The 57,671-nt window shown below is 52.9% G+C and carries 49 protein-coding genes, 4 tRNA genes, 7 pseudogenes and 2 riboswitches (1 of these 62 running past the window's edge); of the genes and pseudogenes, 16 read left to right on the top strand and 44 right to left on the bottom strand.

Annotation, left to right across the window (positions count from 1 at the left end):
- The 3 genes in view from BCA33_RS03760 to BCA33_RS03750 are tightly spaced (at most 38 nt apart) and all read left to right on the top strand, a layout consistent with a single transcriptional unit that may run on beyond the window.
- A protein-coding gene (locus BCA33_RS03760) for a heavy metal translocating P-type ATPase (protein WP_071263549.1) crosses the window boundary here: on the top strand, positions 1 to 255 show its 3' portion. It extends 2,196 nt beyond the left edge of the window; 255 of the gene's 2,451 nt are visible here — the last part of the coding sequence; its start codon lies off the left edge, out of view; its stop codon occupies positions 253 to 255.
- A 38-nt stretch (positions 256 to 293) separates the two neighbouring features.
- Entirely contained in the window at positions 294 to 533 is a 240-nt protein-coding gene (gene ccoS, locus BCA33_RS03755; RefSeq protein WP_071263548.1) for a cbb3-type cytochrome oxidase assembly protein CcoS, read from the top strand.
- Complete coding sequence (locus BCA33_RS03750; protein WP_071263547.1) at positions 530 to 1,219, top strand: sulfite exporter TauE/SafE family protein; 690 nt, start codon at positions 530 to 532, stop codon at positions 1,217 to 1,219. The genes ccoS and BCA33_RS03750 overlap by 4 nt, the downstream gene beginning before the upstream one ends.
- A 46-nt stretch (positions 1,220 to 1,265) precedes the next feature.
- Here BCA33_RS03750 and ttcA read toward each other — a convergent pair whose 3' ends face one another.
- On the bottom strand, positions 1,266 to 2,171 hold the full coding sequence (gene ttcA / locus BCA33_RS03745) for a tRNA 2-thiocytidine(32) synthetase TtcA (RefSeq protein ID WP_254774174.1): 906 nt from the start codon (positions 2,169 to 2,171) through the stop codon (positions 1,266 to 1,268).
- A gap of 87 nt (positions 2,172 to 2,258) precedes the next feature.
- Here ttcA and BCA33_RS03740 point away from each other — a divergent pair, with 87 nt between their 5' ends.
- From BCA33_RS03740 to BCA33_RS03730, 3 genes are read left to right on the top strand one after another with little or no spacing between them, the layout of a single operon-like run.
- Positions 2,259 to 2,903, top strand: coding sequence for a TetR/AcrR family transcriptional regulator (locus BCA33_RS03740; protein WP_071263546.1), 645 nt, complete (start codon positions 2,259 to 2,261; stop codon positions 2,901 to 2,903).
- A 28-nt stretch (positions 2,904 to 2,931) separates the two neighbouring features.
- Positions 2,932 to 3,609, top strand: a complete 678-nt coding sequence (locus BCA33_RS03735; RefSeq protein ID WP_071263545.1) for a DNA-J related domain-containing protein — start codon at positions 2,932 to 2,934, stop codon at positions 3,607 to 3,609.
- Entirely contained in the window at positions 3,606 to 4,637 is a 1,032-nt protein-coding gene (locus tag BCA33_RS03730) for a polysaccharide deacetylase family protein (RefSeq protein ID WP_071263544.1), read from the top strand. Before BCA33_RS03735 ends, BCA33_RS03730 begins: the two co-directional genes overlap by 4 nt.
- Before the next feature lie 5 nt (positions 4,638 to 4,642).
- Here BCA33_RS03730 and BCA33_RS21290 read toward each other — a convergent pair whose 3' ends face one another.
- The 16 genes and pseudogenes from BCA33_RS21290 to BCA33_RS03660 form a co-directional block, all read right to left on the bottom strand.
- The gene (locus tag BCA33_RS21290; RefSeq protein WP_254774167.1) at positions 4,643 to 5,266 is read right to left on the bottom strand and encodes a MalM family protein; all 624 of its coding nucleotides are present in this window, start codon (positions 5,264 to 5,266) and stop codon (positions 4,643 to 4,645) included.
- Positions 5,248 to 5,664: a hypothetical protein gene (locus BCA33_RS21285; RefSeq protein ID WP_254774166.1), complete on the bottom strand. Its 417-nt coding sequence runs from the start codon at positions 5,662 to 5,664 to the stop codon at positions 5,248 to 5,250. Before BCA33_RS21285 ends, BCA33_RS21290 begins: the two co-directional genes overlap by 19 nt.
- A 34-nt stretch (positions 5,665 to 5,698) precedes the next feature.
- Positions 5,699 to 6,910 carry an OmpP1/FadL family transporter gene (locus BCA33_RS03720; RefSeq protein WP_254774165.1) on the bottom strand — a complete coding sequence of 404 codons (1,212 nt, stop codon included), beginning with the start codon at positions 6,908 to 6,910 and terminating at the stop codon, positions 5,699 to 5,701.
- A complete protein-coding gene (locus tag BCA33_RS21280; RefSeq protein WP_254774164.1) occupies positions 6,862 to 7,323 on the bottom strand; it encodes an outer membrane protein transport protein in 462 nt (153 codons plus the stop codon). The genes BCA33_RS03720 and BCA33_RS21280 overlap by 49 nt, the downstream gene beginning before the upstream one ends.
- A 39-nt stretch (positions 7,324 to 7,362) precedes the next feature.
- Entirely contained in the window at positions 7,363 to 8,373 is a 1,011-nt protein-coding gene (locus BCA33_RS03715; RefSeq protein ID WP_071263543.1) for a flagellar protein FilC, read from the bottom strand.
- A gap of 60 nt (positions 8,374 to 8,433) precedes the next feature.
- Positions 8,434 to 9,234: a C39 family peptidase gene (locus BCA33_RS03710; protein ID WP_071263542.1), complete on the bottom strand. Its 801-nt coding sequence runs from the start codon at positions 9,232 to 9,234 to the stop codon at positions 8,434 to 8,436.
- A gap of 203 nt (positions 9,235 to 9,437) precedes the next feature.
- Positions 9,438 to 9,905: a biopolymer transporter ExbD gene (locus tag BCA33_RS03705; protein ID WP_254774163.1), complete on the bottom strand. Its 468-nt coding sequence runs from the start codon at positions 9,903 to 9,905 to the stop codon at positions 9,438 to 9,440.
- Positions 9,902 to 10,423: a biopolymer transporter ExbD gene (locus tag BCA33_RS03700; protein WP_071263541.1), complete on the bottom strand. Its 522-nt coding sequence runs from the start codon at positions 10,421 to 10,423 to the stop codon at positions 9,902 to 9,904. The genes BCA33_RS03705 and BCA33_RS03700 overlap by 4 nt, the downstream gene beginning before the upstream one ends.
- Positions 10,424 to 10,447: 24 nt before the next feature.
- The gene (locus BCA33_RS03695) at positions 10,448 to 11,161 is read right to left on the bottom strand and encodes a MotA/TolQ/ExbB proton channel family protein (RefSeq protein WP_071263538.1); all 714 of its coding nucleotides are present in this window, start codon (positions 11,159 to 11,161) and stop codon (positions 10,448 to 10,450) included.
- Positions 11,162 to 11,363: 202 nt separating this feature from the next.
- Positions 11,364 to 11,894: a methylated-DNA--[protein]-cysteine S-methyltransferase gene (locus tag BCA33_RS03690; RefSeq protein ID WP_254774162.1), complete on the bottom strand. Its 531-nt coding sequence runs from the start codon at positions 11,892 to 11,894 to the stop codon at positions 11,364 to 11,366.
- Positions 11,895 to 11,991: 97 nt separating this feature from the next.
- A pseudogene (locus BCA33_RS03685) lies at positions 11,992 to 13,739 on the bottom strand (ABC transporter substrate-binding protein).
- A 214-nt stretch (positions 13,740 to 13,953) separates the two neighbouring features.
- A complete protein-coding gene (locus BCA33_RS03680; protein ID WP_071263537.1) occupies positions 13,954 to 14,229 on the bottom strand; it encodes a DUF2160 domain-containing protein in 276 nt (91 codons plus the stop codon).
- 11 nt (positions 14,230 to 14,240) lie between these two features.
- The gene (locus BCA33_RS03675) at positions 14,241 to 15,047 is read right to left on the bottom strand and encodes a carbohydrate ABC transporter permease (protein ID WP_071263536.1); all 807 of its coding nucleotides are present in this window, start codon (positions 15,045 to 15,047) and stop codon (positions 14,241 to 14,243) included.
- Positions 15,048 to 15,057: 10 nt separating this feature from the next.
- A complete protein-coding gene (locus BCA33_RS03670; protein ID WP_071263534.1) occupies positions 15,058 to 15,924 on the bottom strand; it encodes a carbohydrate ABC transporter permease in 867 nt (288 codons plus the stop codon).
- A pseudogene (locus BCA33_RS03665) lies at positions 15,924 to 17,023 on the bottom strand (ABC transporter ATP-binding protein). Before BCA33_RS03665 ends, BCA33_RS03670 begins: the two are co-directional and overlap by 1 nt.
- Positions 17,023 to 18,117, bottom strand: coding sequence for an ABC transporter ATP-binding protein (locus BCA33_RS03660; protein ID WP_071263532.1), 1,095 nt, complete (start codon positions 18,115 to 18,117; stop codon positions 17,023 to 17,025). The pseudogene BCA33_RS03665 and the gene BCA33_RS03660 overlap by 1 nt, the downstream one beginning before the upstream one ends.
- A gap of 298 nt (positions 18,118 to 18,415) precedes the next feature.
- Here BCA33_RS03660 and BCA33_RS03655 point away from each other — a divergent pair, with 298 nt between their 5' ends.
- Together BCA33_RS03655 and glpD are read left to right on the top strand one after the other, a co-directional pair.
- Complete coding sequence (locus BCA33_RS03655; protein WP_071263531.1) at positions 18,416 to 19,174, top strand: DeoR/GlpR family transcriptional regulator; 759 nt, start codon at positions 18,416 to 18,418, stop codon at positions 19,172 to 19,174.
- 184 nt (positions 19,175 to 19,358) lie between these two features.
- Positions 19,359 to 20,950, top strand: a pseudogene (gene glpD / locus BCA33_RS03650) (glycerol-3-phosphate dehydrogenase).
- Here the strand turns inward: glpD and BCA33_RS03645 are convergent.
- Positions 20,844 to 21,437: a uracil-DNA glycosylase family protein gene (locus BCA33_RS03645; RefSeq protein ID WP_071263529.1), complete on the bottom strand. Its 594-nt coding sequence runs from the start codon at positions 21,435 to 21,437 to the stop codon at positions 20,844 to 20,846. The pseudogene glpD and the gene BCA33_RS03645 overlap by 107 nt on opposite strands.
- Before the next feature lie 118 nt (positions 21,438 to 21,555).
- The gene (gene edd, locus BCA33_RS03640) at positions 21,556 to 23,370 is read right to left on the bottom strand and encodes a phosphogluconate dehydratase (RefSeq protein WP_071263528.1); all 1,815 of its coding nucleotides are present in this window, start codon (positions 23,368 to 23,370) and stop codon (positions 21,556 to 21,558) included.
- A 143-nt stretch (positions 23,371 to 23,513) separates the two neighbouring features.
- On the opposite strand from edd, the gene pyk reads away from it, so the two are divergent.
- A complete protein-coding gene (gene pyk / locus BCA33_RS03635) occupies positions 23,514 to 24,962 on the top strand; it encodes a pyruvate kinase (protein WP_071263526.1) in 1,449 nt (482 codons plus the stop codon).
- On the opposite strand, the pseudogene eda reads toward pyk, so the two are convergent.
- The 4 genes and pseudogenes from eda to zwf all read right to left on the bottom strand — a co-directional run bounded on the left by eda (position 24,955) and on the right by zwf (position 27,823).
- Positions 24,955 to 25,541, bottom strand: a pseudogene (gene eda, locus BCA33_RS03630) (bifunctional 4-hydroxy-2-oxoglutarate aldolase/2-dehydro-3-deoxy-phosphogluconate aldolase). The gene pyk and the pseudogene eda sit on opposite strands and share 8 nt — an antisense overlap.
- Before the next feature lie 102 nt (positions 25,542 to 25,643).
- On the bottom strand, positions 25,644 to 25,877 hold the full coding sequence (locus BCA33_RS22655; protein ID WP_368087211.1) for a 6-phosphogluconolactonase: 234 nt from the start codon (positions 25,875 to 25,877) through the stop codon (positions 25,644 to 25,646).
- Positions 25,867 to 26,361: a 6-phosphogluconolactonase gene (gene pgl / locus BCA33_RS03625; protein ID WP_368087210.1), complete on the bottom strand. Its 495-nt coding sequence runs from the start codon at positions 26,359 to 26,361 to the stop codon at positions 25,867 to 25,869. The genes BCA33_RS22655 and pgl overlap by 11 nt, the downstream gene beginning before the upstream one ends.
- Positions 26,348 to 27,823 (bottom strand): glucose-6-phosphate dehydrogenase, encoded by a 1,476-nt coding sequence (zwf, locus tag BCA33_RS03620; protein WP_071263524.1) that lies wholly within the window; start codon positions 27,821 to 27,823, stop codon positions 26,348 to 26,350. Before zwf ends, pgl begins: the two co-directional genes overlap by 14 nt.
- A 211-nt stretch (positions 27,824 to 28,034) precedes the next feature.
- Here zwf and hexR point away from each other — a divergent pair, with 211 nt between their 5' ends.
- Complete coding sequence (gene hexR / locus BCA33_RS03615) at positions 28,035 to 28,916, top strand: transcriptional regulator HexR (protein ID WP_071263522.1); 882 nt, start codon at positions 28,035 to 28,037, stop codon at positions 28,914 to 28,916.
- Positions 28,917 to 28,993: 77 nt separating this feature from the next.
- On the opposite strand, the gene BCA33_RS03610 is transcribed toward hexR, so the two are convergent.
- The 10 genes and pseudogenes from BCA33_RS03610 to BCA33_RS03565 all read right to left on the bottom strand — a co-directional run bounded on the left by BCA33_RS03610 (position 28,994) and on the right by BCA33_RS03565 (position 38,490).
- Complete coding sequence (locus BCA33_RS03610; RefSeq protein WP_071263520.1) at positions 28,994 to 30,847, bottom strand: SurA N-terminal domain-containing protein; 1,854 nt, start codon at positions 30,845 to 30,847, stop codon at positions 28,994 to 28,996.
- Between the two features lie 162 nt (positions 30,848 to 31,009).
- The gene (locus BCA33_RS03605; RefSeq protein ID WP_044386154.1) at positions 31,010 to 31,282 is read right to left on the bottom strand and encodes an HU family DNA-binding protein; all 273 of its coding nucleotides are present in this window, start codon (positions 31,280 to 31,282) and stop codon (positions 31,010 to 31,012) included.
- Positions 31,283 to 31,520: 238 nt separating this feature from the next.
- Positions 31,521 to 33,937, bottom strand: a pseudogene (gene lon, locus BCA33_RS03600) (endopeptidase La).
- A gap of 181 nt (positions 33,938 to 34,118) precedes the next feature.
- On the bottom strand, positions 34,119 to 35,402 hold the full coding sequence (gene clpX / locus BCA33_RS03595) for an ATP-dependent Clp protease ATP-binding subunit ClpX (RefSeq protein WP_071263518.1): 1,284 nt from the start codon (positions 35,400 to 35,402) through the stop codon (positions 34,119 to 34,121).
- Positions 35,403 to 35,480: 78 nt separating this feature from the next.
- Positions 35,481 to 36,116, bottom strand: coding sequence for an ATP-dependent Clp endopeptidase proteolytic subunit ClpP (gene clpP / locus BCA33_RS03590; protein ID WP_071263516.1), 636 nt, complete (start codon positions 36,114 to 36,116; stop codon positions 35,481 to 35,483).
- A 186-nt stretch (positions 36,117 to 36,302) separates the two neighbouring features.
- Positions 36,303 to 37,610 (bottom strand): trigger factor, encoded by a 1,308-nt coding sequence (gene tig, locus BCA33_RS03585; protein ID WP_071263514.1) that lies wholly within the window; start codon positions 37,608 to 37,610, stop codon positions 36,303 to 36,305.
- A 321-nt stretch (positions 37,611 to 37,931) separates the two neighbouring features.
- A tRNA-Leu gene (locus tag BCA33_RS03580) sits at positions 37,932 to 38,016 on the bottom strand.
- A 111-nt stretch (positions 38,017 to 38,127) separates the two neighbouring features.
- A tRNA-His gene (locus tag BCA33_RS03575) sits at positions 38,128 to 38,203 on the bottom strand.
- Between the two features lie 101 nt (positions 38,204 to 38,304).
- Positions 38,305 to 38,381: transfer RNA gene (locus tag BCA33_RS03570), tRNA-Arg, on the bottom strand.
- 32 nt (positions 38,382 to 38,413) lie between these two features.
- A tRNA-Pro gene (locus tag BCA33_RS03565) sits at positions 38,414 to 38,490 on the bottom strand.
- A gap of 227 nt (positions 38,491 to 38,717) precedes the next feature.
- Between BCA33_RS03565 and folD the strand changes: the two genes are divergently transcribed.
- Entirely contained in the window at positions 38,718 to 39,575 is an 858-nt protein-coding gene (gene folD, locus BCA33_RS03560) for a bifunctional methylenetetrahydrofolate dehydrogenase/methenyltetrahydrofolate cyclohydrolase FolD (RefSeq protein WP_071263513.1), read from the top strand.
- A gap of 82 nt (positions 39,576 to 39,657) precedes the next feature.
- Here folD and BCA33_RS03555 read toward each other — a convergent pair whose 3' ends face one another.
- The 3 genes and pseudogenes from BCA33_RS03555 to BCA33_RS03545 all read right to left on the bottom strand — a co-directional run bounded on the left by BCA33_RS03555 (position 39,658) and on the right by BCA33_RS03545 (position 45,053).
- Positions 39,658 to 41,838, bottom strand: a complete 2,181-nt coding sequence (locus BCA33_RS03555) for a malate synthase G (RefSeq protein WP_071263512.1) — start codon at positions 41,836 to 41,838, stop codon at positions 39,658 to 39,660.
- A gap of 132 nt (positions 41,839 to 41,970) precedes the next feature.
- Positions 41,971 to 43,359, bottom strand: coding sequence for a cysteine--tRNA ligase (gene cysS / locus BCA33_RS03550; protein ID WP_071263511.1), 1,389 nt, complete (start codon positions 43,357 to 43,359; stop codon positions 41,971 to 41,973).
- Positions 43,360 to 43,377: 18 nt separating this feature from the next.
- Positions 43,378 to 45,053 (bottom strand): annotated as a pseudogene (locus BCA33_RS03545) (glutamine--tRNA ligase/YqeY domain fusion protein).
- Between the two features lie 134 nt (positions 45,054 to 45,187).
- Between BCA33_RS03545 and BCA33_RS03540 the strand changes: the two are divergent.
- From BCA33_RS03540 to BCA33_RS21265, 5 genes are all read left to right on the top strand, one after another.
- Complete coding sequence (locus BCA33_RS03540) at positions 45,188 to 45,697, top strand: peptidylprolyl isomerase (protein WP_071263510.1); 510 nt, start codon at positions 45,188 to 45,190, stop codon at positions 45,695 to 45,697.
- Positions 45,694 to 46,428, top strand: coding sequence for a UDP-2,3-diacylglucosamine diphosphatase (locus BCA33_RS03535; RefSeq protein WP_071263509.1), 735 nt, complete (start codon positions 45,694 to 45,696; stop codon positions 46,426 to 46,428). Before BCA33_RS03540 ends, BCA33_RS03535 begins: the two co-directional genes overlap by 4 nt.
- 136 nt (positions 46,429 to 46,564) lie before the next feature.
- A complete protein-coding gene (locus BCA33_RS21275) occupies positions 46,565 to 47,530 on the top strand; it encodes a hypothetical protein (RefSeq protein WP_254774160.1) in 966 nt (321 codons plus the stop codon).
- The gene (locus BCA33_RS21270; RefSeq protein WP_254774159.1) at positions 47,503 to 47,853 is read left to right on the top strand and encodes a hypothetical protein; all 351 of its coding nucleotides are present in this window, start codon (positions 47,503 to 47,505) and stop codon (positions 47,851 to 47,853) included. Before BCA33_RS21275 ends, BCA33_RS21270 begins: the two co-directional genes overlap by 28 nt.
- A complete protein-coding gene (locus BCA33_RS21265) occupies positions 47,840 to 49,141 on the top strand; it encodes a mechanosensitive ion channel domain-containing protein (RefSeq protein ID WP_254774158.1) in 1,302 nt (433 codons plus the stop codon). The genes BCA33_RS21270 and BCA33_RS21265 overlap by 14 nt, the downstream gene beginning before the upstream one ends.
- 21 nt (positions 49,142 to 49,162) lie before the next feature.
- Here the strand turns inward: BCA33_RS21265 and BCA33_RS03525 are convergent, their stop codons facing one another.
- The 8 genes and pseudogenes from BCA33_RS03525 to BCA33_RS03490 all read right to left on the bottom strand — a co-directional run bounded on the left by BCA33_RS03525 (position 49,163) and on the right by BCA33_RS03490 (position 57,133).
- A complete protein-coding gene (locus tag BCA33_RS03525) occupies positions 49,163 to 49,948 on the bottom strand; it encodes an amino acid ABC transporter ATP-binding protein (RefSeq protein WP_302848211.1) in 786 nt (261 codons plus the stop codon).
- On the bottom strand, positions 49,948 to 51,033 hold the full coding sequence (locus tag BCA33_RS03520; RefSeq protein ID WP_071263507.1) for an amino acid ABC transporter permease: 1,086 nt from the start codon (positions 51,031 to 51,033) through the stop codon (positions 49,948 to 49,950). The genes BCA33_RS03525 and BCA33_RS03520 overlap by 1 nt, the downstream gene beginning before the upstream one ends.
- On the bottom strand, positions 51,033 to 52,220 hold the full coding sequence (locus tag BCA33_RS03515; protein ID WP_071263506.1) for an amino acid ABC transporter permease: 1,188 nt from the start codon (positions 52,218 to 52,220) through the stop codon (positions 51,033 to 51,035). Before BCA33_RS03515 ends, BCA33_RS03520 begins: the two co-directional genes overlap by 1 nt.
- A 91-nt stretch (positions 52,221 to 52,311) precedes the next feature.
- Positions 52,312 to 53,305: pseudogene (locus tag BCA33_RS03510) on the bottom strand (amino acid ABC transporter substrate-binding protein).
- Between the two features lie 208 nt (positions 53,306 to 53,513).
- On the bottom strand, positions 53,514 to 54,419 hold the full coding sequence (locus BCA33_RS03505; RefSeq protein ID WP_254774157.1) for a hypothetical protein: 906 nt from the start codon (positions 54,417 to 54,419) through the stop codon (positions 53,514 to 53,516).
- Positions 54,420 to 54,468: 49 nt separating this feature from the next.
- A complete protein-coding gene (locus BCA33_RS03500) occupies positions 54,469 to 54,861 on the bottom strand; it encodes a thioesterase family protein (RefSeq protein ID WP_071263504.1) in 393 nt (130 codons plus the stop codon).
- 182 nt (positions 54,862 to 55,043) lie between these two features.
- Positions 55,044 to 56,360 (bottom strand): LLM class flavin-dependent oxidoreductase, encoded by a 1,317-nt coding sequence (locus tag BCA33_RS03495; RefSeq protein WP_217632603.1) that lies wholly within the window; start codon positions 56,358 to 56,360, stop codon positions 55,044 to 55,046.
- Entirely contained in the window at positions 56,360 to 57,133 is a 774-nt protein-coding gene (locus tag BCA33_RS03490; RefSeq protein ID WP_071263502.1) for a 3-oxoacyl-ACP reductase, read from the bottom strand. Before BCA33_RS03490 ends, BCA33_RS03495 begins: the two co-directional genes overlap by 1 nt.
- A gap of 58 nt (positions 57,134 to 57,191) precedes the next feature.
- Positions 57,192 to 57,288, bottom strand: a riboswitch (TPP riboswitch).
- Positions 57,289 to 57,368: 80 nt separating this feature from the next.
- A riboswitch (TPP riboswitch) is annotated at positions 57,369 to 57,477 on the top strand.
- The last annotated feature ends 194 nt before the right edge of the window (positions 57,478 to 57,671 follow it).

The following is a 57,671-nucleotide window of genomic DNA, read 5'->3' as shown; positions in this document are numbered from 1 at the left end:
ATGCAGCTGGTAGAGGCCATCGATACCAGCCGGCGCACAAAAAGAATCATTCGCCAGAATATGACTTGGGCACTTGTTTACAATGTATGCGCCCTACCCCTGGCGGCAGCCGGCCTGGTTCCGCCTTGGCTGGCTGCTATAGGTATGTCGATTAGTTCGTTGATTGTGGTGCTCAACGCGCTCCGTCTTGGTAAGCAGCCCCGCCCCCAAAGCCGCAACAGAGCAGCGACAGTTGGCGCACAGGTTGCGCCCTGATACCGTAAACATATGGCTTTAACTATGAGGTTTACACCATGGAAATCGTAATGCTCCTGGTGCCTATCATGTTGGTTCTGGTGGCCATGGGCATCTTCCTGTTTTCGTGGGCTGTTAAGAATGGCCAGTACGACGACCTGGAAGGCCCTGCGCACCGAATTCTGTACGATGATGACAAAGATATGATTCCGGAAGAAGCCCGCACAGACAAACCAGGCCCCACAGAGGCTCAAGCCCCGGAGCAGGACGGCCCAAAGGATACGCCTGAACGATCATGACTCCGGAACTGTATCTCAGCTATCCCAGCGCGTTTCTCATCGGCCTGCTAGGCAGCACTCACTGCCTTGCCATGTGTGGGGGGATCAGCGCCTCACTTTCCATGGCCTTGCCCGTTGGCAAGGGATTTCGTATGCGGCAGTCACTGCTACTGCTTGCCTACAACTTCGGGCGAATCGCAAGCTACGCGCTGATTGCTGCGCTGATTGCACTGCTGAGCACGACAGCCGCAAATCAATGGGCGCCGCTTGGCATGGTTCTGCGCTCTGGTGCGGGTTTGTTACTGATAGCCATGGGATTGTCCATGGGCCAGTGGTGGCAGGGAATTCGTTATGTGGAGCGGATCGGCGCGCCGCTTTGGGCGCGGTTGTCACCCCTCTCGCGCCGAATTTTACCTATCAATCACGCAGGCCAAGCGCTTGCTCTCGGCGCACTCTGGGGGTGGCTACCATGTGGATTAGTGTATAGCACTCTGGGCTGGGCGGCGTTGCAGCCTTCGGTAGGCTCAGCCGCACTGACCATGGTGTTTTTCGGGCTAGGCACCTTGCCGTCTATGCTCGGGGCCGGTTATGCAGCCAACTGGATCAACGGATTAAAAAGCAATCAGAGGTTCCGGAAATTTACCGGCGCCTTGCTGATTCTTTTCGGGCTTTGGACCCTGCCACTTTTGGCGCTGATCGGCCATTAAGCCGACCCGGGCAGGCGCCTAGCTGTTCAGCCAAGCTTTCCGAAAACTAGATATTCAGGACATCCAAGCGGCCAAAGCCTTGCTCTGGTTCCTGTTCTGGCGTCGCCGTCTGTACTGACTGTCGCTTACCCCCCAGTCGCTCGCCCTCGCGAAAATCATAAAGATTGGGGTCCGCAAGATGCGAGGGTTCAACATTGCAAATAGCCCGGAACATACTTTCAAGCCGGCCAGGATGTTGCTTATCCCAGTACTGAAACATGTCCTTGATCACCTGGCGCTGCAAGTTTTCCTGAGAGCCGCAGAGATTGCATGGAATAATCGGGAACTGCCTAAGTTCTGCATACCTGGCAATATCTTTCTCGCGGCTGTATGCCAACGGCCGAATAACGGTATTTCGCCCGTCATCGCTATGCAGTACGGGTGGCATGGTTTTAAGTTTGCCTCCGTAAAACATATTCAGGAACAGTGTTTCCAGAAGGTCATCACGATGGTGTCCCAATGCAATTTTGGTAACACCGTGCTCCTCGGCAAAGTTGTAAAGAATGCCGCGACGTAGCCGCGAGCATAGCCCACAGGTGGTTTTTCCTTCCGGCACCTTATCTTTAACGATGCTGTAGGTATCTTTCTCGATAATGTGATACTCGATACCCATACCAGCCAGATAGTCAGGCAAAACCTCTTCCGGAAAGCCAGGCTGCTTCTGATCGAGATTAACAGCGATCAGCTCAAACGAAACCGGGGCACTTTTCTGCAGATTAAGCAGAATGTCCAGCATGGCATACGAGTCTTTGCCGCCAGATAAGCAACACATGACTTTGTCGCCAGCTTCAATCATCGAGAAATCCGCAATGGCCTGGCCAACGTCCCGGCGCAAACGCTTCTGCAGTTTATTCTGCTCTACTTTCTGGGAACGTTCGTATTCAGCACTAGTGCTCTGATTTAAGCTGTCCATTATTGCTTCGGGCATAACAAATGTGTTCATTGGGAGAGTGTTCATGAGATTATACGCATCCCATCATTTCAGGGACAGGACACCGACATGGATATGTTGAGTTCAGAGAAAGAAGCTACGGGTAAGCGGGAACAAAACCGCCTGCGAAACCGCCAAGCGATACTCAATGCTGCACGCATTTGTTTTCAGGAACAAGGGTATGAAAGTACCACCATTCGCGACCTCATCCAGAATACTGATCTGGCGTCTGGCACTTTCTACAACTATTTTCGAAGCAAGCAGGATATTTTTGCTGCGCTGCTCTCAGATTTCCTGAGCGGGCTCAATGAAAACCTGATCCGCTCTCGACGCTCTGCGAAGACAACAGAAGAGTTCATTCACTGCTCCTACCTTGCTCTATACAGTGCAACCGCCCGGGATCCACTAGTTTACGAACTGGCCCATAGTAACGACCGCGCCCTGAAAGAGTTATTTGGCTCCGGCATACTCGGGCTGATTATGATGTCCCTGGAGGATGATGTAAGGGATGCTATCGAAAAGAAGGTTCTGCCAGAGGTCGATCAGGAATACCTTTGCACCGCTTTTTTCGGCGTCGCCTACGGAACCAGCCTTATGGTTGCCAGGCGCGTGCATCAGTGCCCGGAACAGGCTGACAACGAGGTTCACAGGGCTACCGATTTGTCGACAGCACTGTTCACTGGTGGACTACCCAAGTTGATGACCCTTCCCTGAGAGCTGCCACTGACCTACCATTGGGACCATGAATAACACACCCGTTTCCCCGGATTTATCAGAACCAACACCCACTAAAGCGCCTAACCCGATGCTGGAACAGCACATCCAGCATCTATTGGTGGCCGTTGAGCATGAGCTTCGTAATTCATCGTTTGGTATCGACGAACTGAATCTGATCAGAAAGCTGCAAAGGCCTCCCTGGGAACTCATTGGCAAGGTGGAATTTCACGATACTCAAAAACTCTACCCTGTACACTTTTTGCTTTTTCACGTGCTTTATAGCCTGAGGGACTCTTTGGCTCAGACGGGTGAAAACCTATACATCTCGCCCATGCGAATTGGCATTGAGCGCCAGGATACAGTCGCCGGGAACGGCATGCCCGGCAGGGTGGATAGCTTACGCAGTTTCTACCTGGACTTATCCCAGTATGAGCTTCCCGAAGATGTCATCAATCAAATGATGGATAACTTTTGGTCGGGCTACCAAACCACAGGTCCTGATTTGCCTGAGACCCTGCAAGCAGCAAAGGTGTTAGGATTCGACTCGGTACCCGATAGCTTTCTAACGGTAAAACAGGCATTTCGCCGCGCTGTCATGCAGGCTCATCCTGACCGAGGCGGTGATACGGAAGCAATTCAATCCCTAAATGAAGCATTTTCTGTACTTAAAGCGCATTTCACCCAGACAATGGAGCAGACATGACCGCAGGTAAACTCTGTATTTCAGCAACCCTGTTATCACTCTTGCTTGTAAGCCTAACTACAAAGGCCGATTTGGTTGTGCTTCAGTACCACCACATAAGCGATGCCACTCCGCCTTCTACCAGTACATCTGTGTCCTTATTCAAAGCCCAGCTCGATGTCATTTCAGACCTGGGCCTGGAAGTTGTTGACCTGCATGAGGCAACGGAGAACCTGTTTTCCCACAGCCCTTCAATGAATCAAAGTATCGCCCTCACCTTCGACGATGCCTACGAATCGGTTTACAGCGTAGCAGCAGACATTCTACAAAAACGGACGCTGCCCTATACCATTTTTGTTGACACAAAAGCTGTAGGCAACCAAGGCTATATGACCTGGGATCAGTTACAGGCGTTGGCTGAGCGTGATGGTGTAAGCTTCGCCAACCACGGCGCCGGCCACGGCCATATGGCAAGAAAGCCGAGCGAACCAAAAGCAGACTGGAAACAAAGAACCACTCAGAGCCTGGATTCTGCACAGGCAGAACTGCAGAAAAAACTCGGAACCGGCTTACCTCTGTTTGCCTACCCTTACGGCGAATTCGACGAAACACTAGAGGCGAAGGTCGCTGAGCGAGGCTGGTTTGGATTTGGGCAGCAATCGGGAGCTATTGGACCGCTTTCTGGGAAAACACGCTTGCCGCGATTCCCCATGGCCAATGCTTACGGGCAGCTTAACGGCCTCAAAGATAAACTGACCAGCAGGGCATTTCCCGTTGATGCCAATGCATTGCCCGACGGCATCATGGCGTCGAACCCTCCGACATTAACACTGCCCCTCGTGGAAAAAATCAAACCCGCAAGGTTAACCTGTTTCGCATCTGGTATGGGTCGTATCGATTTTGAGGTATTGGGTGACAAAATTTCGGTTAAAGCCCCCAGGCCTTTCAACAGCCGCCGGTTTCGCTACAACTGCACTCATCCGGCTGAAAACGGCAGTTTTTATTGGCTATCACAACAATGGCTGGATTTAAGCCAGCCCGAAGACTAAAGCGATTACTGGGCTTGTGTTAAATAAAGCCCAATTTCGCCGACACCGGCATGAGGTATCTTGCGGGGGCCGCGACGGGTATCGATAACGGTTTGGCCTTCAGCATCCTCGTCACGAGTAAAGATGAGCATCCAGCGTTCTTTTTGAGAGGCAGAAACCGAAATTCGGACTTCCAGGTAGCCACGCCGATGCCAGTTCTCCGGCTCAAAATCCGACACCAAATCCGTTACCAAGCGCACAGGGGTCAGCTCGCTGTCGAGAAACACCACCGACGGTACAAAAACGCCATTACTCGCATACGAGCGCATGCGCAAAACCTGCCCCCCGGACGAGGCTCCATGGGGTAAGGCGATCAGTTGATAGGGGCTCTCCCCCGTAAGAAATTTATGAACTGGCGAGCCTTCCGTAAAGTAAACGCCAAATTCACGACCCTCCTGCCAACGCTCATGGTTTTGGGCGTCTAGCGCCTGACAGCATGTTTCGGAAAAGCGCTCCAGAAAGTTACCGCTACTTCCCTCTATCCCCAGAATAGCGAAAGCGTTTGGGTCGTATCCAACCACAGGCTCGGATGTCCCTGGTGTGTCATTGGCGCGGTACACACTTGCCGACGTTACATCAGCGGGTTGCACAACAAACGCTTTCTCTTCTTCTGTTCGGGTATCAGGCTGGTAGGGCGAGGTTCTGACGTTGCCTTCCGCATCTCGCCAAGTGAAATAGGGTTGCTATCCCCATCACGCACATACCCTTTCCTCCGAAGCGCTTCGGCATCCGGGTAATTCTCCGTGTTAAATTCTTCAGAAGCAGATGCTCCCTTCCGCTCCTCTTCCCCAGCTACCTGTTTGCCAGAAACACTCTCATCGGGAGAGTCAACAGGCGGCGCGTCAACTATAGGTGAATAGCGTGCCCGCCCTTGCTCGTCCACCCAGGTAAAATAGCCTTCCTTGTCCGACACCGTTGAGCCACCTACCTGACACCCCGCTAACAAAGCCGCGCATGTCATAGCTGTCAGAACTTTGTGTGTAATCACCGAAGTGTCCTTTTAAGCGCGACGCAACATAGGGTCAGAATCTTTTCCTGAAACTTAGACCGGCCATAACAACCCGCAAGGAGGTTTTAACGTCCAGCCCGGCATAGGGATTGTAGATAATATTGGTGATGTTATCGCAGTTCAGGTTGCAGCTGGTATTTGCAGGAATGGTTTCAACAGAGTGCAAGTAGCTAAGATTCATATCAATTTCAGTATTTTTGTCCCATTTGTATCCCATGCCAACGCTGTACAAATTGGCACCTCCAAACGGAGCCATAACCGAGCGTTGATCATCCGGTATAACCGAATCCCGAATCTCAACACCCGCCCTCAGATCAAGCCGTGAGGAGGCATGAAACTCCATTCCAAACGCCCAGTTCCACTGGCTTTTAAAGCCCAAGGGCAGTTTGAGAGTGTTCGGCGTGGCATTGTCCGGAGACAAAATACGCGCAGCATTGAGAAATTCCAGATTCCGGTCAAAGCGGAACAAGAAGGCGTCCCACTGTGCATAGTCGGTCCAGCCTATGTCGGCGTTCAGTGTTAGTTTAGGGTGAACGTCCACACTAATACCGGTTTGAAAATGCTGAGGGTAAACCAAATCCATACTGACGTTGCCAGCTTCTCTGGGCGCGCCGGAAGGCAAACTAAGAATGGCCGAGGTAATAGCACCTAAAACCGATCCGTTTACACTCTGCCAAAACCCGGACCAATCGTCGGTATACTCAATCTCGAAGGTGCCCTTCATGTTCATTTCAGCTTCGGAGGTATAGCTAGCTCCCCAAGCAAACCAGTCTACCGGTTCCCACATAACTCCAAGCGTGTAGGTAGGCGACAGAGTTTCCTGAACGTTAATGCTCAGGGCACCTATATCGTCCCATGGCCCTACGTTACCGCCGCAAAGTGCCAGCCATGGCTGCAATGGCTCATCGCCACTTTCACAGTTAAAGGCATCCTGCAGAATTTCTGCCACACCCAGTAAAAGGTTGGGCGCGCGCATATACTGATCCGCGGCTATACCCATGTGAGACAGGTGGATACCTGCGCCCACCGACCACTCATCATTAATCTTGTAGCCCACCGTTGGCGCAAGATAAGTGGTGCGTTGCAGTGCGGTTGCTTGTGGCTGATAGCGGCCAGGGTCATTTTTATCGCGGTAAAAACCTGCCGCCAGCGGCAGGTAAAAGGCGTTGCCAAAAGTCAGCTTTGAGCCTGGCGGGTTGATACTGAACCCCGCGGAAGGCGCCACAGCTGGCCCGGGCGGCATCCGCAGGATTCCAAAACCGGGGACATACAGCGCAACGTTGTTGGTGTGGCTGTGGGAGTTTGCAATTGGATCTCGCTGCTTGCCCGTACTTGGTCGATCTCAAGACCATCAATACCAAATATCTCGTATCCTTCCGGGGCTGTAAAATCAGCGTCTATGTCCAGATAAATACTCATCAGATTTACTTCAAACTGCCTGCCCTCCAGCTTTGTCAGGCCCGCTGGATTGTAGTGAATCGCCATGATCCCCGGTGGATCTGCCGTGACCGCGTTACCCAGTGCCAGTGCCTTCGGGTGAATGGTCAGATTCTGAGCAAGCTGTGCCTGGGCTCCGCACGAAAGTGTTGTGGCTACCATTGCCGCGAGAAGCTGGCGCTTGTGGCTGTTATGTCCCATGAAATCCTTCCCTTCCCGTTAAATCGTCAGCGGCGCCAATCACTCTTTGAGGCCGGAGAAATTAATGGGTAGGGACACACCCAGGGAAAAATCCGGGGCGTCCTCAGTCAGGCCGATACCGAGACTGGTATTCACAATTGTGGTATCGCTGACCCGGGTTCCCAACGACAAGCTCAGGAAACCCGTCATCTGATCCTGGGCCATTGCCCGATCACCGTTGGAGAACGTGAGGATGGTTTCATCGCTATAGCTCAACTGCGCCGACATGCTCAGGGAAATATCGTAAGACAGCGAATATGCAAAACCTAAAGAACCAGAAAGGCCAAAGCCAGGCTCGACCTCTTGCAGCAAGCGGGCACCACGAACCTGTTGAAGATCTTCCGCAGGCAGGTTGTACGTTGCGCTAACAGAGCCAAACACAACAACCGGATCAAGCACCTTTGAAAGACTTGCCCCGCCACCGAGAGAGTAATAACCACTGCCAGTGGAAAGCTGCTCGTTGATATCAATTTCGTATGGGCTTACACCCGTTTTGCTGGAAAAAGTACCAAACAGGGTTGTCGACATTTTGCCCGGCACATAGGCAAAAGGCTGCCAACGGCCAGTTACGGAGATATCGCCAACATCGTAGACGTTCAGTTCATCCTCGGTGTCGTACTTCACAACCAGAGGAACCCGCGCACCCACCGTGAAGTTGTCTAACAAACCAAAATCGTAAGAAAACGAATTGGTGAAATTGTGGGTTGCCGACGGCACCACATCTAGGTTTCGAACCGAGCCATTTGTGATCGCAAGATCCAGTCGTTGATCGGCCGTATAGGAATAGTCAAAAGAGTAATTGAGGGAATGTGTTCCTTTTTTCTGCAGAGAATAGTTCTTCTCGGCAGCCTGGAATACTTCCTCAAGCTGGCGTGAAGAGTCTTTATCGCCCTCCTGTTTTGCGAGCGCATCCCTCGCCTGATCTACATTGCCTTCCTGCGCCAGGGCCGTGCCCGAAAGCCAGCCCGACGCGGAAACAAGGATAAGACCTCGCACAAACCAACGATTCATCCTAACTCCCTTAATTTTTATTGGTTATGGTTCTGCGCCGAACGCTTCGCCCGGCAAATGTTAATTACGACGGTAGTGCAATTGTTTTCGGGTATTCTCAACACTGCCATCCGGGTTGTTCTTTTGACGTTCAAGTAAATTCTGAATGCGTCTGGCGGTAGACTCATGGAACGTTGGCATCCGCTCCAACGCCAATAAGGTCATGGTCTGGTCGTCAACAAAGCGCAGATCCTCTTCCTTGAGCTCCAGGTTATCCAGCGGTTTATCACTGCCCGGAAAAACAATGAACAACACGTTGTCGTCCCATTTTTCTTCAAACTGGGCCAGGGTAAAAGACAGGTTGCCAACCGCCGGATCGGCCATGTACACACGGCCATCCCGAATGGTTCTGAGCACAACAAAGTGTTTGAAGCCTGCATGCTGAATAGGAACAATAGCCGGGTGATCGAGATCCATAAGATCGTCGATCGTCGCGCGAAAACCGCCCGACGGATAACCCAGAGCTGTCACGAGGCGCTTCATATCAAGCATTGAGAACGCGCGGCGGGAAACGATGCGATCACTTTCGCCGTAGTGCAGCAGGCCTTCCATTACCTGACGCTCTGAAAGAGATCGCCCCAAATAAAAATTCAATATTGTGGTGAGCGCTGCACTTCCGCAGCTGTAGTCATAAGCCTGGCGCACAATATTGCGGAACTTCTGTTCGACCAACGGTTCAATACGGAAATCTGTGCGCAACTCCACAGGGCTGGAGTCGACCTTTTGCTCGATAACAACAGCCCCCTTTTCATAGGGCTCTACTAAGGTAGCTTCCTGCACTATGGCGAAGGTAAGAATGGATCCAGCGAGCACCAGCAGCATGTCAGATTAACTTCCTGTTTTTATTATCCGTGACATTTATTGATTACATATTGTTACGCTAAGATACCGAAATTGCTGAGGGCTTAAAGATAACTGTGCCTCAAATCTGGCGCTGCAGCCGCATGTCCTCTCCCTGCTCCCGAGGTAATCCATACCAGTGCTCGGTTACGCTCCAGCTCTGTGCTTTGTACGCTGGTTAACGGCTAGAGATATGCTGGCGTATCCTGCATCCACACAGGTAGACATGATTTTTTTGAGCAAATCGTAGGGCAGCTCGCGGTCTGCCAGAATAGTAATTGCCCGCCCTGTCTCTGGCGCGGGTTGCCTGAGCGGCCAGCTTGGTAATCCAGTTCCTGTTTCAAGCCTGGCTCTATTTGTCCCTCCAGAGCTTGCAGTACTTCGCGCTTGATCACGACGCGCCCATTCACCAGGATATCCTGATCGGTCACGGTCAGTGCGAGTACATCCCCCGGTGGTTGCACGGCTGAAGAGTCCGGAAGTTTGATAGTGCTGCCTTGGTTAAGCACCTGCACATCAGACGAGGAGTTAACCATCAAGAAGAATACAAGAATCGTAAAGATGTCCATCAGAGACACCAGGTTCATCTTGCTCTGGTTCTTGTTGCGCCTGTGGTGGCGCTTCAGGCGGCGGGCTTTTGCAGATTCTTTCACGACTGCCCCCCTGCTTTTTGCACTTGTTCAGTATCCGCAACTGGCGCGTCACCCAAGGAAATCTCAGGGAACAGCTCCGCTTTCACCAAATTGCCTGCAACCACAGCATCGTATGAACGAACGGTATCCATTACGCTAACCAAAACCTGATAAGAGGTTTCCTGAGAAGGCATGATAATCACGTCCTTTTTATCAGGAACACGGCTCTTCAATTCCTTCATAACCTCTTTAAGCACTGCGAAATTGTATTCGCCTTCTTGCTGGTCAATGGCCTTGATAACGCCGTTCTGGTTATCCGCAACCACCAAACGATCAGCGTGAATAATGACCTGTATCTGCAGCTCTTCTGCCTGTTCCGGCGCAAGGCTTTCACCGGTGGGAAAGTTGAGTTCCAGAACGCTGGTGTGTGCAAACACCATGTTCAAAAGCAGCACCGGCACCAGCACAATCATGAGGTTCATGAATGGTGTGATATCGAGATCCGGTTCGCTCTGTAATCGACGATGTTTCCGTCTCATAGCCCGAAATCCTTCAGCTGATTGTCAGGCCGGAGTGCTGGCGTGAGCGCCGGCTGATGCTGCCGCCGGGGCGGGAGGCGTCGCGGTTTGTGATTGGCCACCTGGGCGAGAGCCCGAGCTGTCACTAAGCAGGTTAAGCACTTTGATACCGGCCATTTCAAAGCTGTCTACAATCTCATTGGTCTTGGTCTGCAGCACCGAATGGATCAATAGCATGGGGATAGCCGACATAAGGCCGAACGCAGTTGTGTTCATGGCCACGGAAATACTTTGGGAAAGCAGGCTGGCTTTCTGTGCTGGATCTGCAGCAGCCACGGCAGTAAAGGCAGCAATCAGGCCAATGATGGTTCCCAACAGACCCAGCAGTGTTGCGATGTTGGCAAGCGTTGCAAGGTACTGGGTACGCTTTTCAAGACGCGGCATGACATCCAGCAGCCCCTCTTCCATGGCGTACTCGATGTCCTCGCGGCCTTGGCGACGGGCCAGGCGCTGAAGACCAAAGCCAATCATGGTGGCCATTGCCGTACCGGATTCCTGAGCGTAATTGAGCGCGCCCTTGAAATCACGCGTCGCAATCATCTGGTGCAGTCGGTTAAAATCTCTGCGATTGGTGATCTTTTGAGCAGACAGGTATACATATCGCTCAATGGCTACAATGAGTCCGATAATCAGCACAACGGCAATCGGAAACATAAAAAAGCCACCTTCCTGAAAAAAGCGAACGGCGGTATCAATCATTTTCTGGGCACTCCATAGACAGGGCTTTAACTCAGTCTATGCGCTGCGCTTAGTTAATTGGGGTAACTTCTGAAAAGTCTTGATTGCGATGTGTCTTACTTTGCGCTCGGCCACACACATGTCGTGACACAGGTCTCACTGCCACCCTGGATCAATTGCTGCGCAGCCCTTCTTACCTTCGCTCTTGGTTGGCGAATGGCTGCTAACGCTCAGACAGCCCCTGCTCGTGGCTTAACACCGCTTGTTTGCGCTTAACCCCCCAGCGATAGCCAGAGAGACTGCCATCACCTCGCAGTACGCGATGACAAGGCACAACCACGGCCAAAGGGTTGGCGGCACATGCTCCCGCTACGGCCCGGGAGGCCGTAGGCGCCCCCATGCGCCGGGCAATTTCGCCATAGCTGGCGGAACAGCCAGAAGGAATCTCTCGCAGTGTCTGCCAAACCTTACATTGAAATTCTGTACCACGAAGATCAAGTTGTACTGAAAGCGGCTTGCGGCTATCAATCAGATAACTCATAACATCGGCAAACCAAACCGCCCGGGAATCATTTGCATGACTGAGCGTGGCACCCGGGAATCGGCGCGCCAAGTCTACAACCAGCTCCTCAGTCGACTCACCTGGCAATACCGCACACACTCCAGTGGAAGTGCGTGCAACCAAAATTTCCCCAAGGTAGCAGTGGCCCGCCTGCCAGGTGATGGTTTCACCCTGGAAACTTTTGCTCATCATGGAAGGCTCCTCCGCTTGGCTCCTCAGGTGTTGCGCTCGCTCTATGTACGCAAGCGCAGTATGCCTCATGTCGATGGGGGAGCAAAATCAGCAGAAATCAGCTCTCGCGAGCGTCTTCCCATGTTTTGAGCAGCTCGTTATAGGGAACGGTTTTACCCTGCACCTTTTCGTTTGCCAGTTTAGGCTTGGGCGCACCCGGCTGGTCCAGCCAGTACTGCGGATCCCGAGGCTCGTTCAGCTTCGGCCCGCAGTTCGGCATCACGTTCGCCCGCTCCAACCGCTCCATTACGCGATCCTGAGCATCCGCAAGGCCGTCCAGCGCTTGTTGCGGTGTTGCTTCGCCGCTCGCGGCCTGGGCAATGTACTGCCACCAAAGCTGAGCCAGTTTCGGATAATCTGGTACGTTGGTGCCTGTAGGTGACCATTGAACCCGCGCCGGACTGCGGTAGAACTCAACCAGACCACCAAGCTTGGGCGCCATTTCTGTCATCGCATCCGAGTTGATATCGGATTCTCGAATCGGGGTCAGGCCTGCAATGGTTTTCTCCAAAGACACGGTTTTGGCCACGGTGAACTGGGCGTACAGCCAGGCTGCCAGGCGGCGTTTCTCGGGAGTCGAATTCAGGAAGGTCCAGGAACCTACGTCCTGATATCCCAACTTCATGCCTTCTTCCCAGTAGGGACCACGCGGGGAAGGCGCCATTCGCCACTTCGGAGTGCCGTCGTCATTAACAACTGGCAGGCCATCTTCAATCATGCTGGCGGTAAACGCTGTATACCAGAAAATCTGCTGAGCGATATTGCCCTGAGCAGGTACCGGGCCCGATTCGGAAAAGGTCATACCCGTGGCTTCAGGCGGCGCGTACTTTTCCATCCATTCGACATATTTGGTGGTTGCATACACAGCAGCTGGACCATTTGTCGCACCACCGCGTGAGACGTTGGAGCCTACCGGATGGCAGTCCTCCACGCGAATGCCCCACTCATCTACTGGCAAGCCGTTCGGCAGCCTTTGTCACCCGCGCCTGCCATCGAGAACCATGCGTCGGTGAAGCGCCACCCCAGGGATGGATCCTTCTTGCCGTAATCCATATGGCCGTAGACTTTTTCGCCATCTATCTCTTTAACGTGGACAGAGAAAAACTCAGCAATGTCTTCATACGCTGACCAGTTCACCGGAACACCCAGCTCATAGCCGTAGAGTTCCTTGAACTGCTTTTTCATATCTTCTCGCTCGAACCAGTCGGCGCGGAACCAGTAAAGGTTGGCAAATTGCTGGCTCGGCAGCTGATAGAGCTTTCCATCAGGTCCTGTGGTGAAATCAAGGCCAATGAAGTCTTCAAGGTCCAGAGTTGGCAGAGTAAGGTCTTTGCCGGAACCGTTCATTATGTCTTCAACGGCCACCACTTTACCGTACCGAAAATGCGTACCTATGAGGTCGGAGTCGTTCACATAGCCGTCGTAGATGTTGCGCCCAGACTGCATCTGGGTCTGCAACTTCTCAATGACATCACCTTCCTGAATCAGGGTATGGGTGAGCTTAATGCCGGTGATTTCAGAGAAGGCCTTGGCCAGAACACTGGATTCGTATTCGTGAGTGGCAATGGTCTCGGACACAACGTTGATCTCCATGCCCCGGAACTGCTCCGCAGCCTTGGTAAACCATGCCATCTCCTTCATCTGTTGCTCTTTGGTAAGGGTAGACTTTTTGAAAGAATCACTTACCCACTTTTCCGCCGCGTCGGAGTATTGATCAGCGCCAGCCTGCATGCTCAGCCCCATACTGATCGCACCAATGGCAGCACTCAGGAGCAGGGTCTTCGGATAATTATTGTTTTTGAACATATCCAACCTCGTTTACCTTGTTGTGAATGGAGCAAAGCAAGACTGCACTCCGTTTGGACTTGTAACAGCGCCTGGATCGTAAAACCTTGTGCGCTCGAGACAGACTTTATGATTGTTTTCGATCATAGATTGAAAATTAGTTCGGTTTCGAATTCTTTACAACCTTTTCAGCTCCTTTTTCAAAGGGCCTGTACAACCGCTCAACCGGCGCCATTCACCCCCAGCGCAAAAGAACCAGAAGCCACGCCACAGACACTGCCAATGCAACCCATAGCGTTATATCGCTGACAGCCAGGAACGTAAGATTTATATATGCCGCCGAAAGTAAACCAATAAATAACCTGTCTCCGCGGGTCGTTTCAATTGGCAGAAACCCTTTGCGCTCCGTGCAGGGAGAGACAATTTCGTAAACGGTCATTACCGCAAGGATCATTGCAATAACGACAAAAAATACTACGACAGTGGGTGTCCAGTTCATCCAGGCAATCATACAAATTCTCCTTATACCCGCCCGAGAGCAAAGCCCTTGGCCACGTGGTTGCGAACAAACCAGATAACCAGCAGTCCGGGAATAATGGTCAGCACCCCAGCAGCCGCCAGCACACCCCAGTCAATACCGCTGGCTCCGATTGTTCGGGTCATGATCGCCCCAATAGGCTGGGCATCCACCGAGGTGAGCGTTCTTGCCAGCAGCAGTTCGACCCAGGAAAACATAAAGGCGAAAAAGGCTGTCACGCCTATACCCGAGCGGATCATTGGCAAAAACACCTTTATAAAGAACCTTGGAAAGCTGTAGCCGTCAATGTAGGCCATCTCATCGTATTCCCGTGGAACGCCTTTCATAAAGCCCTCCAGGATCCATACCGCCAAGGGTACATTGAACAAGCAGTGCGCCAGCGCAACGGCAATGTGGGTGTCGAAAAGACCGATGGATGAATACAGTTGAAAGAACGGCAGCAGGAAAACCGCAGGCGGCGCCATCCGGTTGCTGAGCAGCCAGAAGAACAGGTGTTTGTCGCCCAGAAACTTGTATCGGCTGAACGCATAGGCCGCCGGCAACGCAACCGACAGAGTAATGACCACGTTGATGGAGACATACAACATGGAGTTGAGGTAGCCGTTATACCAACTGGGGTCCGTAAAGATCACTGCGTAGTTATCAAACGTGAAGGTTTGCGGCCACAGCGTAAGACCTCCGAGAATTTCCTGGTTGGTTTTGAAGGACATGTTCAGCAACCAGTAAACCGGTGTCAGAAGCAGCAGGATAAAAAGGGTAATCCCGACATTCTTGGCACGCGTCTGTCTCATCTCACTCTCCTTATTTTTCTTTGTCGGCGTGAGTAATGGCGGTGAAGAACAACCACGAAATAAGCAATACAATCAGGAAGTAGATCAGTGAGAATGCCGCAGCACGCCCCAGGTCGAACTGCCCTATTGCCATGGTGGTCAGTGTCTGGCTCAGAAACGTGGTGGAGCTTCCCGGGCCGCCGCCGGTGAGCACAAACGGCTCGATATAGATCATGAAGCTGTCCATGAATCGCAACAGCACAGCAATAATCAGTACACTTTTCAGACGCGGGAGCTGGATATACCGGAATACTGCCCATTTCGAAGCGCGGTCGATTTCAGCCGCCTGATAAAAGGCCTCGGGAATGGCGCGCAGACCGGAATAGCAGAGCAGAGCAACCAACGGTGTCCAGTGCCAGACATCCATAAGAAGTACTGTCAGCCAGGCATCCAGGGTGTCGCCGGTGTAGTTGTAATCAATACCAAGCTGATTGATACCCCAGCCGAACAAACCGATATCACCGCGGGCAAAAATCTGCCAGATGGTGCCAACGACGTTCCAGGGAATCAGCAACGGAATGGCAATGAGGATAAGGCACAGGGAGCCCTTGACACCGGATTTTGGCATCATCAGGGCCACACCTATACCCAGTGGAATCTGAATCAGCAACACAAAACCGGAGAACACGAACTGCCGGATCAGTGAGTCCTGAAGCCGTTCATCCGCAAGAACTTCTTTGAACCATTCCGTGCCAACATAATAGGCTTGGCCTGGCCCGAAGATATCCTGAACCGAGTAGTTAACCACGGTCATCAGGGGTATTAGCGCCGAAAACGCGACCAGAAGAAATACTGGCAGTACGAGCCACCACGCACGGTTATTGGGGATTTTTTCCATCACTGTTGCTCCTGTACCAGGAATTCATCCACGTACAGCATCAGCCACTGTTTCGGGAATGAAAGGTGTATAGGGCTGTCGATGCTGGCATCAAATTCCTCATTCTGGCGCACCTTCAATTCCTGCTCGCCAAGCTCTACCGTCACGATTTTATAGGTGCCCAGATCTTCTATATCCCGGACGTTTGCCTCATAGGTATCGTCAGACGATATGGGCGAGACCTCGATGAACTCCGGGCGTATGCCGACCTTCAGATTCCCGGATGTCATGCGTTTGAGAATATCGACTTGCCAGCTCTCAAGAGGCAGCACGGTGGAGCCAAAACAGACGCCACCTGAACACCGCTCAACCTCCACAATGTTCATTCCCGGGCTTCCGATAAAGTAACCAACAAACGTATGATTGGGTGCCTCGAAAAGTTCCGTGGGCGTACCGAACTGCACCACTTGGCCGTCGTACATCACGGCAATTTTGTCGGCAAAGGTAGAGGCCTCAAGCTGGTCGTGGGTGACGTACACCATGGTGATATCAAACTGCTCATGGATCTGCTTGAGTTTCCGGCGCAGCTTCCATTTGAGCTGGGGGTCGATAACGGTCAGCGGCTCATCGAACAGAATCGCCGAGACGTCTTCCCGCACCAGACCCCGCCCCATGGACACCTTCTGCTTTTCATCAGCAGTCAGATTCCTGGCCTTTTTGTGAAGCTTGTCTTCAATCTCAAGAACCTCTGCAATCTCCTGCACACGAACCTTGATTCTGGAGGCGGGGACCTTATTGTTCTTGAGCGGAAATGCCAGGTTTTCGTACACCGTCATCGAGTCGTAAATAACCGGGAACTGGAATACCTGTGCGATATTTCTGTCCCGCGGAGAGAGTTCGTTCACCCGCTTGCCATCAAACAACACCTCCCCTTCAGACGGTTGGATCAAACCGGAGATAATATTCAGCATGGTGCTCTTGCCACATCCCGAAGGCCCAAGCAGCGCATAGGCACCGCCTTTGTGCCAGACATGGTCGAGCTGGCGAATGGCATAGTCATCCGGCCCGCTTGGTGTGTCACTGTAACTGTGTGCCAAGCTTTCAATTGAATTTCAGCCATCAGACAGCTCCTCCTGCAACACGGGATGGTGTGTGCACCAGTTGTTCATCGTTATCGAAGACGAACAGTTTGTTGATCGGCAGGTAAACCTTGACCGGCGCACCTGTGTGGTACTGGTGAACGCCCATGAGCTGCATCACCATCTCGAAATGACTGTTCTCAACGTGCATGAAGGTTTCAGAACCACTGATCTCACTCAGCGCGACCTCCATGGAGATCTCGAGATCGTCATCGTTGGCCGGAACCAGCGCAATATGGCTGGGGCGAATGCCGAACCAGTAATCACCAGGCGGCAGCTTTTCCAGTTCCTGGGTCAGTGCGTGGTGAGAATATTCATCAAACGTGACTTCAGTGTCTGTAACGCGGCCGCGGATCATGTTCATCGGCGGCTCACTGAACAATTGAGCTGCCAGGGTATTAACCGGCGCGCGGTAAACGTCCATAACCGGCCCGGTCTGAACCACACCACCCTCATGCAATAGAGTTGTTGTGCCACCCAGTGCCAGAGCTTCGTTCGCCTCTGTGGTTGCATAAACCGCGATACACTGGCGCTCCCGAAACAGATCCCTGAGTTCTGCCCGAAGCTCCTCCCTCAGCTTGTAATCAAGATTCACCAAGGGCTCATCAAAAAGCACCAGGGTGGCATCCTTCACCAGAGCGCGTGCCATAGCTGTGCGCTGCTGCTGGCCTCCGGAAAGCTCAAGTGGATAGCGTTTGAGCAACGACTCAATCCGCAGCATCGAAGCCGTTTCTTTTACTCGTCGATCAATTTCCGATTTCGACATTTTGGCCAGGCGTAGCGGTGAGGCAATGTTTTCGTAGACGGTAAGCGTGGGATAGTTGATGAACTGCTGATAGATCATCGAGATGTTACGGCGCTGCACGTTTTGCCCGGTGACATCCTCGCCTTTATACAACAGACGACCTCGCGACGGTTTGTCGAGGCCGGCCATCAGACGCATCATTGAGGTCTTGCCGGCAAGCGTCCGGCCAAGCAGTACATTGAAAGAGCCAGCCTCAAACGTAAGGTTGGCACCCTGAATGTAATCGACACCGTCAACAGAGCGGGAGAGGTTCTCCAGCGTTAAGGACATAAGCATTCCTTGTTGTTCTTGTGGAAACGCATCCGGATCAAAGCTCACACCCGAACTTTCTATTTCGAACTTATAAACGAAAAGCTTATACCAGATTTCTGAAAATTATAGGTACAAACGCCATAGAAACCGCTATTGCGCTATTAGAAGTTTCATAAACAACACTCGCCAGCAAACAGGCAACCTACTCAAAAGACTGCATAAAACGCCGAAAAAGACTAAACTTATTTTTCGCAGAGTTTTAAAACGCTCATTTTTTCGAATAAAAACAACGGCACCCAAAAAGGAGGGCTACTCAATGGCACAGCGTCGTCGACAGGATCTCATCATGGAACTGATCCAACAAAACGGTTTTGTGACGACCGAGCAGCTTGTAGACCAATTCAAGGTAACGCCCCAGACTATTCGCAGGGATCTGAATGAGCTCGCAAAGGAGAAGAAACTCCGGCGGCATCACGGCGGTGCCGGGATTGACTCGAGCACAGTGAACACGGCCTACCAGGCCAGAAAAATCATGGACCTTGAAGCCAAAGAGCGCATCGCTGAAGCCATGGTTGAACTGATTCCAGATAACTCGTCCCTGTTCATCAACATCGGAACAACCACCGAAACTATCGCCAAAGCTCTGCTTGAAAAAAACAATTTGCAAATCGTGACCAACAACCTTCACGTTGCCTCCATCCTCTCCGCAAAAGAAGACTTTCACGTGATTATTGCCGGCGGAGAAGTGCGACACCGCGATGGCGGCATTGTCGGCGAAGCCACTCGCGACTTTATCAATCAGTTCAAGATGGACTTTGGCATCATCGGCATCAGCGGCATCCACAACGACGGCTCATTACTGGACTTTGATTACCGGGAAGTCCGCGTAGCACAGGCCATCATTGCTAATTCAAATCAGGTATTCCTCGCTGCCGACCACTCCAAATTCGGCCGCAACGCAATGGTCAGGCTGGGCAACATTACCCAGGCAGACCACGTGTTCACTGACCAGCAACCACCAACAGAAATCTCCCATCTCCTGAACGAACACGACATCAAGCTTCACCTCGTTTAACTGTTCCAACAAACCAACGAATACTCTAGCTCTTCCGTTTCACCCTTTGATTTTCGTTTTTTTTCCATTCTTTCCTTTACGAATATCTTCACCTTTCGCATACTGTTTAGTGAATTCGTTCGAACGTAGAAACGTTCACATAACACAAAGCGTCTTTTCCCATGGCATCAGGAGATGACCAACAATGACTATGCAGCAAGAACAGTATGACGTTGTCGTTGTTGGCGGCGGTGTCAATGGAACCGGGATAGCGATGGACGCAGCCGGACGCGGCCTTAAGGTGTTGCTCTGTGAAATGAACGACCTGGCATCAGCAACCTCATCGAGCAGCAGCAAACTTATTCACGGCGGGCTACGCTACCTCGAACATTATGAGTTCCGACTTGTTCAGAAAGCACTTGCTGAACGTGAGTCCCTTTTAAAAAACTCACCACATATAATGTGGCCAATGCGTTTTCGCCTCCCTCATCGCCCCCACTTACGTCCGGCCTGGATGATACGGACAGGCCTGTTCCTTTATGACCATTTGGCCAAACGCGAGATGCTTCCTGGCTCCAAATCCATCCGTTTCGATGAATCCGGCCCATTAAAACCAGATATCATCAAAGGTTTTGAGTACTCCGACGGCTGGGTAGATGACGCCAGACTGGTCGTGCTAACCGCCAGGAAAGCGCAACAATTCGGCGCAAAAATCTTAACCAGGACCAAATGCGTCAACGCTGAGCGCGGGGATAAAAATTGGAAAATCACGCTTCGTGACATGGTGAGCAACGTCGAGGAAACCGTCTCGGGCAAGGTTATTGTTAATGCTTCTGGCCCATGGGTGAGCAAGCTGTTTAGTGAGACTCTCTCCATGCCAGCGCCCAAAATGATTCGAATGGTCAAGGGCAGCCACATTGTTGTGCCCCGGCTAAACCAGGAAGAAGAAGCTTATATTTTGCAGAACGAAGACGAGCGCATTGTGTTTGTGATCCCCTACGAGGATCAATTTTCTCTGGTAGGCACAACAGATGTTGAGTACGAAGCGACCCCAGGAAAGCCAAGATTTCACCAGAAGAAACGGATTACCTGTTGGATATTGTGAATGCACACTTTGTTCGGCAGCTGAAGCCATCCGATGTAGTTTGGTCCTATTCCGGTGTCAGGCCGCTTATGGACGGTGAAGAGGAGAATGCACAAAAAGCATCCCGCGACTACTCTTTTGAAGTCAACCAGGAGAAAGGTAAGGCGCCTCTGATTTCAGTGTTTGGCGGCAAAATCACCACCTACCGGAAGCTTGCTGAGGCAGCAACCAACAAGCTCTGTCACTTTTTTCCGGAAGCCAGTGGCCACTGGACAAAAACAGCGATTTTGCCCGGCGGCGATTTCGACAACCAAGACAACCTTGCAGCAGCACTCAAGCAAGACTTCCCCTGGCTACCCGAGGCTGTCCTTAGCCGCTATGTGCGAACGTATGGCACAACTTCCCGCGATATTCTGCATGACTGCACCTCTGTAACTGATCTGGGCGAGCTTTTCGCAGGCACCCTGTACGAGAAGGAGGTTCAACATCTTGTGAAAAACGAGTGGGCAATGACGTCGGAGGATATCCTGTGGCGCCGAACCAAACAGGGGCTCTATGCATCTGCCAGCAATGTTGAGGCGCTTAATTCTTACCTTGAGAAAGACATCATAGAAGCGAGGAAACCCGCTCCTGAAGCTGCAGAATCACCTCTTCCTCAAACCAGGGATTCCGGCGCAGCCACAGATTGTTGCGCGGGCTCGGGTGAGGCATAGGCAGTACGTCTGGCCAGTATTTACGCCAGTTTTGGACGTTTTCAGTTACGGATTTTTTAGCATCTGGAAGATGCCAGGCATGGGCGTACTGGCCTATAACCAGAGTCAGCCCAATATTGGATAACCGCTCCAATAACGCGTTACGCCACGCAGGGGCGCATTCAGGCCGGGGCGGTAAATCACCGGACTTTCCTGTGCCGGGATAGCAGAACCCCATGGGAAGAATAGCCAGCTTGCGGTCATCGTAAAAGCTCTCCCGCGTTATGCCCATCCATTGTCGAAGGCGGTCGCCACTGGGGTCGTTAAACGGTAACCCGGTTTCATGCACACGCCTCCCCGGGGCCTGACCCACCACCAAAATACGGGACTCCTGTGACAGCTGCACAACCGGCCGCGGCCCATATGGTAGAGTCTCTGCACAGATCGTGCAGGCACGTACCTGGCAAACCAGTTCATCAAAAGGCAGCTGTGCAAGGGTATCCTTCATTGGTTCAGTATCATCCGGGGGATTGCGTAAAAAGCGCTTTGCCGTAACCATATAGCTCAAAATACAATGCGGCAAGCCAGCACTGAACTCTCGTGCCGCAGCATAAACCAGAGAGGAGCTACTGATCCCAAAAAATACTCGCGCCCTCTTCCGGCGTGCTTACCGCACGCCGCATCCAGCCAAACAGCTCTCTGCCATACCCCTGACGATAACCAGATAGGTCTGGTCTGGCCGGCTCGCGCTTTGCAAATTCAGCCTCATCCATAACAATCGATAAAGCGCCCTTATCGGCATCCAGGCAGATCAGGTCGCCATTCTGAACCCTTGCAAGAGGCCCATTGTCGAGGGCCTCCGGGTATACGTGAATCGCTGCCGGAACCTTACCCGAGGCGCCAGACATACGGCCATCGGTCACCAGTCCAACCTTGTACCCCCGGTCCTGCAACACGCCAAGATACGGCGTCAGCTTGTGCAACTCCGGCATTCCATTCGATCTGGGCCCCTGAAAGCGCACAATAACAACACAGTCTTTATCCAGTTCACCGGCATCAAACGCCACTTTCAAATCGTTTTGGTCATTAAATACAACGGCAGGTGCTTCAATTGTGTGGTGTTCTGGCGCAACCGCAGACACCTTGATAACGCATCGCCCCAAATTGCCATCCAGTACCTTAAGCCCGCCGTCGGGGGCAAAAGGTTCGGCGGCGCTGCTTAGTACATCTGGGCCCAAACTTTTCCCGGGCGCTGGCTGCCAAATCAGCTTGCCAGACGCCAGTGTTGGCATTTGCGTGTATCGCTCAAGGCCATGCCCGACGACGGTATCCACATCACCGTGCAGATAACCGCCCGCAAGCAATTCACGAATCAGAAATGGCGTGCCGCCGGCCTCGTGAAATGCATTTATGTCTTCATCACCATTAGGGTAGATGCGAGTCATCGATGGCACAACCGATGAGAGCTCAGCGTAATCGTCCCAGTCGATCACAATGCCCGCAGCACGGGCTATCGCAACCCAATGCATCGTGTGATTTGTGGAACCGCCGGTTACCAGAAGGGCCACCAGCGCGTTGACGATACTTTTCTCATTAACCATGTCCCCAAGGCCAAGCTCACCGCCTTGGGGCCTGGATAACCGAATAACCTGTTCAGTCGCTGCACGGGTCAGCTTATCCCTCAATGGCGTGTTCGGATTAACGAACGCTGAGCCCGGCAAATGCAGCCCCATAACTTCAACCAGTAGCTGGTTGCTGTTGGCTGTGCCATAGAAGGTGCAAGTACCCGGGCCGTGATAGGACTTGCTCTCTGCTTCCAGCAGTTCGTCTTTTCCAATTTTCCCCTCGGCATACAACTGCCGGATACGCTGTTTTTCTTTATTTGGCAGGCCAGATGGCATAGGGCCTGCGGGAACCAGAATGGTGGGCAGATACCCAAAACTGAGCGCGCCGATCAACAGCCCCGGAACAATCTTGTCGCAGATACCCAATAACAATGTAGCGTCGAACATGTTGTGGCTCAGAGCCACTGCCGTGCTCATGGCAATGGTGTCCCGTGAAAACAGACTGAGCTCCATGCCCGGCTGGCCTTGGGTAACCCCATCACACATGGCGGGCGTACCACCGGCAAACTGGGCCACCGAGCCCATGCCCTGAGCCGCCTTGCGAATAATGTCGGGAAAGGCTGCATAAGGCTGATGGGCCGAGAGCATGTCGTTGTAGGCGGAAACCATTGCAACATTCGCTTTGTTCATCAACTTCAGCGTGTCTTTGTCTTCCTGATGACAGGCAGCAAAACCATGGGCAAGATTACCGCAGGAGAGCGCACTCCGGTGCGGAGAACGCTCTTTCAGCTCGCTCATTCGTGCCAGATAATTCTGCCGGGGCTCACCGCTACGCTCAATTATTCTTCGGGTTACCTTGTCTACGACTGCATGCATGCTTGGCTCCGTTGCACAACGTATATTTCATCGCTCATAGACGTAATTTTACGTTCTTATTTTGGTATAATCACTCTATCGTCATTATTTAGTCATAATTTATTGATATATTTACTACCTATTCGCTCTTAAAGGAAACAAACATGCTCAGGCGTACCAAGATTGTCGCCACCCTCGGCCCAGCTACAGATTCTCCTGAATCCCTGGCGGCTATTATAGCTGCCGGCGTTGATGTTACCCGTCTCAACTTTTCCCACGGCAGCGCTGAAGAGCACATAGAACGCGCACGCTGCGTGCGCCAGACAGCCGCAGCCCAGGGGCGTTTCGTTGCTCTGCTTGCAGATCTTCAGGGCCCCAAACTTCGTATAGCTCGCTTTACCGAAAACAAAGTCATTCTGAAAGCAGGACAGACCTTTGTTCTCGACGCCTCAATGGACAAAGAAGCCGGCACGGAAGAGCGTGTAGGCATCGACTATGAACAGCTGATTGATGATGTAAAAACGGGCGACATTCTGGTGCTGGACGATGGCCGCATTGAGATGAAGGTGCAATCTGTTGGCGATCACAGCATCACATCGTTGGTTCTGATTGGCGGACCACTGTCGAACAACAAGGGGCTGAACAAGCGTGGTGGCGGTCTGTCTGCCGACGCACTTACCGAGAAAGACAAACAGGATGTCGTGACAGCCGCCCGCATGGGCGCCGACTATGTTGCTGTCTCTTTTGTACGTACTGCCGAGGACATGCACACCGCTCGCCGGCTACTCAAGGAAGCCGGCTCAGATGCAGGCCTGGTTGCGAAAATTGAGCGGGCAGAGCTGGCGCATAACATGGATGCGCTGGATTCTGTGATTGAAGCCTCCGATGCGGTCATGGTCGCCCGCGGTGATCTCGCCGTCGAAATAGGCGACGCTGAGCTGGTAGGTGTGCAAAAACACATTATTTCACGTGCCCGGGTACTCAATCGCGCGGTGATTACCGCAACCCAAATGATGGAATCCATGATTACCAACCCCATGCCTACCCGCGCTGAGGTATCGGATGTAGCAAACGCCGTTATGGATTACACAGACGCCGTCATGCTATCCGCCGAAACAGCCGTCGGCGATTACCCGACAGAAGCTGTGGAAGCGATGGATCGTATTTGCATGGGCGCAGAAAAACAGCCTTCAATGCACCAGTCGAAGCACCGCATTCACGAGAGCATGGAGCAAGTAGATGAGGCGATTGCGCTTTCCGCCATGTATGCAGCCAATCACCTTAATGGAGTGTCGGCTATCATATGCATGACCGAGACTGGCGCCACACCCAGGTTGATGTCTCGTATCAAGTCCAGCCTGCCAATCTTTGCGTTTTCCCGACACCACTCCACACAGCATCGGGTTGTGATGTATCGCGGGGTTCAGACCATTCCGTTTGATTCCGAAGAAATCCCAAATGAACTGACTAATGCTCGCGCGGTTTCCGAGCTTCTGGATCGAAACGAGGTCAGCGTGGGGGATCTGGTTGTCATCACCAAGGGTGATTACATCAACGCCCAAGGTGGAACCAACTCAATGAAGATCGTTAGGGTTGGCTCAGATATTAGCTGATATCTGAGAGGCTTCCGCGGGCAATCTCGGTGATCTGCGCCCAATCTTTTTGCGCAACAACCTCTTCGGGAGTCAGCCAGCTGCCCCCTACTGTTTGCACATTGGTCAAGGCCAGGTACTCCCTGGCCGTTTCGCGACGAATGCCACCGGTTGGGCAAAACGTTGCATCGGGAAACGGACCGCCCAAGGCTTTGAGGCAGGGGCTCCTCCCGCCACCTCAGCTGGAAAAAACTTGAATTCACGATAGCCGAGGCCATACCCCAACAGCAATTCAGAGGCTGTTGAGACACCTGGTAAAAGCGGCGCTTCGGAGGTCAACGAAAACTCCAGAATCGCTTCCGTGACGCCCGGGGTAACGATGAACTGAGCACCGGCAGTTTCTGCTTGGCGGTATTGGGCCAGGCTGGTCACGGTTCCGGCGCCGACCCAGGCTTTCGGGAGGGCTTCTCGCACGGCCTGTATCGCATTAAGCCCATGCTCCGTGCGTAAGGTGATCTCCATTACTCGAACCCCACCGTCAAAGAGCGCCTGACACAGCGGTATCGCATCGTCGGGGTGCTTAATGGTGATAACAGGCATCAGCAGTGACGCGCTCAATACTGACCTGATGCGTTCACGGTGAAAGCCGGATAGTTGGGTCATGATTTACTCCACTCAGGGTTTGAATAAACTCAGAAGAGCTCAAGGGCTCCAGAAAACCTGCAGACCAGGCTTCAGGAAACCCCGCACAGGCATCGCAAGTAGGTCCTTGGGCTGACCCAGAGCCAACTTCAGTGTTTCCAGTTTATCCCTCCCCTTTAGGTGCAACGCAGTGAGACGGGCTTCGCGCATTAACGCATAGGTCAGCGTAATTCGTTGCTGCGCCTGTGATGGCGGTGTCATGGCAGCGACAATTTCCCGGCTGTCAGGATCCATGGCGAGAGCAACTCGGGGCATCCGGGAAAAGGGATGCGGTATGACCGTCATTACCCATTCCCAGAACCAGAACATCCAACGGGCGAATCAGCTCCGTCAGTGCCAACTTAGCCGCACCCAAACCTTCTTCGGGCGAATCACCTGCTTGCTTGAGAGAAAAAAACTGCGCAGCGGCTGCGCCATTCTGCAGTAGGTGCTCTTTTACAAGCCTGGTATTGCTGGCGCCATCGGCTTCTTCTACCCAGCGTTCGTCCACCAGTAAAATATCCACCCTGCCCCAGTCCAGCTCCTTACGCGACAAGGCCTGGAAAAATGGCACAGGCGTTGAACCACCCGAAACCGCAAGGCTCGCACGCCGTGCACTATAAAGGCGCCCCCTCAGGAACTCCGCAACTGTGTCAGCAAGCTCCCGCGCCACCGGTTGAGGTGACCCGCCAAAATGCGCTTCTATTCCAATGGGCATATCCACTTCAGGCGTCCTCATACCAACTCCTTCCATCACGGGTAATCATTGCAATGGATGCAACCGGACCCCAAGTGCCGGCAGCGTATCGTTTGGGGGAATGACCGCCATCACTCCAGTTCTGGATAACCCGGTCGACCCAGCGCCAGGCATGTTCCACTTCGTCCCGACGCACAAACAGGTACTGGTTACCTTTCATAATCTCCCACAGAAGGCGTTCATAAGCATCGGGTATTCTCTCGGCTTCAAACGCTTCCGAAAAGGTAAGTTCCAGAGGCCCCTGGCGCAGCCGCATACCTTTGTGCAACCCCTGATCCTTGGTAAGTATTTTAAGTGACATACCTTCATCAGGCTGCAGCCTGATGATCAGTTTGTTGTTCGCCAGATGCTTCTGGTCCTGATCAAAAATGTAGTGAGGAGCCGGCTTGAAATGAATAATTATCTGGGACAGCTTTTCCGGAAGACGCTTTCCCGTGCGAATATAAAAGGGCACTCCAGACCAGCGCCAGTTGTCGATTTCCACTTTTAGCGCTACAAACGTTTCTGTTTCGCTGCTCTTGTTCGCTCCCTCTTCATCCAGATACCCAGGTACCGGATTCCCCGTGCTGGTACCTGCGGTGTACTGGCCGCGAACCACGTGGCTCTCCATCATATCCGGAGTGATTGTGCGTAGCGCTTTGAGCACTTTCACCTTCTCATCACGGATACTATCCGCAGACAAATCCGAGGGCGGATCCATGGCAATCAGACATAACAGCTGAAGCATATGATTCTGAATCATATCCCGGATTTGCCCGGCCTTATCAAAATAGCCCCAGCGCCCCTCAATACCCACACTCTCCGCAACGGTTATTTCAACGTGAGAGATGTGGTTCTGATCCCACTGGGAAGCGAACAGGTTATTGGCGAAGCGCAAAGCAATAAGGTTTTGAACGGTTTCCTTACCCAAGTAGTGATCAATCCGGAATAGCTGGTTTTCTCTATAAACCTCGCCAAGCTCATCATTGATCACGCGGGACGACTCCAAATCGTGACCGATGGGTTTCTCAACAACCACCCGGGTCTTCTCAGTACAACAGCTGGCAGAGCTTAGGTTGCGGGCAATAATGCCGTACATTGAAGGCGGGCAAGCCATATAAACGATGAGCTCATTGTTCGGCTCGTCTCGCCAGTCGTTGAGCACCCCAAATCCGTCGCTGTCGTGAAAATCCAGCATCTGATACTCAACTCGCTGCAAGAAGGCTTCGGCTACAGACCGGTCAAACTCTTCGGGCTTCACGTACTGCTCCAGGCTCTCCAACAACTGTTTGCAAACAGCTACCGTGTCCAGATCCCGCCGGGCAAGCGCAAGCACTCTGCTGCCATCGGCTAGCAGCCCTGCCCTCTCTAATTGGTAAAAAGCGGGGAACAGCTTCCGTTGAGCCAGATCACCCAGAGCCCCAAACAGCATGATGTCGCAACGGTTAGTGATCCTTTTAACCATTCAATGCGCCCCTTCTGTGATTCAGGCAATTAAACTGCCTATTCTTGGTGTGAAATGTAGTAATTTTATTTAAATAATGACACCACGCGGGGATTTATCCAAGGGAAACACCGGAGCATTGATACGTTTACTACCCAAAACCAGGTAAAATCCCGGTATAATTAGCCCATATTCAATAATGATGACATCCAGAATTCAGGGAGTAGTTTTGATGGCCGAAAACCGGGCACATCGTGATGACAATTTGCTGGAGGATATCCAGTCTCGGCTGGAAACTCTGAACAAATCAGAACGCAAAGTGGCAGAGGCTATCCTGCGCGACCCAAGCGCGGCAACTCGTTACAGCATTGCAGCTCTGGCCCGAGCTTCGAATGTCAGTGAGCCTACCGTCAACCGATTTTGTCGGGGTTTCTCGGCCACAGGCTTCCCAGATTTCAAAATCCGCCTTGCACAGAGCATCGCCACCGGCACGCCCTACATTGGCCAGAACATTGAACCCGGCGACACAGTCTCAGAGTTCGCTGACAAGATCATGCTGAGCACCATGTCCAACCTCGACAAGGCTCGGCAGGCGCTGGACCCTCAAGCTTTAGCAACAGCTATCGACTACCTGATTCAGGCCAAGCAGATTAATTTCTTTGGCATGGGCGGATCCGCGTCTGTAGCGCTGGACGCCCAGCACAAGTTTTTCCGCTTTAACATCCCTGTCATGTCCTATGACGACGCTCTGATGCAACGAATGGTCGCTGCCGGCGCGAGCGTTGGGGATGTCATCGTGCTGATCTCTTACACCGGCCGCACCAGAGAAACTGTGGATATTGCCCGTATTGCACGGGATAACGGCGCGACCGTTATCGGCATCACATCACCAAACTCTCCACTTTCTGAAGTCTGTACTACATCGTTGGAGGTCACGGCCCCGGAAGATATCGAGGTCTATATGCCCATGTCTTCCAGAATCATCCACCTGACAATTATCGACATCTTGGCCACGGGCGTTACGCTCAAGCGCGGCGCAGACTTTCTGGGACATCTCAAGAAAATCAAAGACAGCTTGATGCCTACCCGCTTTCCATCGACGCCTGATGACTGAGCGCCATCTTTTGCGATAGCCAATAAAAAACCCGGGCAACAAATTAAGCTGCTCGGGTTTTTTATTTTAGCGCGGCCTTATGGCCTTGATACTTCGGCGCTGTTTCTCAAGAACTGCTGATAGGCTGCGTATTCACGCTGGCCTTCAAGTGAAGCCAGGAAAGTGCGCAACTGATTCAGGTCACCGCTGCCCTCTTCTGTACTGCCTTCATTTACCGCATCCAAGGCAATCACGACAACACCGTTCTGTGTCATAGCGGTACCGTAACTCGGCTCACCGTCAACGGAGCGGGCCAAAGAGAACGCAGCTTGAACAACCCGCGGGTCGGCACCCTGAGTATTTCGTGCTTGATCTTCATGCTGTTCCCATTCGCCGACACCCAGAGCCTCCAGCGTCTCGCCTTTCTCAAGGTCAGCAATGATGGCGTCAGCACGATCGCCAAGCAGCTCACGGTTCTTGCGAGACTCAAGGGTACGGCGAATATCATCGCGTACATCCTCTAAAGCAAGCTGCTGTGCTTTACGATATTCGCCAACACGGGTAACAACGGAGACGCTATCGCCCACGTCGATCAGTTCGGTGTTATACCCACCTTCAAGAACATCGTCCGAGAATAGCTGGCGCACCAGTCCTGCGTGGTCAAAAGGCGCCTGACCACCATTTTTGGTAACACCTTTGGCTTCGCGGATTTCCAGACCCAGCTCTTTAGCTGGACCGGCAAGATCATCTGCGGCATAAGCTGAGTCAGCGAGTTCGGAGCGCACTTTTGCATATTCTTCCTGGGCAAGCTCGCGAGCAAGCTCGGAGCGAAGCTGCTGCTCAAGCTCTGCCAGCGGCGGAACTTCTGAACGGCGAATGTCGTCCAAACGAATCAGGTGCACACCAAAACTGGTCCTCACAGGGCCTGATACCTTGTCCTCTTCCAAGGCAAACAGCGCGTTTTCAAAGGCCTCGTCATAGACGCCACGACCTGCATAACCAAGATCACCGCCCTCCTTCGCAGAGACGGTATCAACGGACATCTCTTTAGCCAGATCTTCAAAGTTTTCTCCGGCATCCAGGCGCTTCTTTATGGAGGCTATCGTCTGCTCGGCGTCGGCACCGTCTTCAATCAGAATATGGGACGCACGACGCTCCTCACGGGCCAGATCACCAGCGCGCTGCTCGTAGTAGGCTTTAAGGTCCTCTTGACTGATCTCGATCTTCTCTGCCAGCGCACCCAACGATAAAGTTATGTAAGTCGCATCGACTTGCTCGGGTTGGCTGAACGCTTCGCCGTTTTCGTTATAGAAAGCTTCGATGTCTGCGTCGGTAACTTCAACCTCATCAGACACCGCACTTGCGGGAATCTGAACTGAACGGAAGTTACGGGTTTGGTTCTGAATTCGCAGGAGTTGTGCTGCATTCTCATCAGCTACAAGACCGCTTTGCATAACGCCACCACGGATCTGATTGACGACATACTGTTTGCGCATGGCTTCACGAAATTCACCTACACCCATACCCAGGTTGCGAACTGAGGCCACAAAGCGATCACGGCTAAATTGCCCATCAACCTGAAATTGCGGCATCTGGGTGATCAACGCATCAATATCTGCATCATTGAGCGCGAGGCCCTGAGCGCTGGCGTCTTGAATGAGCACCTGTTCCTGAATCAGCGAATCGAGTACATCTTTGCGGACCTGATCCTCGTTCAGCATGGCCGGATCGGGGCGCTCCATTTCGGAAAGACGACGCTGGCTTTCCATTTGGACAACCCGCAGGAATTCCCGCTCTGTAATGTCCTCGCCGTTAACGGTTGCCACTTCCGGCTCGCCGGAGAAGCCACCAACAATGGCATCCATTCCCCAGATGGAGAGGGACACCACCAACAGACCGATAATGATCTTGGCAATCGTCCCCTGGGAATTTTCCCGTATATCTTGAAGCATGTTTCTCCCGAACCCTGTTCAAGGTCGTGCAGTTTGATCATTTGGCGGCGGTATCAGAGCCTGCTGCCGGTGCACTCAACGTAAAAAGGCGCACCCTGTAGGAATGCGCCTTGAATTCTTCTTGGCGACTCCTTTTGACAGGAGCCGCCGGAGAAAGAACCGTTACTTAACGGCGTCTTTCAGGGCCTTACCTGCTTTAAACCCAGGTACTTTGGAGGCCGCAATCTTGATCTCGGCACCGGTTTGTGGGTTACGACCTGTGCGCGCAGCACGATCTTTCACGGAGAAAGTACCAAAACCAATCAGAGTAACCTGATCGCCTTTTTTGAGGGCACCGGTGATAGAGTTGGTCATTGCGTCCAGAGCACGGCCAGCGGCGGCTTTGGAAATATCTGCTGATTCTGCAATTGCATCGATTAGTTCGGACTTGTTCACACTAAACCCCTTCGCTTTCAGGTTGAAGATGTTCTAGGTCGGATTGTTTTTTCTCGGACGTTCTCGACTATCGCATATGCGGTCTGAGAATTCCATTCTTCGGTTTTCTTATTCCTTTCGGCGTTCAACCGGTGTTTGGAATAGGCACTTATTGCGCGGGAGCCCTTGGTATTGGCTGCTTCGCGGCGAAACAGTTATACCAATGGGCTCTCCGGCATGTCAACAACTCATCCAAGCTTTAATGTGTATTTATGCGTTCTGCACTGTCACCGTCGTCGTCACGGGACTTGCCAGACCCTGTTTCAGTAGATGAACTTGCTGTGTTTGGCTCGGGCGCATAAGCCAACGCAATATCCAGAACTTCATCAATCCACTTCACTGGGAGAATCTCCAGTGACGCTTTTATATTATCCGGTATCTCTTTGAGATCCCTAGTGTTTTCATCTGGAATGATGATGGTTTTTATACCCCCTCGGTGAGCTGCAAGAAGCTTCTCCTTGAGGCCGCCAATAGCCAACACACGGCCACGGAGGGTAATCTCACCGGTCATCGCGACGTCGGCACGTACCGGAATTTTGGTCAGTGCAGAAACGAGCGCTGTGCACATGCCAATACCGGCACTGGGGCCATCTTTTGGGGTCGCACCTTCGGGTACGTGCACGTGTAGATCGTGTTTTTCATGAAAATCATCGGAAATACCCAACCCTGGAGCTCGGCTTCTTACCACGGTAAGCGCAGTCTGGATCGACTCCTGCATGACGTCGCCCAAAGACCCGGTTTTTACAACCCTGCCCTTGCCGGGCGTTAACGCACACTCAATAGTTAGCAGTTCGCCGCCCACCTGAGTCCATGCCAAACCGGTTACCTGGCCAACCTGGTTGGTTTCCTCCGCGAGCCCAAAGCTGACCTTACGCACGCCTGAGTAATGCTCAAGCATGTCTGACTTAAGAGTTACGGTGGCCTTATCACCTGCTTCTACATGCTCGCGAACAACCTTTCTGCATATCTTGGCAATTTCTCGCTCCAGGCCACGAACACCGGCCTCGCGAGTGTAATAACGAACCAGATCGCGCAAGGTCTCTTCTGGCAGTGTCAGCTCATCCTTACGCAGGCCGTTCGCCTTGATCTGCTTGGGTAGCAAGTATCGAAGCGCAATATTGACCTTCTCGTCTTCCGTGTACCCCGGAATCCGGATAATTTCCATTCGGTCCAATAGCGCGGGCGGAATATCCATAGAGTTGGATGTACACACGAACATCACATCGGAGAGATCGTAATCCACTTCCAGATAATGATCGTTGAACGTGTGATTCTGCTCGGGATCCAGCACTTCCAGCAAGGCCGATGCCGGGTCGCCACGGTGATCCATACCCATCTTGTCGATCTCATCAAACAAGAACAGCGGGTTTTTCACCGCCACTTTGGATAGTTTCTGCAGCAACTTGCCGGGCAGCGCGCCAATATAGGTTTTACGGTGGCCACGAATCTCAGCCTCATCGCGCACACCGCCAAGGGCCATACGGGTGTACTTGCGGTTTGTAGCCCGGGCAATAGATTGGCCCAAGGATGTCTTACCAACACCAGGAGGCCCCACCAGACACAACACAGGTCCCTTAACCTTTTTTACACGGCTTTGCACCGCAAGGTATTCGAGAATGCGCTTCTTAACCTCGTCCAGGCCGTAATGATCCTGATCAAGAATCTCCCGGGCCTTTTCAATGTCGTGACGCACACGGCTGCGCTTTTTCCAGGGTACGGCCAGCATCCAGTCGATATAACCACGAACAACCGTGGCTTCGGCAGACATAGGCGACATCATCTTGAGTTTGTTTAGCTCTGTTTCGGTTTTCTTGCGAGCTTCTTCCGGCAGGCCGGCTTCCTCAAGCTTTTGCTCCAGCTCTTCAAAATCGTTATTGCCTTCGCCCAGGTTACCCATTTCTTTCTGGATAGCCTTCATCTGTTCGTTCAGGTAATACTCACGCTGGCTGCGTTCCATCTGCTTCTTGACGCGACCACGGATGCGCTTCTCAACCTCAATCAGTCAATCTCGCCATCCAGTTTACCTAGCAGCAACTCTACGCGCTTACTCAGGTCCAGCGCCTCAAGAAGCTCCTGCTTTTCCGGAATATTCATTTCGAGATGAGCGGCCATGGTATCTGCAAGGCGCTCCAACTCTTCGATCCCGGTGAGCGCACTGGAGACTTCCGACGGCACCTTTCTGGACAGCTTCACATACTTTTCAAACTCTTCCGTCAGGGTTTGCAGGAGCACTTTTTCTTCGCGCTCCGGCAGGCTTTCCTCGTCCATCAGCGTTGCGCCACCGGACAAGTACTCAGCCTCCGTAATGTTACTTATCGCAGCTCGGGCGTTACCCTCGACCAACACTTTTACCGTGCCATCCGGGAGGCGGAGCATCTGCAGTACGGTGGCCAATGTGCCCATATCAAACACATCATCCGGGCCTGGCTCATCTGTGGAGGCGTCTCGCTGGGCTACCAGCAGGATTTCCTTGCTTCCTTCCATCGCAGCTTCCAAAGCCTGGATGGATTTTTCGCGGCCCACAAACAAGGGGACCACCATGTGCGGAAACACCACTACGTCGCGGAGAGGAAGTAGCGGGTATTCTTGCACGATATCTTCGGGTATCCGGGTCATAAGGAATCCTCTGACGGTGTTTCATTCAGCATACCACCCTACATTGGGGCGACTGTTTAAATTGCAATCTTTTTACCAAACAACACAGCACGCTGCCCTGTTGATACAAACCATTAAAAAAGGGGCATTTCGCCCCTTTTTTAATATCTATCGGTTATCTCACTCTGATGTGATAGACCCATTAATCATCCGGCACGGCCTTGGCATGATCGGTACTCGCATAGATCTTGAACGGTTCCGAATCGCCTTTGATGACACTCTCGTCAATCACAACCTTGGAAATATCATGCTCAGACGGAATCTGGTACATGGTATCCAGCAGCGTAGCTTCCATAATGGAACGAAGGCCACGGGCGCCGGTTTTGCGCTCCAGAGCCTTACCTGCAACAGCTCGCAACGCGTCGTCACGGAAGTCCAATTCGACGCCTTCCATATCAAACAGCTTCTGATACTGCCTGGTTAGGGAGTTCTTCGGTTCTGTCAGAATCTGTACCAGCGCGTCTTCATCCAGCTCATTCAACGTGGCAATAACGGGCAGGCGCCCTACAAATTCCGGAATCAGGCCGTATTTGACAAGATCTTCTGTCTCAACGTGCTTGATCACATCGCCCATATTTCGGCTGTCGTCCTGGCTGGTAACCGCCGCAGAGAAGCCAATGCTGCTCTTTTCGGTACGATCACGAATAACCTTATCCAGGCCGGCAAACGCACCACCACAGATAAACAGCATGTTGCCGGTATCAACCTGCAGGAATTCCTGCTGTGGATGCTTGCGCCCACCCTGAGGCGGCACAGACGCAACCGTACCTTCAATCAGTTTTAGCAATGCCTGCTGAACACCCTCACCGGAAACATCCCGGGTAATCGAAGGGTTATCAGACTTGCGTGAAATCTTGTCGATCTCATCAATGTACACAATACCTCTCTGGGCTTTGTCCACATCGTAATCGCACTTCTGAAGCAGCTTCTGGATGATGTTCTCAACGTCTTCACCTACATAGCCCGCTTCCGTAAGCGTTGTGGCGTCTGCAATGGTGAATGGCACATTGAGCATGCGGGCCAGTGTCTCTGCAAGCAGTGTTTTACCACTACCCGTGGGGCCAATCAGCAGAATATTGCTCTTGCCTAGCTCAACATCGCCCTTGCCTTCACCATATCGGAGACGCTTGTAGTGATTGTAAACCGCTACCGCGAGCACAACTTTGGCGCGATCCTGGCCGATGACATACTCATCAAGTGTGTTGCGGATTTCAGCTGGTGTGGGAAGACGATCACTCGGCTCCTCCTGCGCATTCTCCTGAATCTCTTCGCGGATAATATCGTTGCACAGGTCGACACACTCGTCGCAGATGAACACCGAAGGCCCTGCAATGAGCTTACGGACTTCATGCTGGCTTTTTCCACAAAACGAGCAGTAGAGCAACTTGCCGTTATCGTCGCCTCTGCCGTTTCTTTCATCTGCCATTGAAATACCTCTGATCTCGTTTTGCCGGCGCTTTAAATAATCGTGCGCCGGCCAGGGGTGATGCAATTACTGCCAGTATTATTTATTCGGTACGCGCTTATCAAGTATCGAGTCAATCAGGCCATACTCTTTCGCCTGGGTCGGATCCATGAAATTGTCACGATCCGTGTCCCTTGCGAGCGTTTCCAGATCTTGGCCAGTATGGTAGGCCAGGATGGAATTGAGCGTATGCCGTATCTTGAGAATCTCGCGGGTATGGATCTCAATATCAGTTGCCTGGCCCTGATAACCACCCAGAGGTTGATGAATCATTACCCGCGAGTTGGGCAAACAGGCACGCTTGCCTTCAGCACCACCAGCCAACAAGAATGCGCCCATGCTCGCCGCTTGGCCCACACACAGGGTTGACACATCCGGCTTGATAAATTGCATGGTGTCGTAAATGGACATGCCTGCAGTTACAGAGCCGCCTGGGCTGTTGATGTAAAGGTGAATGTCTTTGTCCGGGTTTTCCGATTCCAGGAACAGAAGCTGCGCCACGATCAGGTTAGCCATGTGATCTTCCACTTGGCCCACCATGAAGATCACGCGTTCCTTGAGCAGACGGGAATAAATATCGAACGAGCGCTCCCCGCGGGCAGTCTGCTCGATAACCATTGGCACCAAGCCGGAACTGGTAACCATTGCGGGACCATCAATCGGTTTCTGCATCATGATGCGCCTGAACTCCTTATGAAAAAATAGGACGTGGCTTCAAACCACGGCATTTTCAGTATTCTTGCATCTTATACTTTGCCAGTCGCCAACCAAGCTGAAAACAGCCGGACATGCCGGCTGTTAACTTTATTAGGCCAGCCAGGCCGAATTCAATCCGACCCTGGCACAATTATCTGGTCAGTATCAGCCCTGCTGCGCCTGCCCAGCCTGAATAGCCTCTTCGTACTTGACCTTCTTATCCGTTACCTGGGCCTGTGACAGTACATAATCAACAACCTGGTCTTCCAGTACAGAAGACTCAATTTGGCTCTTCTGCTCCGGATTGCCACTAAAGTGTGCAATGACTTCATCTGGCTGTTCATACGTTGACGCGATCTCCTGGATCTTTTCATCAACCTTGGCCGGATCTACTTTCAGGTCGTTAACCTTAACAACTTCCTGGAAAAGCAATCCCGTTTTAACACGACGCTCAGCCTGCTCCTGGAAAATTTCTTTAGGCAGTTGCTGGAAGTCCACCTGGCCACCAAAGCGCTTAACTGCGTCTTGACGCAGACGATCAATTTCCTGATCGGCCAAGGTACTAGGAATATCCACCTCAGTGGTTTCCAAAAGACCGTCTACAACGTCATTCTTGACCTTGTTAGCAACGGCCTGCTTGAGCTCACGCTCCATGTTCTTTTTCACTTCTTCACGGAAGGCGGCTTCGTCTTCTGCCTCAATACCAAACTTGGTAAAGAACTCGGCATTCAGCTCTGGCAGCTGCGGCTCTTCAACCTCGTGAATCTTGATATCAAACTTTGCAGGCTTTCCTTTGAGATCTTCGTTGTGATAATCCTCAGGGAATGTCACTTCAATCTCAAGCTCTTCGCCAGCCTTGCCACCAACGATGGCTTTTTCAAAGCCTGGAATCATCTGATCAGAACCCAGAGTCAGCTTATGACCTTCAGCGGCGCCGCCTTCAAACTCTTCACCGTCGATAGAGCCCTTGAAATCGATCGTCAGCACGTCTTTGTTCTTGGACTTACGCTTAACAGATTTCATGGTGGCCTGCTGGCGACGCAAGTTATCGACCATGGTGTCAATATCTTTGTCGGTAATCTCAGAGGTCAGCTTCTCGATGGAAATCTTGCTCAGGTCGCCCAGCACAATTTCAGGAAGAACTTCGAAAATGGCAACGAACTCGAGATCCTTGCCGGCTTCCATGGTTTTTGGCTCAAGCTTAGGCCAGCCCGCAGGGTTAATATCCTGCTCCTGCAGCGCTTTGATGTAGTTGTCGCGCATGATATCGCCGACAATTTCCTGGCGCACGCTGTCACCGAAACGACGCTTGACCACGCTCATGGGCACCTTGCCAGGACGGAAACCGTTCAGGCGCACCGTGCGCGCAGTTTCCTGCAGGCGTTTCTGAACCGCTTGGTCAATTTCTTGGGCGGGCACACTAATCGTCATGTGACGCTCAATGTTGGAGGTCGTTTCTACAGACACTTGCATGGAGGATCCTCAAGTTTCGGGTTCGGTATATGAATGAAATTAAAACCAAAAGTCCATTCCTGAGCGGTTTCCTCGGAAAGGACCCAAAATTAAAAGCCGTTAGTTTATCACGGTTTGCCCCAACGAGAGAATCATCTGCCAAAGGTAGTTTCAGGGTTCGCGATAACGGCGGCGCTTATAAAGGAGGAGTTTGGGGCAAAAAAAGAAAAACAAAGGGGGGACAACCCCGGATTCATAGAATTAAGTGCCGTGCACTTAGGGCAATCAGCTAGAGCTATAATGAAAAAGGCCCTTAGATTGCCTCTAAGAGCCTTTAAAATATGGTCGGGTTGGGGAGAATCGAACTCCCACTCCTCTCGGAACCAGAACCTAAATCTGGCGCGTCTACCAATTTCGCCACAACCCGAAATACTGATAATTCTCGGCCATTTTACCGTATTTTACTGGTCGCTAAAATATCGATTGCTGACACGGTATTGGCACACGTAATAAATGCAGAAAACTCTTCTAGGAAAAGTGGGGTGGACGAAGGGGATCGAACCCTCGACCGCAGGAGTCACAATCCTGAGCTCTACCAACTGAGCTACGTCCACCACATCAGGACATACCTTTCGGTATATTCGATAACTAATTCACTAGCCTTTCAACTTTGCTACCTGCGGTGCTTTGGTACCATTTAAGCTATTGGCTTTAATGGTGCGCCCGGCAGGACTCGAACCTGCGGCCCTCGGCTTAGAAGGCCGATGCTCTATCCAGCTGAGCTACGGGCGCATGACCGTTCACCCATCTGAACATTCAGAAAATGGTCGGGGTAGAGAGATTCGAACTCCCGACATCCTGCTCCCAAAGCAGGCGCGCTACCAGACTGCGCTATACCCCGTCTGAACTGAACAACATGTTGCATCAGCTAAGTTGGCGCGCATATTACCGTCGCCAAACGGTTCCGTCAACAATGAAAACCAAATTCTTATATATATCTGCTCGCTAACCCTGAAACACCTGGGTAAATCACCCCGATATCAGCGTGTGTTCCTAAATTGGAGTTGAGGGGCAAGCGTGAGACAATGCGCGCCTTCACTTACTAATGCCCAACCGACAAGACGAAACATGAGCGCCAAACTAATCAATGGAAAAGAAATTGCCGCCGAAGTCAGGCAACAAGTCGCCCTCGGCGTAGAAAGCCGCACCGGCAAGGGGCTACGCGCACCCGGCCTGGCCGTGGTACTCGTGGGAAGCGACCCGGCTTCTGAGATATATGTAGGCAACAAGCGTAAGGCCTGTGACGCTGCCGGCATTCTCTCACTCTCCTACGACCTACCAGAAGACACCTCGCAGCAGGCTCTGGAAGCCCTGATTGATGAGCTGAACGAGAACCCCGTGGTCGATGGCATCCTGGTACAGCTTCCACTGCCAGCACACCTGGACGCCGACCCTATTTTGCTGAAAATCCGCCCTGACAAAGATGTGGACGGATTTCACCCATACAATATCGGCCGCCTGGTGCAGCGTAAGCCAGCTCTACGGCCATGCACACCAGCTGGGGTGATAACTCTGCTAGACAGCATTAACACCCCCTACAAGGGCCAACATGCAGTGATTGTGGGGGCATCAAACATCGTAGGGCGCCCGATGACCATGGAACTGCTGCTTAAGGGTGCAACCACCACTGTGTGCCACCGTTTCACTCCGGACTTGGAAAAATTTGTTCGGGAAGCCGACATTCTGATTGCCGCTGTAGGCAAACCGGGGTTAATCAAAGGCGAATGGGTAAAACCTGGAGCCACGGTCATTGATGTGGGCATCAATCGCATGGAGAACGGCAAACTTCAGGGCGACGTGAATTTTGAAGCTGCTTCGGCACGTGCGGCCTACATAACGCCGGTTCCCGGCGGCGTTGGCCCGATGACCATTGCGACTCTTCTGCAAAACACTCTGTATGCGGCGAACGAGCTGCACGACAAGTGATCGCACAGCGCTCTTGATACCGAATACCAGTGCAAATACAAAAAAACCCGCCGAAGCGGGTTTTTTTGTATTTCAGCCGATTTTACTGACCAAACTTCTCTTTTGCTCTCAAGCGATACGCATGCAACAGCGGCTCAGTGTAGCCACTTGGCTGCTCACGCCCCTTAAGCACCAGGTCCATGGCGGCCTGGAACGCAATGTTGTCAGCAAAATTTGGCGCCATCGCCCGGTAGGTCGGATCATTGGCGTTCTGCTTATCAACAACCTGTGCCATGCGCTTCATGGTTTCTTCAACCTGCGCCGCGGTGCAGATGCCGTGGTACAACCAGTTAGCCAGGTGCTGCGAGGAGATGCGCAAGGTAGCCCTGTCTTCCATCAGGCCGATATCGTTAATATCAGGAACCTTGGAGCAACCAACACCACTGTCGATCCAGCGCACAACATAACCCAGAATACCCTGGGCGTTGTTGTCCAACTCCTGCTGGATATCTGACGCAGTCAGCTTGGATGCATCCTCCATCACCGGCACGGTAAGAATGTCGTCCAGGCTGGCACGAGCGCGGCTTTCCAGATCTTTCTGGATATCAGCCACTGATACCTGGTGATAATGGGTCGCGTGCAGAGTTGCCGCTGTTGGTGAAGGTACCCATGCCGTATTGGCACCGGCTTTCGGGTGGCCAATTTTCTGCTCAAGCATGCCTGCCATCAGATCCGGCATGGCCCACATACCCTTACCAATTTGGGCAACGCCACGGAAGCCGGTCTCCAGGCCAACATCAACGTTCCATTGCTCGTAGGCACCAATCCATGCCGCCTGCTTCATCTCGCCCTTCCGGATGAATGGCCCAAGCTCCATGGACGTGTGCATTTCATCGCCAGTGCGATCCAGGAAGCCAGTGTTGATGAACACTGCACGATCCTTGGCCGCGTGGATGCAAGCTTTGAGGTTAACCGTGGTGCGACGCTCTTCATCCATAATGCCGATTTTCAGAGTGAAGCTCGGCAGACCCAAGGCATCTTCAACGCGACCGAAGAACTCATTCGTAAAGGCGACTTCTTCAGGGCCGTGCATTTTTGGTTTAACAATGTACACAGAGCCGGTGGCACTGTTCTGGAACTGACCATCACCCTTCAGATCGTGAATGGCGATCAGAGAGGTCAGAATGCCGTCCATGAGCCCTTCAGGCACTTCACTGCCATCTTTCAGAAGAATGGCCGGGTTAGTCATCAGGTGCCCAACGTTACGGACAAACATCAGGCTACGCCCTTTCAACTTTATCTGGCCGCCATCGGCTGCGGTGTACTCGCGATCCGGATTCATCTTACGAGTCAGGCGCTCGCCGCCCTTCTCGAAAGTTTCTTCCAGATCGCCCTTCATCAGGCCCAGCCAGTTGCTGTAGGCAAGCGTTTTATCATCAGCATCTACAGCTGCGACTGAATCTTCGCAGTCCATGATAGTGGTCAGCGCAGATTCCATAAGCACGTCTTTAACGTGGGCGCCGTCATCTTTGCCAATCGGGTGGCTGGCATCGATCTGAATTTCAAAGTGCATGCCGTTTTTGACCAGCAGGATACCTGTAGGTGCATCGGCGGCGCCGGTGTAACCCACAAAGCCAGATTCGTCTTTCAGGCCGGTGACATCGCCGCTCTGCAGTTTAACGGCCAGTTTGCCACCAGCAACCTGATACAAAGCTGCATCTTTATGGCTACCGGAAGCCAGCGAAGCAGAGTTATCCAGCAGGTTACGTGCAAACTCGATAACCTTAGCGCCGCGCACTGGGTTATAGCCGCGGCCTTTTTCAGCGCCATTCTCTTCGGAAATCGCGTCGGTGCCATAAAGCGCATCGTACAGGCTGCCCCAACGAGAATTGGCTGCGTTCAGCGCAAAACGGGCGTTCATGATCGGCACTACCAGCTGAGGACCAGCCATGGTCGCGACTTCAGGATCAACATTTGCAGTAGAAATCCGGAAATCTGCCGGCTCGTCTACCAGGTAGCCGATTTCTTTCAGGAAAGCTTTATAGGCAGCCATGTCCAGCTTCTGACCCTTGTGCTCGCTGTTCCAGCTGTTCATTTTCTCCTGGATTGCGCCACGCTTGGCCAGCAATTCACGGTTACGCGGTGCCAGATCGTTAACGATCTTGTCGAATTCTGCCCAGAATTTATCTGCATCCAGTCCGGTGCCCGGAATTGCTTCGTTATTTACGAAGTCATACAAATTCTTTGCGACCTGAATGCCGCCAAGTTGTACGCGTTCTGTCATCGTTTTTAGCCTCAGTGAGTTAGCCTGACCCGACCGTAGCAGTAGTCGAGCCGGGTAAATGAAAAGCCGCATTATACGAGAAAATCCCTACAAGGTCATTTCCTGGAGCACAACACGACGTTGGTGAAAGTATCAGCCGCGCCGCCAACTTGTGCCTTCGCGGGAGTCATCCAAGATAACGCCCTGCTCTATCAGCTCATCACGAATACGGTCAGCACCAGCAAAGTCTTTAGCTTTACGGGCATCTGCACGGGCCTGAATTTTCGCCTCAATGTCTTCGGCGCTCAGCTCTCCAGCGGTATTCGCCTGGAAGAAACCATCTGGGTCCTGCTGAAGCAACCCCAGAATTTCGCCCAAACGAACCAGAACGGTTGTGGCTTTTTTCGCCTCATTGTCCCGGCCTTCACGTCGGTGTTGATTTATGTCATTAGCAAGGGCGTGGAGAACCGAAATCGCGCCAGCACAATTAAAATCATCGTCCATTAATTCAAAAAAACGCCGGTCATGCTCTGTCTCCGGCACGTCGCCGGAATTTTCTGGCACAACGCCCCGCAACGCATGGTATAGCCGCTCCAGAGAGCGCCCCGCCTCAGCAAGGTTGTCCTCAGAATAATCAACCTGGCTACGGTAATGGCTAGAAACCAAAAAGAAGCGCACCACTTCCGCAGGATAGGTGTCCAGAATCTCCCGGATGGTAAAAAAATTGCCCAAGGATTTGGACATCTTCTCCTTGTTCACACGGATCGCGCCCGCATGCATCCAGGTATTTACAAACGTGTGCCCCGTCGCGCATTCAGACTGCGCAATCTCGTTTTCATGATGGGGGAACAGTAAATCCGGCCCACCACCATGAATATCAAAGGTATCACCCAAGCAGCGAGTAGACATGGCAGAACATTCAATGTGCCACCCGGGGCGACCATTACCCCAAGGCGACGGCCAGCTCACTTCGACGTCGCCTGCGGCTTTCCACAACGCAAAGTCAGCCGGGCTGCGCTTGGCTTCGTGTACGTCGATACGCGCTCCAGCCAGCAGATCTTCAAGTTTTTTCTTGCTGAGCTTTCCGTAGCCTTCAAACGATTCAACGGAAAAGTACACATCGCCGTTGCCGGCAGCATAAGCATGATCCGATTCAATCAGCGTGTTGATCATGGCGATGATCTCAGCGATATAATCCGTTGCACGAGGCTCTGCGCTGGGCGAAAGCACACCAAGCTTAGTCTCATCCTCATGCATTGCAGTGATCATGCGATCGGTCAGTTCGGTGAACGGCTCTGCGTTCTCCTCCGCACGGCGGAGAATCTTGTCGTCGATATCCGTTATGTTGCGCACATAGGTTACATCGTACCCACGGTTACGCATGTAACGTGTCACCACATCAAACGCCACCAACACCCGGGCATGCCCCAGATGGCAGTAGTCATAGACCGTCATGCCGCATACGTACATACGAACCTTGCCTGGCTCGATGGGCGTGAACGTTTCTTTTTGCTGGGTGAGCGTATTATAAATTTTGATCACAGCTGGTCTCCCGAATGCTTACCCCTTACTACCCCAGGAATCCCGCAAGGTAACAGTACGATTGAATACCGGCTTGCCGGCTTTGGCGGTCAGTTCCTGATCACAGAAGAAATAGCCTTCCCGCTCGAACTGATAGGGAATATCTGTGCGAGGCGTAGCCAGATTCTGCTCAGCTCGTGCGCCTTTGAGCACCACAAGCGATCCCGGGTTAATGTGATCAACCAGATCGCCCTCCTTGTCGCTATCTGGCGTCTCGTGGTTGAACAAGCGGTCGTATAGATTGATATCACACTCTACGCTACTACTCTCAGAGACCCAGTGGACAACACCATTAGGCTTGTAGCCCTGGGGGTTAACGCCCAGAGTAGCTGGGTCGTACTCGCAGCGAAGCTCCACAATGTCACCACTGGCATCCCGCACCACTTCTTTACATGTCATTACATAGCCACCGCGCAGACGGACAGCCTGCTCTGGCGCCAAACGCTTCCACTTACGCGGAGGCTCTTCTACAAAATCTTCCCGATCGATATACAGAGTTTGGCTCCAGGTGACTTCGCGCTGCCCCATATCAGGGTTCTGCGGATGTACCGGCAACACCAGGGTTTCTGTTTTGTCAGCAGGGTAGTTCGTGAGCGTCACCTTCAGAGGGTGCATCACACACAGGGCGCGAGGTGCGCGAGTGTTCAGATCCTCTCGTATAGCGAATTCCAGCATTCCCATATCGACGGTGCCACCGGCCTTGTTCACACCGATCATGTCGCAGAAGGTGCGCAGGGATTCAGGGGTATAACCCCGACGCCGCATACCGGAAATAGTAGGCATGCGCGGGTCATCCCAGCTGTCTACCAGGTGCTCGTCAACCAGCCGTTTGAGCTTACGCTTACTGGTTATGGTGTAATTCAGATTGAGCCGGGAAAACTCGATCTGCCGCGGCTGGCACGGAGCAGTAATGTTATCCAGAACCCAGTCGTAAAGTGGGCGATGGTCCTCAAACTCCAGGGTACACAAGGAGTGAGTAACCCCCTCCATAGCATCGGAGATGGGGTGTGTGAAATCGTACATCGGATAGATACACCACTTATTGCCCGTTTGGTGATGCTCGGCGTAACGAATGCGGTACAAGATGGGATCGCGCAAGTTGATGTTGGGCGATCCCATATCAATCTTGGCCCGCAACACCATCTCGCCATTGGCAAATTTACCATCGCGCATGTCACGGAACAGCTTTAAGCTCTCCTCGGCAGGACGGTCGCGATAGGGGCTGTTCTTACCCGGCTCTTTCAGGCTGCCACGGTATTCCGCCATTTCATCCGCAGATAACGCACACACATAAGCTTGCCCTTCTCGATCAGTTCTTCGGCAAAGTAATAAAGGGCATCAAAGTAGTCAGAGGCATAATGCACGTCCCCGGCCCAGGTGTAACCCAGCCACTCTACATCCCGCTTGATGGCATCAATGTACTCCTGGCTTTCCTTCTCCGGGTTGGTGTCGTCAAACCGCAGATTGCACCCGCCGGCAAATGTCTCGGCAATACCGAAGTTGAGACAGATGGATTTGGCGTGGCCGACGTGCAAGTAACCGTTCGGCTCGGGCGGGAAACGGGTTACGACCTGGCCGGTATGCTCGCCTTTTGCAACGGCGTCTTCGATCAGGTTCTGAATAAAGTTATGGGCTTTCTTCGACTCGGCGCTCATACAATCTCTTAAAAGAAGTGGATCATAAACCGGGCATTATACTCATAAATCAGGGCCGGACTCATGCATCGCTGGAAACTCTTGAGTACAATGTCTTCTTTAGCCAACTCAAACTCAATAAACAGGAAACCCTGATGATTCTGCTGACCACTAACCACGGCGATATCAAGCTCGAACTCGATTACGAAAAAGCCCCTGAAACAGCCAAGAACTTTGAGCAGTATGTGCGTGAAGGCTTCTACGATGGTCTGATCTTCCACAGGGTTATAAGCAACTTCATGGTGCAAGGTGGCGGTTTTGAACCTGGCATGGTCGCGCGCAAAACCCGTGACCCCATCAAGAACGAAGCAGACAACGGCCTGAGCAATATGAAAGGTACCGTAGCTATGGCCCGTACTATGGACCCGCACTCCGCCTCTGCTCAGTTCTTCGTGAACGTTGAGAACAACGGTTTCCTGGATCACACAGCAAAGAACGCAGAAGGCTGGGGTTACTGCGTGTTTGGTAAAGTTGTGGAAGGCATGGACACAGTAGATGCCATCCGTGCGGTACGCACCACCATGGATGCAGGCCACCAGGACGTACCCTTCGAGGACGTAGTGATTGAAAAAGCCACAGTTATAGAGGATGGAGGCGCAGCGTGACCACGCTGTTCATTTCCGATCTCCACCTGGAAGAGTCTCGCCCCGACATTACCGGGGCGTTTCTCAGGTTTCTGAAAACGAAAGCGCCAGGCACGGAGCAGCTTTACATCCTTGGTGACTTTTTCGAGGCGTGGATTGGTGACGACGAGCGCACGCCGTTGCAGGAGCAGGTTGCAGCCGCACTGCGAGAGCTCAGCGAGAGCGGTACCCGCCTTTTCCTGATGCACGGCAACCGGGATTTTCTACTAGGCGAAGATTTCTGCGCCCGCGCCGGCGCAACGCTGCTGGATGACCCAACGCATATAGACCTGTACGGCACCCCTACTCTGCTGATGCACGGCGACAGTCTTTGCACAGCCGATGTCGAGTACCAGAAGTTCCGTGCCAACATGCGCAACCCGCAAACACAGAAGCTTATCCTGGCTCGGCCTCTCAAAGACCGCCAGCAAATGGCCCGGCAACTCAGGGAAATGAGCATGGCAACAAACCAGGGTAAAGCAGAAGACATCATGGATGTTACGCCTGAAGAAGTTGTGCGTGTTATGGAGGCCCACGATGTGCCACAACTGATTCATGGCCATACCCATAGGCCCGCCGAGCACAGCCTTGAAGTAAATGGCAAACTCTCAAAGCGGATTGTTCTGGGTGATTGGGATGAAAACGTTTGGTGGTTGGTTGCAAAGCCCGGGCAACCACTCGAGCTGAAAAAGACCCCGCTCTCAAGCGTCTGAAACGACACACCCTATGAGCAAAACCATGAAGCAATACCCGACCCGTTACTCAATTCTAATAACATGGCTGGCCGGGGTTCTTCTACTCTGCTTTTCAGCATTCCCTGCCCTCGCGGAAAACTCTGAGAGCTCGCCGGTGCAATCAACCAAAGCACCGCAGCAAAGCGACGATGGCGATCAAGAGCCAGAGAAGGCCGAAGAATCTCGCCCGGCCGTGCAACCGGAGCTGGAGAAAGGCACGGATTCACCGCCCGAAATCAAACTGCCGCAATCGGCGGACGCAGATATCCATGAGCAGGTTCGAGCGCTGCAAGCATCGCTTAAGCAGCGCCAAGCTGCTGTTTTAGAAAGCCGGGAGCAATTGAACTACGCTGAATCCGTTCTGACCCGCCTGCAGGATGAGTACAAGAGCTTTGAGCTGAGGCTTGAAAAAGCGGGGCTTAACTTAACCGCCAGCTACGCCGACCTCTTAAAACAGCGGCTTGAGCGACTGCAACGGCAAAGCATTGCCGAGGACCTCATTGAAGGCATTGAGAGCAAATTATCCACAGCACGAGAAGAGCAACTAAGGCTGGAGGAGTTTGAGGCCATCGCAGAGCCAGATGACGGCGCTCGAAGCCAGCTACTAAGCCACCGTTCGGAGCTGCTGCGAAACCTTCACAAAGCCGTTACAGAACATATTGATGCGCTCAATGAATACTACAACACAGTGACCGCACTTCAGGATCAGGTACAGGACTACCAGGAGCTATTGCAACAAAGGCTGTTCTGGCTTCCGAGCGCGGTAGTAGTCAATGCAGAAACTGCCGGAGGGTTATACCAATCCGCCAAATGGTTTATTTCCCAACTGCGTTTTGATGCATTGAGCAATGCAATTACCCGCTCGGTGAGCGAGCGGGGCGAGCGCACTGGGCTGGTCGCTCTGCTGCTCATAGTGCTTGTGATAAAACGCAAAAAAATCTTAAATAATTTACTGGCCAACAGCCGTCCTATTGGAAACGTAGGTCAGGATCGCACGGCTTTTACGCTGCACGCGCTGATGAACAGTTTTCTCCTGGCCTGCCGGGGGTTCTTGTGTTTTCGCTGGCTGCTCTGGTGCTGATGGAGGGCAACGCGTTTTTCGCTGCACTATCCAAAGGCTTCACAGCAGCCGCCTTTATCATGTTTTTACTCGCCTTTGTCCGCAACGTGGCTCGCAAAAAAGGGCTTGGAGAAAGCCACTTTCATTGGAACCCCAACTCTTTGCTGGTTATTCGCCGGGAAATACCCTTGCTGATGGCCTTTGTCATTCCGGTCACCATCATTACTACATCTACCAGCTCAACACCCGAGGCGTTCAGTTTGATGACAGCTTGGTCGCCTGCTCTTTACTCTGGTGTCCATCGCACTGGCGATATTTGCGCAACGGATCATGAAAGCTGTTAGAGCTTACAAGTCCCAAGGAAACTTTCTCCTTTTCCTTCACATTATTGCGGTTTCCGCCCCTCTTGTACTGGCCACAGCATCTCTGATTGGGTACCACTACACAGCCTTGCAGCTTGAGCGAAATCTGTTTGTTTCCATATGCTGGCTAGCTTTCAACTCACTGATCTACTACATAGGCTTGAGGGCATTGTCAGTGCGTGAGCGCCGGCTAACCTTAAAGCTTCTTACAGAGCAGCGGGCTGCCGAACGTGAAATGGCAGAAGCCAAAGAGGCTGAAGATGCCTCAGCTGAAAGCCCTATGCCGGCTCTGGACATGCCAGAGATGAACCTGAAAGATATTAGTCAGCAGAGCTCGTCCCTACTGCGCATTGTGATCTCGGCCTTGGCTATGGGCGGCTTATTCATCTTATGGGCCGATGTTATCCCGGCGCTTCAACTGTTTAACGACATTACCCTCTGGACCATTGCCACAGACCTGCAGGGGGGCGATCCACTGCCCATAACACTTGCCGATGCACTGCTGGCGTTACTGGTGGCTGCCGGAACGGTGCTGGCCGCTAAAAACCTTCCAGGAACCCTGGAGGTAATGGTGTTGAGCAGGATGAACCTGGAGCCCGGGGCTGGCTATGCGATCACAACGATTACCACCTACATTCTTGTGATCATGGGTGTGGTGACCTGCCTTGCGGTGATTGGCGTGCAGTGGTCCAAGCTGCAGTGGTTGGTTGCAGCTCTTGGGGTTGGCCTCGGTTTTGGGCTCCAGGAAATAGTCGCCAACTTTGTCTCTGGCGTCATTCTCTTGTTCGAACGCCCAATCCGGGTAGGTGACATGGTGACCATAGGGGGCGTTACCGGCACCGTTACACGCATACGGATACGCGCAACAACGCTGGTCGACTGGGACAGAAAAGAACAGATTGTTCCGAACAGAACCTTTGTTACCCAGGATCTGACCAACTGGACGCTCTCGGACCCGATCACTCGCGTTACCCTTCGTGTAGGCGTGGCCTATGGCTCCGACGTAAACAAGGTTCAAGAGATACTTGCTAAAGTTGCCTCCAAGAATGAGCGCGTGGTGAGCGATCCGGCACCTGAGGTTTTCTGTGTGGGGCTTGGAGATAGCAGTATCGATTTTGAGGTTTGGGTATTTGTTAAAGACCTGCAGGACATTATGCCGCTGTCCCACGAAATACACGCCTCGATCACTCATGCTCTGACCGAGGCCGACATAGAAATTCCCTTCCCGCAACGAGATATTCACGTACGCACCCTGCCGGAGGCCCGGTAGGGTGTCGCTTGCTCGCCAACGCTACAATATCTGCTGCAGAAACTTCTGCGTGCGTGCCTCTCTCGGATTGCTGAAAAATTCGGAGGGCGGTGCCTCTTCGACAATTTCGCCTCCATCCATAAAAATCACCCGGTCCGCGACGGTCTTGGCAAAGCCCATTTCATGGGTTACGCAGATCATGGTCATGCCGCTGCCGGCAAGCTCGACCATGACATCCAGAACCTCCTTGATCATTTCCGGGTCGAGCGCTGATGTGGGTTCGTCAAACAGCATGATTTTCGGCTTCATGCACAGTGCCCGGGCGATAGCCACACGCTGCTGCTGGCCACCTGATAACTGTCCAGGATACTTGGTGGCCTGATCCGGAATTTTTACCCGCTCCAGATATTCCATGGCGGCTGCCTCCGCTTCCCGACGGGGTACTTTGCGCACCCATATGGGCGATAGGCAGCAATTTTCCAGGACCGTAAGGTGGGGAAACAGATTAAAGTGCTGAAACACCATGCCCACTTCCCGGCGCACGCTGTCAATGTGTCGGACATCATCGGTTAGCTCAACATCATCGACAATGATTCGGCCCTGTTGATGTTCCTCCAGGCGGTTGATACAACGGATAAATGTCGACTTCCCCGAGCCGGAGGGGCCGCAGATGACAATGCGCTCTCCCTGATCGACGGCGAGATTCAAGTCTTTGAGGACGTGAAAATCGCCGTACCATTTGTGCATGCCTTCCACACGAATAATGCCTGGCTTTTTCTCAGCCTGTGAATCCTTGGATTCGGGGTGTTGCGTCATAGTCGTACCCATCAGGTTTTGTGGCTGGTATCGAGTTTGCGTTCAAGGTTCTGGCTATAGCGGGAAATCCCGAAACAGAACACCCAGAAACAGAAAGCCACGAAGACGTAGCCCTCTATCGCAACGTTCTGCCAAGCCGGGTCCGCTATCGTTGACTGAACCGTTCCAAGAATGTCAAACAGGCCAATGATCAGAACCAGTGTGGTGTCCTTGAACAGTGCTATAAAGGTATTCACAATGCCGGGAATGACCAGCTTCAACGCCTGGGGCAGAATAACCAGCCCCATCTTGCGCCAGTAGCCAAGGCCCAGGGCACCGGCTGCTTCGTACTGCCCCCGTGGAATAGCCTGAAGCCCACCCCTTATCACTTCAGCCATGTAGGCCGACTGCCACAAAGTGATACCAATCAGTGCTCGCACGAGTTTCTCGAAGCTCATCCCCTCCGGAAGAAAAAGGGGCAGCATCACCGAGGCCATGAACAACACCGTAATAAGAGGCACGGCCCGCCAAACTTCAATAAACACCACGCACAGCCCCTGGATAATAGGCATATCCGACCGGCGCCCGAGGGCCAACAAAACACCGATAGGCAGGGAAGCCAGAATGCCGATATAGGCGAGAATGAGTGTGAGCATGAGGCCGCCCCACTTGGAGCTTTCCACAGCTTCCAGACCCAGAATGCCCCCCGGAATCAGGATATAGCCGATCAGAGGCAGGCCGGTCATACCGAAGATGCCGAGCCATTTTCGGCCAGGGAACCTTTCGATAAACTGAGGTACAAACGCGACCGCCAGCAATGCGAACATGACATCGACTCGCCACTGCAGCTCGTCCGGGTAGAAACCGTAAATAAAGAAATTCAGGCGCTGATTGATAAATAACCAGCAGGCACCCTCCCCCACACAATCCTCCGGGCCAGCGCCCTGGAAGGTGGCATCGAATAACAGCCAGTTCAGCAGAGGCCCAACATTGGTGATCAACACATAGCCAACCACAAGGGTCAGCAGGGTGTTATACCAGGTGGAAAACAGATGCGTGCGCATCCACTTGACCGGGCCCGTGTATTTTTTGGGTGGTTTGATCGTCGATTCGCTCATCATCGCTCCTTGATCGCCACGGCCCGGTTATAAACATTCATGAACAGTGAGATCAGCAGACTGATGGTGAGATACACGGCCATCGTAATGGCAACAACCTCCACCGCCTGGCCGGTCTGATTCAGCGTGGTGCCCATAAACACAGCAACCAGGTCCGGGTAGCCGATGGCGGTTGCAAGTGAGGAGTTTTTCACAAGATTCAGGTACTGGCTGGTAAGTGGCGGAATAATCACCCGCATGGCCTGGGGAATAACAACCAGTCTCAGGGTCAAACCATTCGGCAGTCCCAGCGCTTTGGATGCTTCCGTCTGCCCCTGGCTAACCGACAGAATGCCCGAGCGTACAATCTCCGCAATGAAGCTCGCCGTGTAGAGGGAAAGTGCGAGCCACAGCGCCGCCAGCTCGGGGATCAACGAAATCCCGCCGCCAAAATTGAACCCCTTCAGCGCAGGCAATTCCCATTCCAGAGGCAGACCCGCAATGACAAATGCCAGGAGCGGCAAAAGAATCAGAAGCGCGACACTTACCTTGACCGTAGGAAAGATCTTCCCGGTTGCCATCTGACGTTTCTTCGCCCATTTCCGGACGCCTACAACCGCCACGATGGCTAGCAGAATGGCACCCCAGACCAGCCCGAAGCCTTCCGGGGTTATCGGCCCTGGCAAATAAAGGCCCCGGTTGTTCAGAAACAGTGCACCGCCAACCTCCATGCTTTGTCGTGGCGACGGAAGGTTGCTGAGAACCGCGAAATACCAGAAAAATATCTGCAACAGAAGGGGAATATTTCGAATGAGTTCAATGTACGCCAGCGCAATTCTGGCCACCAGCCAGTTACTGGACAGGCGTGCGACACCAATCAGAAACCCAAGAATGGTCGCCGCAACGATACCCATGGCTGAGACCAGCAGGGTATTGGTCAGACCTACCCAGAAGGTGCGCCCGTAGGACATGGTGGCATCGTAGGGCACGAGATGCATGATGATGCCGAAGCCGGCAGACTCATCAAGGAACCCGAAACCGGTACTGATACCCCGGCTCTCCATATTCGAGAGCGTGTTGCCTATCAACGTCCAGCCGGCCCAACACACCACTGCCAGGGAAATAACCTGGAAAACCAGAGCTCGAACCCGTGGGTCGTACCAGGGTTTGGGCCCGGCGGGCCTGGAATCAATCGTTTGTTTTTTCATGCAATGCCCCGAAAAGCTTCCCTGCAATACACAGCGTCAGAGTTAACACCGGGTGCATTGCAAGAACACCCCCGGTGAAGCCTTTCAGGTATTAGCGCACTGGTGGCGCGTACATAATGCCACCATTTGTCCAAAGGGCGTTGATACCTCGTTCAAGGCCGAGGCCGTATCAGGACCAATATTGCGGTCGTACATTTCGCCGTAGTTACCAACCTGCTTCACGATGGCATAACCAAAGTCATCCGGAACGCCCAATTTGGCGCCCATGTCGCCATCCGTTCCCAGCAGACGCTGGACATTCGGGTTATCCGACTTCAGCATGTCGTCCACATTGGCCTCGGTAATACCCAACTCCTCCGCGTTGATCTGAACGAACAATACCCACTTGACGATGTTGAACCACTCGTCGTCACCCTGCCGCACAACCGGCCCAAGGGGCTCTTTCGAAATCGTATTAGGCAGAATTTTTGCGGAATTCGGGTCGGCAAGCTTGGATCGCAAAGCGGCGAGCTGGGACCGATCGGATGTCAGCACATCACAGCGCCCTGCGGCAAACCCCTGAACAGATTGCTCCGACGTGTCAAAAACGATTGGTTTGAAATCCATACCCTTGGCACGGAAATAATCCGAGAGATTCAGCTCAGTGGTTGTGCCCGCCTGGATGCACACGGTGGCGCCATCGAGCTGGGTCGCGTCATCTACGCCAATGTCCTTGTTAACAAGGAACCCTGCCCGTCATAATAGTTCACACCCGCAAAATTAAGCCCCAGCGATGCATCTCGGGTAAGCGTCCAGGTGGTATTTCTGGACAGTATGTCAATTTCGCCCGACTGCAACGCTGTGAAGCGCTCCTTCGCTGTCAGGGGTGTAAACTCAACGGCCTTTGCATCTCCAAAGACAGCTGCAGCGACTGCCCGGCAGGTATCAACATCAATTCCCGTCCAGCTGCCTTTCTCATCCGGCTGGGAAAACCCAGGAAGACCACTGGTCACACCACACTGGAGGTGACCTTTTTGTTTTACGCTTTCCAGCGTTGTTGCTGCAAACACGCTTGTTGTCGTGAGCGCGCCTGCAACAAGCGCCATACCAACGGCTACGGATATTGCTTTTATCATTGTTGTTTCTCCGAACGTCTGTTTGTTTTTACCTTCCAGACTCTCGTCGCCGTTCAGGCTTACCTGAGACAATAAGCCAGCCCTAAAAAAGACACATGTCGCGAAATGCGACGCGTCATTTTTAGGCGGCAACATAGAGTCTTATTACTACAAGGTAGAACAAAGTTCGGAAATACAACTAATTATTAGTGGTTTTTTTCTGCAGAGTTGGGTCACCGTCCGGTTCTTTGTAGGTCTCCAGACGTTTCAGCCATCCTTTTAGCCAGCGGGTTCTCTCGATCGGATCGCCTGCGTTGTCAGCTCTTCGGGTCAGAACTTTTGCAGCCGCTTCCCGGAAGCGCTCCAGCGTTAGGGCTTCCGGGTTAGGCTCCATGGCCATAAGAACCTGCCGAAGCCCCCAGCCCACACCGTTATAGCGCTCTGTATCTGAAAGGCCCTCTCCCTTGAAATTGACATAATCCATCAAAGCATAGATGCCACCTGGTGTAGCGCTCAGGGCCTCCAGATCGGCCTGTAGTTGTGGTTGCCGATCTAGAGGTACTGACCCAACGATCATTGCAAGCGAGGACTGAGCGCGCCGAAAAATAAACTCTGCCTGAACCCCCTGAGTGCCAGCCAGAAATTCCCGAAGCTCGGCCACTCTGACTGAATTTTTGGCAGACTCAAATACTGCTTTGTCTGCCCAGGGAGCATCGAAAGGTTCAAGCTCCCTGAGCCATTCAGGCACCGGTGCTTGCCGCTGGATCATATATTGAATAAGTTTGGGGAAGCTCTCCACAAAAGGTTCATCTACCCCTTCCGGGTACCATATAAAGTGTCCAATCCCCAGCGAGGGAAACGCCTCTCCATCATTCCAGTGAACAAGGCACTGAAACTGCCCATTGCATTCATTGTTAAAAATCTGTTGCCCTACCCAGTCCATTTCGTCCGGCTCAAGCGCCAATAAAACGTCCTTTTGAACACCCTCTTCCGCTGCCCCCTTTGCCGCAACTCCAGTGGCATCCGTAGCTTGCGAAGCCGAGTCACACCCACCGACGAGCATGATGACTGACAATACAATCAGCACTAATTTTGCGTTATTCACTGAACCACCTCGTTATATCGACAGGTTACCGGCTGGTGCATGGGCCAAGCTATTCAGCGAGGTGACTGGACAGTTCTGCCCGGATGTCATCAGGAATAGCGAGAGCTTTCTCTGAGTTATAATCAAAGTGAATCAACACCGCATTGCCGCGCGCAATCATCTTGCCATCCTGCCAAGCTTCCTGAACCACCTGAAACGAGCTGTTTCCTATTTTCCCGACGCCTGTACGAACTTCAACCGGCAGGTGCCAGTAGCTCTGTGCCACAAAGTCAACTTCCACTCGGGCGATAATCAAGGGCCAGGTTTTCACGTCCAGTGTTGGGTGGAAGATCTTGAACAACGGCATTCTGGCCTGCTCAAACCAGACGGGCAGTGTCGTATTGCTGATATGACCCAAAGCATCTGTGTCACTGAAGCGTGGCTGAAGCTCATAGTAAAACATGCCATCTTTCCTTGTGGTTAAATCCGGGTACTATATACCCTGTGTCAACGTTACATATCGAGTAGGGTGAGGCGTTGGCGGGCCAGTGGACTCCGCGCATTGTGCCAGTTTTTCATCCAGATCGATTTGAAGGGCGGTTGGTAACCCAGCTGCCTTAACTGCTTCAGCAGTAGGCACCTGGTTCAGGAATTGCCAGGACGCGCCAAACCTAAATGCGCGCGCAGAGTATTGCTCTGATATTCCGTGCGGAATAACCCACGGTTCTGCAGTTCCGGTACCACCTGTTCGATAAAGTCTTCAATACCGGCGGGCAGCGACGGCGGCATCAGGTTGAAACCATCAGCGCCTTCGTTGCGGAACCAATGCTCCATCTTATCGGCGACCTGCTCTGGCGTGCCCACCATGGTGCAGTGGCCTCCGCCTGCCGCCAGCCGACCTAGCAACTGGCGCAGAGTGGGTTGTTCGGTTTCAATAATTCGCAAAATGGTGCTGTATCGCCCCTGCGGCCCGCTGAATTCTTCCAGCGGCGGCAGCGTTGGCACAGGTGCGTCCAGTTCCCAGCCTGAACAGTCCTGCCCAATAAACAGGGCCAACTGGCGCAAAGACGCATCGGCGGGCAACAATTCGTCTAGCTCACGCTGCTTGGCTTTTGCTTCCGCTTCGGTGGGCGCCACGTAAGTGACCAGCCCGGGCATGATCGGCACGTCAACCTCACGGCCGGCGGCTTTTACCCGCCGTTTTATGTCGCGATAGTAGCTTTGCGCTGCTGGCAAATCGTAAGCCACCGCGTAAATCGCCTCAGCGCATCTGGCTGCCAGCTCCCGCCCGGGCTCAGAAGCGCCAGCCTGAAACAACACCGGATGCCCCTGCGGTGGACGGGGTACGTTTAACGGCCCGTCCACTCGAAAAAACTCACCCCGGTGGTTTATGGGCTGCACCTTGGCTGGGTCGGCGTAATGGCCCTGGCGATCAAACGTTAAAGCGTCATCGGCCCAGGAATCCCACAATCCCAGCACCGCCTGAACAAACTCGTCGGCGCGGCGATAGCGCTCGGCGTGATCGGGCATGGTTTTGTAACCGTGGTTGCGGGCTTCCACATCAAACATTGAGGTAACCACGTTCCAGCCGATGCGGCCGCCAGAGATGTGATCCAACGAGGCCACCAGGCGCGCGACGTGAAACGGAGTGTAAAAGGTACTGGATACTGTGCTGATGAAGCCGATTTTCTCCGTTGCCCGGCTCATGGCGGCCATGGCCGTCAGCGGCTCTAGGTAAAACCAGCTGCCATCGGACACATTACCGGCCGAATTGCTATCGGCGAAGAAAACTGCGTCCAGCTTGCCGCGTTCGGCGGTTTGCGCCAAACGCTCGTAATAACGGATATCGCCCACCTGTTCCACCGCAGACTGCGGATGGCGCCAGGCGGCCCGGTGGTGACCGCAGCCCATCAGGAAGAGATTGAGGTGCATCATGCGTGGATCTGACGGTGAGGCAGCCATCAGTTTTTCACCAACCCGCCGTCCACCACCAGATTCTGCCCGGTCACCGAGCGCGCCCAGGGCGAGGCAAAAAATAGCGTAGCGTCGGCAAATTCCGCCGGCGTGGTCACCCGCCGCAGCGGTGTGCTGGCCGCGATGAAATCAAATACGGCTTCGGGCGTGGCGGCAGAGGCGTCGGTAGTGCGCAGCAGGCCACCGGAGACCATATTCACGGTGATGTTGTCCGGCCCCAAATCTTGCGACAGGGTGCGGGTAAGTGACAGCAACGCCGCTTTGGCCGCGGTGTAATCGTGATACGGCACCACTGGATTCTGAAACAGGTTGGTTCCCACGTTCACAATGCGGCCGAATCCCGCTTCGCGCATGCCGGCCAGCGCCGCCTGGGTGGTATTCAACGCCCCGCCCACCACGCCGGCAAACTGCTGGTTCAGATTTTCCCAGGTCAACTGTTCCGCGTTGGGGCGAGCGTCGCCATTGAATGAAAAATCCGGCAGGGCGTTGTTGATAACGGTGGTCACCGGAAACCCAAAATGCTGCCGTGCCTGGGCGAACATCGCCTGCACTGCGACGCGGTCGGTCACGTCAGCCTGCACCGCCAGCGTACGTACCGGATCTTCGCCGGCCAGTTTGTGCGCTGCTTCGGCGCTGTTGCGATAGTTGATCACCACGCTGGCGCCTTCGCGCAAAAACGCGCGCACCAAATGTTCGCCCAAACCGCGGGCAGCACCGGTTATCAGAACCAGTTGTTGATCAAAACGGGCAGATTTGTACATAGACACCTCATGACTGAGGCGAAGGTATGAAGTCACAGATTTGGCGCTGCATTTCATCTGCGCCTGCGGCTGACATCCCTTCGCCAGTGTGAACTGGATCAGGTTCAACGGGTGTACTCTCAGCCCTGCAAAGCAGGACACCCCGTGTCGAGCCAAAACCATAGCACAACGGATGCACAGACCTGTAGGCCCAGATACCTGCAATTGACAAGTACGAACAGACTTCTTACTCTATTTTCATTCCTGGGGGCGCCATTGCGATGGCTGAGACTCCGTATTGTGTGCGGTAACCCTTCGAACCTGATCCGGGTAATTCCGGCGAAGGGAAGGAAACGCCTGCTCCACGCGTGCCTGTGTGCACCTTCCTTTTTCGCGGCCGTCCCGGTGATACGCCACTTTGGCGATTTCGCTACCGCCTGCCACGGCAAGGAAGATTACCGATGTTAACCTCCTCTACCGCCCTTGTGTGGCTGGTTTTGTTCGCAGCTCTGTTCGCCATACCCGGCTGATTTACGCCCGCCACAAGCAAGACAAGCTG

Origin of the sequence: Marinobacter sp. AC-23, from assembly GCF_001858325.1 — a bacterium.
Lineage (GTDB): Bacteria > Pseudomonadota > Gammaproteobacteria > Pseudomonadales > Oleiphilaceae > Marinobacter.
This window is presented reverse-complemented; position numbering and strand designations above follow the sequence as displayed.

Coding starts and splice junctions, on each gene's coding strand:
- BCA33_RS03715 (WP_071263543.1), bottom strand. CDS start 8,373: ATGAATCGTTGGTTTGTGCGAGGTCTTATCCTTGTTTCCGCGTCGGGC.
- clpX (WP_071263518.1), bottom strand. CDS start 35,402: ATGGCAGATGAAAGAAACGGCAGAGGCGACGATAACGGCAAGTTGCTC.
- ttcA (WP_254774174.1), bottom strand. CDS start 2,171: ATGGACAGCTTAAATCAGAGCACTAGTGCTGAATACGAACGTTCCCAG.
- BCA33_RS03740 (WP_071263546.1), top strand. CDS start 2,259: ATGGATATGTTGAGTTCAGAGAAAGAAGCTACGGGTAAGCGGGAACAA.
- zwf (WP_071263524.1), bottom strand. CDS start 27,823: ATGGTTAAAAGGATCACTAACCGTTGCGACATCATGCTGTTTGGGGCT.
- BCA33_RS03555 (WP_071263512.1), bottom strand. CDS start 41,838: ATGACAGAACGCGTACAACTTGGCGGCATTCAGGTCGCAAAGAATTTG.
- folD (WP_071263513.1), top strand. CDS start 38,718: ATGAGCGCCAAACTAATCAATGGAAAAGAAATTGCCGCCGAAGTCAGG.
- BCA33_RS03675 (WP_071263536.1), bottom strand. CDS start 15,047: ATGAGACAGACGCGTGCCAAGAATGTCGGGATTACCCTTTTTATCCTG.
- BCA33_RS03540 (WP_071263510.1), top strand. CDS start 45,188: ATGATTCTGCTGACCACTAACCACGGCGATATCAAGCTCGAACTCGAT.
- BCA33_RS03655 (WP_071263531.1), top strand. CDS start 18,416: ATGGCACAGCGTCGTCGACAGGATCTCATCATGGAACTGATCCAACAA.
- BCA33_RS03610 (WP_071263520.1), bottom strand. CDS start 30,847: ATGCTTCAAGATATACGGGAAAATTCCCAGGGGACGATTGCCAAGATC.
- BCA33_RS03690 (WP_254774162.1), bottom strand. CDS start 11,894: ATGATGAGCAAAAGTTTCCAGGGTGAAACCATCACCTGGCAGGCGGGC.
- BCA33_RS03700 (WP_071263541.1), bottom strand. CDS start 10,423: ATGAGACGGAAACATCGTCGATTACAGAGCGAACCGGATCTCGATATC.
- BCA33_RS21280 (WP_254774164.1), bottom strand. CDS start 7,323: ATGGGACATAACAGCCACAAGCGCCAGCTTCTCGCGGCAATGGTAGCC.
- BCA33_RS03500 (WP_071263504.1), bottom strand. CDS start 54,861: ATGTTTTACTATGAGCTTCAGCCACGCTTCAGTGACACAGATGCTTTG.
- hexR (WP_071263522.1), top strand. CDS start 28,035: ATGGCCGAAAACCGGGCACATCGTGATGACAATTTGCTGGAGGATATC.
- BCA33_RS03495 (WP_217632603.1), bottom strand. CDS start 56,360: ATGGCTGCCTCACCGTCAGATCCACGCATGATGCACCTCAATCTCTTC.
- BCA33_RS03660 (WP_071263532.1), bottom strand. CDS start 18,117: ATGTCCTTAACGCTGGAGAACCTCTCCCGCTCTGTTGACGGTGTCGAT.
- BCA33_RS03680 (WP_071263537.1), bottom strand. CDS start 14,229: ATGATTGCCTGGATGAACTGGACACCCACTGTCGTAGTATTTTTTGTC.
- BCA33_RS03750 (WP_071263547.1), top strand. CDS start 530: ATGACTCCGGAACTGTATCTCAGCTATCCCAGCGCGTTTCTCATCGGC.
- BCA33_RS03490 (WP_071263502.1), bottom strand. CDS start 57,133: ATGTACAAATCTGCCCGTTTTGATCAACAACTGGTTCTGATAACCGGT.
- BCA33_RS03735 (WP_071263545.1), top strand. CDS start 2,932: ATGAATAACACACCCGTTTCCCCGGATTTATCAGAACCAACACCCACT.
- BCA33_RS22655 (WP_368087211.1), bottom strand. CDS start 25,877: ATGGATCCTGACAGCCGGGAAATTGTCGCTGCCATGACACCGCCATCA.
- BCA33_RS03730 (WP_071263544.1), top strand. CDS start 3,606: ATGACCGCAGGTAAACTCTGTATTTCAGCAACCCTGTTATCACTCTTG.
- clpP (WP_071263516.1), bottom strand. CDS start 36,116: ATGATGCAGAAACCGATTGATGGTCCCGCAATGGTTACCAGTTCCGGC.
- edd (WP_071263528.1), bottom strand. CDS start 23,370: ATGCATGCAGTCGTAGACAAGGTAACCCGAAGAATAATTGAGCGTAGC.
- BCA33_RS03520 (WP_071263507.1), bottom strand. CDS start 51,033: ATGAGCGAATCGACGATCAAACCACCCAAAAAATACACGGGCCCGGTC.
- BCA33_RS03515 (WP_071263506.1), bottom strand. CDS start 52,220: ATGAAAAAACAAACGATTGATTCCAGGCCCGCCGGGCCCAAACCCTGG.
- ccoS (WP_071263548.1), top strand. CDS start 294: ATGGAAATCGTAATGCTCCTGGTGCCTATCATGTTGGTTCTGGTGGCC.
- BCA33_RS03670 (WP_071263534.1), bottom strand. CDS start 15,924: ATGGAAAAAATCCCCAATAACCGTGCGTGGTGGCTCGTACTGCCAGTA.
- BCA33_RS03710 (WP_071263542.1), bottom strand. CDS start 9,234: ATGCTGCTGGTGCTCGCTGGATCCATTCTTACCTTCGCCATAGTGCAG.
- tig (WP_071263514.1), bottom strand. CDS start 37,610: ATGCAAGTGTCTGTAGAAACGACCTCCAACATTGAGCGTCACATGACG.
- BCA33_RS21265 (WP_254774158.1), top strand. CDS start 47,840: ATGAAAGCTGTTAGAGCTTACAAGTCCCAAGGAAACTTTCTCCTTTTC.
- BCA33_RS03645 (WP_071263529.1), bottom strand. CDS start 21,437: ATGAAGGATACCCTTGCACAGCTGCCTTTTGATGAACTGGTTTGCCAG.
- pgl (WP_368087210.1), bottom strand. CDS start 26,361: ATGAGGACGCCTGAAGTGGATATGCCCATTGGAATAGAAGCGCATTTT.
- pyk (WP_071263526.1), top strand. CDS start 23,514: ATGCTCAGGCGTACCAAGATTGTCGCCACCCTCGGCCCAGCTACAGAT.
- BCA33_RS03695 (WP_071263538.1), bottom strand. CDS start 11,161: ATGATTGATACCGCCGTTCGCTTTTTTCAGGAAGGTGGCTTTTTTATG.
- BCA33_RS03525 (WP_302848211.1), bottom strand. CDS start 49,948: ATGGGTACGACTATGACGCAACACCCCGAATCCAAGGATTCACAGGCT.